Below are 57671 nucleotides of genomic sequence, written 5' to 3' on the forward strand. Positions count from 1 at the left end.
CGCTGCCGGGCTGGTCGAGCTCGGTGACGGGCAGCGGCGCGAGGAACTCGGCAACGCACCCGGGCTCGACGAACGCGCCCCGCCGGGCGGCGAGCGTCGCGGCGAACAGGCCCTCGGCGACGCCCGCCTGGCTCTCCACACCGGCCGCGGCGGACACCTCGTCGACGAGCCGCTCGACGAGCGCGTGTTCACCACCGAAGTAGCCCGCGGCGCCCGCGACGGGCACCGCCACCAAACCCGGCCGGACGACCTCGACGCCGACGACGAACGCCTCGACGGCCCGCGCGACAGCTTCGAACAGCCGCGCGTCCCGGCCGTCATCGGCGTTGAAAACGGACAGTTCCGGACAGTTCGACTGCGCCTCCCGCCGCCGCATCCCCCGCCGGACCCCACCCCGCCGCGCGACGGCGTTCGAGGCGACGACCCGGTTGGCGCTGAAGACAGCGGCAGGCTGCGTCGCGGAAATCCCACCGACAGCCGCCGCGGCGACCACGGGCCAGTCGGGGCACCACAGGACCAGCATCCGGGTGGGCGTGTCGGAGGTGCCGCGTTGGGCCGGGACGGTCATGTTGCCTCCCGGAGCCGACCCCGAAAGCAGCCGGTGCCGCGGTGATGGAGCGCATCGCCGCGCGCGGAGGGTCGGCTCACGGACCCGAGCAGTCGGCTCGCGTACCCAGACGGTCGGCTCGCGTACCTGGAGGGTCGGCTCACGCACCCAGACGGTCGACTTGCGTACCTGGAGGGTCGGCTCACGCACCCAGACGGTCGACTTGCGTACCTGGAGGGTCGGCTCGCGGGCGCTCGGAGCGAACTCGCGTGATTCGAGAGCCGACTCGCGTGATCGGGGCGTCGACACGCGTGATTGGGGAGCCGACACGGCGTCGGGCCGTCTTGGCTGGAAGCCGTGACCGTCCTGTTTGGACAAGCCCTGGGTGTCATGCCGTGGCCTCCTCGCGGCGCTGGAGGTGCGGGACCGCTCGGGTCACCTCGCCGCCCGCGCCTGGGAGGCAGAGCTCCGCCGAGACCGGGCGGGCCGCCGCGCCGCGGCCGCGGGCCCGGACCAGCGCCCGGCGCTCCCGGAGGTGGCCGTAACCGCCGTCGGGACCCGACCAGGATTCGCGGCGGCATGACAGCTCGACGTCCGCGCCCGGCCAGGCGCCGAACGCCAGCAGCACCGCCCCGCGGTGGCGAGCCCGTGCCGACAGCCGACGCGCCACAGCCGCCTGCACCGTCTCCGAGTGGACCGCCACCAGGTCCACGCCGTCGAGCAACGCCGCGACCACCGCCGGGAGCTCCGCGCCCGGCCTCGGTACCAGCGCCACCCTGGCGAGGTCCACGCCGTACTCGGCCGCCGCCGCGAGTCCCAGCGACGGCATGCCCACCACCGCCGCCCACGACCCCGTGGCGGTGGCTTCGGCGAGCAGCGCGAGCAACAGGGAGGTTCCCCCGTGGACCGCCACCGTGCTCCCGCGCCGGAGCCCGGCGGCGGGCAGCAGCCCGGCCAGCGCCGGGGCGACCGGGAGCACCCTTCCCGTCACCCGGGCCCGCTCGGCCTGGGCCGCCACCCGGCTCGCCGTGCTGACCCCGGGCAGGGCCGCCAGCCGGGCCACCGGCGGCTCTGCCACAGCGGTCACCGCACGCACCTCCCCACCACGGACAAGGCCGGCGGTCGAGCCTCTCCCAAAACGCGACCGACGGCACTGGTTCGCCGCGGGGAAGGCGGCGGTTCCTTGTCGAACACGTGTTCGACAAGGAACAGTCAACCGTGAAGCGCCCGGAGTGTCAAGTCACCCGGTAGTGGGGTATGCGGCCTGGAAAGCGAGCCGCGCGTCGGCGCCGGCGGCGATGCGCTCGAGCTCGTCGTCCAGGGCCAGGAAGGTCTCCCAAGCCGGGCCGCCGAGCCGCGCGGTGACCCGTTGCTCCAGCTCCGGGACCCGCTTCCCCTTCCACACCTTGTCCGCCAAGCTGACGAGCAGGTCTTCGAAGGTGACGTCCGCGGCATCCCACGAGCCGTGCGTCCGCGCGAAGCGCGCCGAAGCCTCCTCGATCCCCTGGGAAAGCAGCAGCGAATACCCGGCGACCTCGTGCAGCGACCCCGGTCCGGACAGCTCCGCGGGGTGCAGGATCTTCCCGATGTCGTGGGTGGCCGCACCGAACAGCACGGCGGGAACATCGAAGTCCGCCCGCACCCAGCCGGTCAGCGTGACGGCGACGTCGTGCACCAGCCGCAGGTGCGCGCCCAGCCGCGGCGGCGCGCCGAGCGACTCCAGCAGCTCCCGGGCGCGAGGCGGCAGCGGAGCGAACCCGGGGTCCTCGAGGGATCGGCGCAGCAAGTCGGTCACCCCGCAACCGTAATGAAGTTGCCGCCACCCGGGGCCGCTCGTTAGACACACCGGCGTGGAGCTCACCGAAGCCCGGCCCGAAGACTGCCCGGAACTGCTGGTCCTGCAACGCTGTTGCTGGGTCGAGGAGGCCGTCCTCAACGACACCCTCGACGTCCCGGCCCTGCACGAAACGCTCGAGGACGTCCGCGACTGGGTGAAGACGTGGTCCGTGTGGGTCCTGCGCCACGACCACCGGCTCGTCGGCGCGGTGCGCGCCCGGCCGGACGGCGACCGCTGGGAGCTCGGCAGGCTGATGGTCGCGCCCGATCTCGCCGGGCGCGGGCTGGGCCGGCGGCTGCTCGCGCACGCCGAAGCGCAGGCACCCGCCGAAGCGCGCCGGTTCACCCTGTTCACCGGGTCCCGCAGCGCCCGCAACATCGCGCTGTACCAGCGGGCCGGCTACCGGCTCACCCCCGCTCCCGAAACCGGCGGCCACATCCGCGGCGCGGTGCACCTGGAGAAAGACGTCACGCTGCGCGAGAAATCCGGGCCGCCCGGCTGACGCTGCGGCGTCGGCTAGATTGCCCGGTGAACTTGGGGGTGGCGATGACCGAACAGCGGAGCCGGCCGATCCTGTGGATCACCGGCGCCCTCGTCGCGGCGGGCGTGGTGCTCGCCGTCGTGCTGACCGCCGGCGGTGGCGTGCCCGGCGCCACGGCCGCCGCCCCGGCGCCGACGACCATGGGCGCGGAGTGGCGCTCGTTCCGCGCCGACGTCACCGGGATCCGCCCGGGCCCGGACCCGAAGAGCCTGTTCGTGCAGATCGCCCTGCCCGGCAAGGACCCCGGCTGCGTCCGGGAGCCGCGGATCGAGCAGCTCGTGGAGGCGAAGACCGACATCCGCGCCGACGTCGTCTACTCGACCCGGCCCGCCGCGGGCGGCTGCCAGGAAAAGGTGCCCGCGGAGCTGCGGCTGAGCACGTCGGAGCCGGTCGCGGACCGGACCGTGATCCTCAACGCCGACGCCGCGAACGCCTGGCACAAGCTCGGCGCCGGCTGGGGCCACTGCGACCGCCAGGGCACCTGCACCCCGCCCGCCGACCACTGCGACCCCGCGTGGATCGGCGCGGCGGTGTCCGCCGTGGGCGCGGAAAGCACCGGGACCACCCGCGCCTGCGATCCGGGCTGGCTGGTCCTCGACCTGCTGATGCGCGAGACCGAACCGCCGTCCCGCTCCGTCTTCCGCTGGAGCGACGGCGGCTGGACGGCGTTCGCGCAGGTCAAGACGGCCGGGTGCGCCGACATCCAGTCGGCCGAACCGAAGTTCCCGGTCGCGCTCTGCAAGGCGCTGCCCGCGCCTGCTTAGCGCGGCAGCTTCTTGACGACCTCGGCGGCGACCGCCTTCACGGCGTCGTCCGACTCCTGCTGCGGGATCGGCGAGTTCGAGAAGAACCCCTTGTCCCAGCCGTTCACTTCGACCGTGACGACGTTCGTCCCCTTGAGCACGTGCAGCTCGGCGCCGCTGAACGCGCTCTTGGTGACCAGGTGGACCAGCGCCGCCTTGTCGCCGAGGCCGCGCAGCTCGGTGGGCGCCACCTCCGGCTTCGTCGGCATGAAGTTGTCCTTCGCCTGTTGCAGCGCGTCTTCTCCGGAATACTCGACGATCCGGACGCTCATGGTGGCGTCGCGGACGTTCTCGTCGGGCCCCGGCTTGAACCCGCAGCCGATCTGCTTCAGCCCGGGCAGCGGCGAAGACGTGCCGACAGGGCTGGTGCCGGCGTAGCTCGGGAAGCCGGCCTTCTCCAGCACCTGCGCCGGAACCTGGCACTCGGCGGGCACCGGCGACGACGACGGCTGCGCGCCGGTGCTCGCGAAGTAGTCGCTCGCGAAGATCCCCAGTGGGATGCCCGCGCCCAGCAGCACGACGACGCCGCCGACGATGCCGAGGATCAGCCCGGTGCGCTTCTTCTTCGGCGGCGGCCCCATCGGCCCGCCGTAGCCGGGCGGAGGGTAGCCCGGTGGCGGGTAGCCCGGCTGCTGCGGATAGCCCCGAGGCGGGTACCCGGGCTGCTGGGGATGGCCCGGGTACCCCGGCTGACCTTGGCCGTGGCCGTACGGCGGCGGTTGCTGCATCGAGCCCTCCCTCTCGAAGCGCGGGTCAGTGACATCCGGGGCTTCGCCCCGGGCCGGGGGCTCCGCCACCCGGAGCCCCCGAAAGCGGTCAGTGACATCCGGGGCTTCGCCCCGGGCCGGGGGCTCCGCCACCCGGAGCCCCCGAAAGCGGTCAGTGCGCGAAGTGGCGCGTCCCCGTCAGGTACATGGTGACGCCCGCCTTTTCCGCGGCCGCGATGACCTCGGGGTCGTGGACCGAGCCGCCGGGCTGCACGATCGCGCGCACGCCCGCCTCGGTCAGCACCTCCAGGCCGTCCGGGAACGGGAAGAACGCGTCCGACGCGCCGACCGCGCCCTTGGCCCGGTCGCCCGCCCGCGAGACCGCCAGCCGCGACGAGTCGACCCGGTTGACCTGGCCCATGCCGACGCCGACGGTCGCGCCGCCGGTGGCCAGCAGGATCGCGTTCGACTTGACCGCGCGCAGCGAGCGCCACGCGAACTCGAGGTCGCGCAGGGTCTGCTCGTCGGCCGGGGCGCCGGTGGCGAGCTTCCAGTTGGCGGGGTCGTCGCCGGAAGCGTCGATCGCGTCGGCCGTCTGCAGCAGGACGCCACCGGAGATCGGGCGGAACTCGATCGGCGACGCCGGGGCGGCCGGCAGCTTCAGCAGCCGGATGTTCTTCTTGCGCTGCAGGATTTCCAGCGCTTCGGCGTCGAAGTCCGGGGCCAGCACGACCTCGGTGAAGACCTCGGCGATCTGCTCGGCGGCCTCGCGGCTGACCGGCCGGTTCGTCGCGATGACGCCGCCGTAGGCCGAAACCGGGTCGCACGCGTGCGCCTTGCGGTGCGCTTCGGCGACGTCGACGCCGATCGCCAGACCGCACGGGTTGGCGTGCTTGATGATCGCGACGGCGGGCTCGGCGAAGTCGTACGCGGCGCGGCGCGCGGCGTCGGTGTCGACGTAGTTGTTGTAGGACATGGCTTTGCCGTGCAGCTGCTCGGCGTGCGCCAGGCCGGGCCGGTCGCTCTTGTACAGCGCGGCCTTCTGGTGCGGGTTCTCGCCGTAGCGCAGGACGTCGGCGCGTTCCCAGGTGGCGCCGAGGAAGTCCGGGAAACCGGCGTCGACAGTGTCCTCGTCGGGGGCATACGCGCTGGCGAACCACGAAGCGACGGCCGTGTCGTACGCCGCCGTGTGCGCGTACGCCTGAGCCGCGAGCCGCTTGCGGTCTGCGAAGTCGAAGCCGCCGTCGGCGACACGCTCGAGCACCCAGCCGTAGCGGGCCGGGTCGACGACGACCGCGACGCTGCCGTGGTTCTTGGCCGCCGCGCGGACCATTGCCGGGCCGCCGATGTCGATGTTCTCGACGCAGTCCTCCGGGCTCGCGCCGGACGCGACAGTCTGCGCGAACGGGTACAGGTTGACCACGAGCAGGTCGAACGCCTTGATGTCCAGCTTGCGCAGCTGCTCGACGTGGTCGGGGTTGCCCTGGTCGGCCAGCAGCCCGGCGTGCACGTGGGGGTGCAGCGTCTTCACGCGGCCGTCCAGCGACTCCGGGAACCCGGTGACCTGCTCGACCGGCGTGACCGGGACACCCGCGTCGGCGATGACCTTCGCCGTGCCGCCGGTGGAGACGATCTCGACGCCGGCCGCGTGCAGGCCGGTCGCGAGGTCCAGGAGGCCCGCCTTGTCCGAGACGCCGATCAGCGCCCGGCGGACCGGGCGCCGTCCCAGGTCAGTGCTCACGAAATGTCACCTTTCGTCCGTCCACGGCGCAGCCACCGCGGCCGAGTCGCTCGATCGTTTCCACCAGCAGCCTGCGTTCGACGGCCTTGATCCGTTCGTGCAGGACGTTTTCGTCGTCGTCGCTCTCCACGACGACCGCCTCCTGGGCGATGATCGGCCCGGTGTCGACCCCCGCGTCCGCGAAGTGCACGGTCGAGCCGGTGACCTTGACCCCGGCCTCCAGCGCGTCGCGGACCGCGTGCATCCCGGGGAACGACGGGAGCAGCGCCGGGTGCGTGTTGATCACCGTGAAGCGGCCGAGGAACTGCTCGCCGAGGATCTTCATGAAGCCGGCGGAGACGACCAGGTCCGGCCGGTACGCCGCGACGGCCTCGGTCAGCGCCTTGTCCCACGCGGCGCGGTCGGGGTGGTCGGCGACGCGGACGGTGAACGAGGGGATGCTCAGGCGCTCGGCACGGGTGAGGGCCTCGATGCCGGTGCGGTCGGCACCGACGGCGACGACCTTGGCCGGGAAGCCGGACCGCCCGGTGGCGTCCAGCACCGCCTGCAGGAGGGTGCCGGAGCCCGACGCGAGCACGACGAGCTTCACCGGAGTGGGCAGCTCCAACCGTTGAGACAGAGCGGGCTCCTTGCCGCGGGCGGTGCGCAGCCGGGCGCACGGCGCTTCACCAGGTCACCTAAACCCTAACGGTCGCCCTCGTCCGGCTCGACGTCGCCGCAGGTCTCGGTGCCTCCGGTCACAGCTTCGTCGGCCGCGAGAGCGTCTTCGGCCGGTTCTTCGAGGCCGAGTTCGGCGTCGGCCTCGGCTTCGAACTCGGCGTCCTCTTCGGTCTCTGCTTCGGTGACTTCGGCTTCTTCGTCCTCTTCGGACGCTTCTAGTTCCTCCACCGCTTCGGACGCTTCTTCGGCGTCGACCGCTTCGGCGTCCTCGAACGCCTGGTTGTCCTCGAGCGCTTCCGGCGGCGGCGCGGGCGGCTCGTGTTCGCCGGTGAAGAACGCGGCGAACGAGCCTGGGATGACGATCCAGCAGAAGGCGACGACCGAAGCGACGCCGACCGGGACGCTCACCGGGTCGAACGGGCCGTCGCCGAGCCGTCCGCCGGACAGCGTGCCCAGCACGACGCAGCCGAGCGCGACGACCACGCCGGCCACCGCGACCGCGCGGATGCGCTGGGCCGGATCGGCGTCGGCCTTGCGCAGCGACCAGCCGACCAGCGCGCCGGTCGCCGCGGGCAGCACCAGCAGCGCGGGCCACCACGCGGCGTGGTGGCCGGGCAGGCCGCCGAGCAGCGGGACACCCGGCACGGCGCTGCCGCGGTAGCCGAACATGCCGACGTTCAGCGAGCCGATCGAGAACCCGGGGCCGGTGACGAAGGACAGCGCGGCCGTCACGGCGTTCGGCAGGTACAGCACGGAAAGCAGGAAGAGCCCGAAGCTGGTGCCGAAGGCGGGCTCGTAGATGTCGGACACCGTCGCCCACGACACAGCGGTCGCGACGGTGAACACGGCGGCGCCGCAGGCCAGCAGCACCGCGAGCCCCAGCGCACCGGCCCGCAGCCCGCGCACGGCCAGCGGGTCGACGCGTTCGGCGACGACGTCCGGCAGCCCGCACGACCAGGTGATACCCGCGAACGAAGCGGCCGCGGCGAGCAGACCGGGCACGGCGAACGCGGACAGCGGGTTCGCCGTCACCGGCGAGCCCTGCGCCGCCAGGGCGACGACCAGCCCGAACACCGCGTGCGCGGCGGTGACCGTGACGAGGACGGGCAGCGCGTCGCGGAACGACCGGCAGCCGAGGCGCTGGGTGGCGCCGGACGCCGTCCGCGCGGCCAGGGCGAACGCGCCCAGCGTCGGCAGCAGCGGCAGCACGCCGAGCGGGTGACCGCCGAGGCCGAGGCGCACCTGGAGGGCGGCGAGCCAGCCGGGCCCGGCGGCCAGCAACACTCCGGTGGTGGAGAAGACGGTGCGTTCGGCGGTCAGGATGACCAGGGCCAGCACCGTCGCGACGGCGGCGTAGCCGGTGACCAGCGGGCCCAGTGCGGCGGCGAGCAGCACCCGGACCCGGGCCGCCCGGGAGAGCCCGGGGCCGCCCACGACGTCACCCGGTGGGCGGGGGTCGTCGGTGAGCACTTCCATGATCCGCACCCTGACATCCGGGCTGGTCCGTCCGGGTGAGGCTCGCCGCCGCGCGGGAACGTGGGGAAGCTAACCCACCCGGTCGGGTAACCCCCCGAGTGCAGAACACCCGCCGGGCCACCGAGGGGCACAGCGGGTGTTCCGGAGGGGCTTTGCGTCAGCTCTTGCCGAAGCCGCCGGGCGGGGTGCCCGGGTTGTCCGGTGGCGGCTGCTGGAAGAACTGGCCCTGCTGCGGGGCGTACGTCGTGGCCTGCTGCCCCGGCGGCGGCGTGGTCGACGGCGGGTTCGGCGAACCGTACTGGCCCGGCTGCGAGAACGGCGCCGCCTGCTCACCGGCCGAGGCGCCCGGCCCGTGACCCGGCTGGCCGAACTGCTGGCCGGGCTGACCGTACTGCTGCTGTTGCTGCTGCTGGCCGCCCTGGCCGTACTGGCCGCCGTAGGACGGCGCGGCGGGCTTCGGCGCCGGCGGCTTGATGACGTCGTGCTCGATCAGCAGCGCGCCGACCGCGACGAGCATCTGCAGGATGCCCAGGATCAGGATGACGGTGACGATGCCGGGCGAGGTCTGCATCCCGACCAGCGAGTCCAGGACCTCGAGCGCGCCGAGGACGCTGAACAGGGCCGCGAACGGCAGCGTCTTCGGGCCCTTCGGCAGCGCGTGCATCGCGGCGAGCAGGCCGGCGCCCAGCAGGAACGTCCCGCCGATACCGACGTCTCCGTTGTCGGAGAAGCCGAGGAAGTACTGCACGAGGCCGAGGACGGCGACGACCAGGGCCAGCAGCAGCGGCAGGTTCTGCGGCAGGCCCGCCGCACCACCACCGGACGGCGCCTGGTGCGAGTGCGGCGGCTGCTGCGCCGGGAAGCCACTGGACGGCGGTCCGGGGGGCTGCTGGCCGCCACCCTGCTGGGGGTAGCCAGGCCCGCCGCTGGGGAAGGTCATCGATGCACTCCTGTCGGTTCGACCGGCACTTCGGACGCGCGGGCGCCCAAGGAAGACGAGGCGGCTTGTGTGCGCAGAACGCTAGCGCACTCGAAGGCCGCCAGCCCACCAGACGCGTGAATACCTCGGCAGGTTTCGTCCCGAAACGCGGAAAGGCCGGGCACCACGCGGGTGCCCGGCCTCACCAGGAGTTACTCGTGGATCTCAGCCGAGGCTGTTGTACAGCTCACGCGCGAGGACGGCGGTCTCGCTCGGGGTCTTGCCGACCTTGACGCCGGCGGCCTCGAGGGCCTCCTTCTTCGCGGCGGCCGTGCCGGAGGAACCCGACACGATGGCGCCCGCGTGGCCCATGGTCTTGCCCTCGGGCGCGGTGAAGCCCGCGACGTAACCGACGACCGGCTTCGTCACGTTCTCCTTGATGTAGGCCGCGGCGCGCTCTTCGGCGTCGCCGCCGATTTCGCCGATCATCACGATGACCTTGGTGTCCGGGTCCGCCTCGAACGCCTCGAGGGCGTCGATGTGCGTGGTGCCGATGATGGGGTCACCGCCGATGCCGACCGCGGTCGAGAAGCCGATGTCCCGCAGCTCGTACATCATCTGGTAGGTCAGCGTGCCGGACTTCGACACGAGGCCGATGTGGCCCGGGCCGGAGATGTCGGCCGGGATGATGCCGGCGTTCGACTTGCCCGGGCTGATCACGCCGGGGCAGTTCGGCCCGATGATCCGGGTCGTGTTGCCCTTCGCGACGGCGTGGGCCCAGAAGTAGGCCGAGTCGTGCACCGGGATGCCCTCGGTGATCACCACGGCGAGCGGGATCTCGGCGTCGATCGCCTCGAGGACCGCGTCCTTGGCGAACTTCGGCGGCACGAAGATGACCGACACGTCGGCGCCGGTCTCCTTGATCGCCTCTTCGACGGTGCCGAAGACCTTGAGGTCCTTGCCCTCGATGGTGACGGTCTGGCCGGCCTTGCGGGCGTTGACGCCACCCACGATGTTCGTGCCGGACTTCAGCATCTTGGTGGCGTGCTTCATGCCCTCGGAGCCGGTGAGCCCCTGGACGATGACCTTGCTGTTCTCGTTCAGGAAGATCGACATCTCACGCACCTGCCGCGGCGAGCTCGGCAGCCTTGTCGGCCGCGTTGTCCATTGTGTCCACCACGGTGACCAGCGGGTGGTTCGCGTCCGCGAGGATCTGGCGACCCTCGACGACGTTGTTGCCGTCCAGGCGGACGACCAGCGGCTTGGCAGCCTCGTCGCCCAGGATCTTCAGGGCCTCGACGATGCCGTTCGCCACCGCGTCACAGGCGGTGATGCCGCCGAAGACGTTGACGAAGACGCTCTTCACGTCGGTGTCGTTGAGGATGACGTCCAGCCCGGCCGCCATGACCTCGGCCGACGCGCCGCCGCCGATGTCGAGGAAGTTGGCCGGCTTGACGCCGCCGTGCTTCTCGCCCGCGTACGCCACGACGTCCAAAGTGGACATCACGAGGCCCGCGCCGTTGCCGATGATGCCGACCTGGCCGTCGAGCTTGACGTAGTTGAGGTTCTTGGCCTTGGCCTTCGCCTCGAGCGGGTTCTCCGCGTCCTTGTCCACCAGGGCCTCGTGGCCCGGCTGGCGGAAGTCCGCGTTCTCGTCGAGGGTGACCTTGCCGTCGAGGGCGATGATCTTGTCCTGCGGGTCGCGGACCAGCGGGTTGACCTCGACCAGGGTGGCGTCCTCGGAGACGAAGGTCTCCCAGAGCTTCACCACGACGTCGGCGGCCTCGTCGATGATGTCGGCCGGGAAGTTGCCGGCCTTCAGGATCTCGAGCGCCTTCGCCTTGTCCACGCCGGCGATCGCGTCGACGGGGATCTTCGCGAGCGCGTCGGGGCGCTCGACGGCGAGCTGCTCGATCTCCATGCCGCCTTCGGACGAGGCCATCGCCAGGAAGGTGCGGTTCGCCCGGTCCAGCAGGAAGGAGAAGTAGTACTCGGACGCGATGTCCGAGGCTTCCGCCACGAGCACGCGGCGCGTGATGTGGCCCTTGATGTCGAGGCCGAGGATGGCTTCCGCCTTCTCCTTCGCCTCGTCCGGCGTCTGGGCCAGCTTGACGCCGCCCGCCTTGCCACGCCCGCCGACCTTCACCTGCGCCTTGACGACGACCTGGGTGCCGATCTGCTCCGCGGCGGTCTTGGCTTCTTCGGGGTTGCTAGCCACCGAGCCCGGCAGAACCGGTACTCCGTGTGCGGCGAAGAGATCCCTCGCCTGGTACTCGTAGAGGTCCACTACTCCAGTCTCCTGACGACACGCCACTGTGGTGGTCCGCACTACCGGACCGCGCTGTCGGACCAGTCGAGGTTAGCGACCTGCGCAGACGCAGGGGACTCCGCACCTGGTGAAGTCGGTCACCGTGTGCGGTCAGACGGTGCGTCGGCGGTGTGAGACCGCCCACCGCCGAGCCGTTTCAGCGTGTCCGAGGCGGTCTCGGCGGTGAAAACGAGGGCGCCACCGAGAGCGGATTCGAGGTCTTCGGGCGGCGCGGCGCCGAGCACGCCGACCGCGTCCGGGTCCTCCTGCTCGGCGGTGCGGAGGATCTGTTCGGCGGTGTCCAGCGGGCCGGCGTGGACGACCTCCACGCCTTCGTCGCGCAGGACGCGCCCCAGCGCGATGGCCGCCGGGTCGGGCCGGGTGAACTCGACGACGAGCACCCGGAGCCGGTCACGGCTCACGACGTCCGCCGGCGGCCGACATGCCCGCCGCGACGAGCAGTGCGGCCACGGCCGCGAGGGCGACCCAGAACCCCGTGGACGGGCTCGCGCCGCCGAGCGCGCCGCCGACGAGCGGCAGCTCCGCGGCGTGCAGCGCGACGAGCAGGGCAGCACCGGACAGCAGCGCCGCCGCCGGCTTCGGCCGGGAACGCAGCGCCAGCGCGGCGGCGCCGAGGACGACCGCGGCGGCGGTCAGCAGGCCCCACGAAGGCGTGTCGAAGTTCGACCAGAGCCCGGGCGCGACGTAGCCGGGAACGCTGAAGACGGGCAGCCCGAACGCGGCGACCGCGAGCACTCCACCGGCCACGACGGGGGTGAGCACGTTCTTGTCCGGTCCGGCGCCCTCCCCGGTGTCCTCGCGTTCGACGACGCCGGTCCCGGCGGCGGCGAGCGCGGTCAGGGCGGCGAGCACGAGCGCGACGAACGTCCAGGCCGCGCCGGCGCCGAGGTCGTAGGTGAAGGCCGGGGCGGTGCCGGTGCCCCCGAAGCCGGCGAGGTTGCCGGCCTGGGTGGCGGTCAGCGCCGTGTTGAGGACGGCCGTGCCGGCCAGGACGATCCCGGCCCAGGCGAGCCCGGCCAGCGGCCGCGCCCCCGGCGCGGTTTTCGGGACCAGCGTCCCGGCGGCGAGCACGGCGAGCACGAGCGCGGCGGTGAGCAGGAACCAGCGGGCGGGACTCGCGGCGGCGGCGCTGACCGGCGTGGTGGCCCCGGGGTTCAGCGCGGTGACGGCGACCTGCGGCGCGACGCTGCCGATGACGGCGGCGATCGCGGTGGCCAGGCCCAGCAGCCCGGTGGTCAGCCGCCACCAGAAGAGCCCTGGCAGCTTTGCGGAGCCGGCGAGGTCGGCTTCGGAGTTCTCGATCTTCTCGGTGAGCCGTGTGAAGGCGAGGCCGCCGATGACGGCGGTCGCCCCGAGCACGAGGACGGGTCCCCAGGTGACGTGCAGATCGGAGCGGTAGAGACCGGCCAGCACGGGCGGAACGGCCACGCCGAAGGCACCGGCGGTCAGCCCGGCGAGCGCCCCGCGGGCGGTGCTTTCGGACGGAGCGGCGAGGGCGACCGCGGCGGCCAACGGCAACGCGGCGGCGAGCAGGAGGTAGCCGCCGAGGGCGGGCCAAGGCCCTTCGAAGGCGGAGCGGGCGAGCAGGAAACCGTTGTCGGAGTGGACGGGAGCGGTCAGCAGCCCGACCCCGGCGACGACGGCGAGCAGCGGCGCGAGCAGCCGCCAGCGGCGGCGTTCGGGCTCTTCGTGGCTCCGGTGCGCCCGCCAGGCGAGCACCCCGGCGGCGCAGGTGAGGACGTGCCCGGCGACGAGCAGCCAGAACCCGGCGCCGACGGCCGAGCCGCCGAGAAACCGGTCGGGCAGGTACAGCTCGGGCCGGATGGTGAGCGGGCCGTTGACGGCGAACTGCAGGTCGAGCACGAGCCGCCCGGGCGCCAGGGCGGCGAGACCGAGGACGAGACCCCCGCCGAGCCGGGGGTGCTTCGTGACGGCGGCCCAGACGGCGGCCGCGGCCGGAGCGAGCGCGAGAACGGCCAGCCACGGCCAAGCGACGAACCCGGGCCCGGCGGCGGGCGAGACGGAAACCATTCCGGCGACGGCGAGAGCGACAGCACCGAGGACGGCGAGCCCGAGAGCCGCGGTCAGGAGAGGCGAGAGGCCGGTGTCGTCGGTGTCCCAGGCCGAGTTCTGCGTGGCTTGGCGAGTTGCGGCGGAAACGGCGGACCGTGGCACGGGATCGGCAGGTCTGCCGGACCGCCGATCGGCGCCGGTGGACTCGGCTTCACCACTGCCCGGCCGGGGCGGCTCGACGGAATCCCGCGCGGCTGCGACCGACTCACCGGACCTCCGAACAGCGCCGATGGACTCGGATTCCGCGGCTCCGCCGCCATCCGACGAGCGCGACTCAACCGAATCCCCCGCGCCCTTCGCCGCCTCGCCGGCGCCGGCGGGCTCGGCTTCGCCACTGCCCGGCCGCGGCGATCCGACCGAATCCCGTGCGGCTGCGACCGACTCACCGGCCCCCTGATCAGCGCCGACCGGCGTGGCTTCACCACTGCCCGTCCGGAGCGGCTCGACGGAATCTTGCGTGTCCTCGGTCGCGTCGCCGGGGGCGGATGCTGTCGGCTTGGCCGCGTCCGGGCCTGACCGCTTGCCGGTGGGGTCTTCGGCCGCGGGGTCGTGCGGGGTGCTGCCGGTGGGGGGCTCTGAGCGTGGGGGCATATTGCCCGCGACGCTAGCAAGTCCGGGCGGGCAGGAGCCGTCGCCGGGGGCGCGAGTCGTCGAAAGGGCGGGAACACCCGTCCGCAAACCGTTATTCCGGGCCGTGATGCCCTCGGAGGCCCTCCAGACGCCTTCACCACCCCTCTCGCCTGTAAGACAAGTCACATCGAACGCCGTAAACCCCCTCTAACTTTGGGTGATTTCCACAGGTGAGCGGTTCGTGAACTCCACCCGAACGGCCGACGCGGGAGGCACGTCTTGCCGACAGCGGTACCCCTTCGTTACTGTCCCGGGGTCCCCATTACAGTCAGGTCACGAAGTAGGACACCGAGCGAACCACCCCCGAGGTCCGCTTACCGGGTTCCCCCGCCCGCAGTCCTCGACCCGGCTCCCCGACGATGGAAGGCCCTGTCTTGGCTTCACACCGCTCCCCCGGCGGCCAAGCTCCTTCCCCGGCACTGAAGGACGCGCTCGAAGGCGCGGTCGTCCGTGTCCGGGGTGCGCACCGCATCGCCCCGCCCTCTTCGGCCCTCCGCGGCCGTGTCGTGGTTGCCGCCGTTGCGGCTGGTGCGTTCGCCGCCGCCGCTGCGGGCTCGACCCTCAAGACAGTCACCGATTCCGACACCGCCGTCACCCCCCTGGCCAACAGCCAGGACGCCAGCGCTTCGCTGACCGCGGGAGGTGCGGGTTCCGGGGGCGCCCCGGAACTCCTGCCCACCGGCCGCACCGTCGACGCCTCCGCCGAAGCCGCGAAGCTCGCCGACAGCGCCTCCATCACGCAGGCCCGCGAGCAGCGCGAAGCCGACGCCGCCAAGAAGGCCGCCGAAGAAGCTTCGCGTCCCAAGACCTGCCTGCCCGCGCACGGCACCTTCACCTCGGGCTTCGGTGCCCGGTGGGGCACGAGCCACCTCGGCATCGACATCGCCAACTCGATCGGCACCCCGATCTACGCCGCCTCCGACGGCAAGGTGATCGAGGCCGGCCCCGCCAGCGGCTTCGGCCTCTGGGTCCGGATCCAGCTCGACGACGGCACGATCCAGGTCTACGGCCACATGAACAGCTTCTCCGTCAAGGAGGGGCAGACGGTCAAGTGCGGCCAGCAGATCGCCGAGATCGGCAACCGCGGCGCGAGCACCGGCCCTCACCTGCACTTCGAGGTGTGGCAGAACGGCACCAAGAAGATCGACCCCCGGCCCTGGCTGGCCGCGCGCGGCATCGTCGTCTGATCCGCTCGCTCCACCCCCGACGGTCCACTCCCCGCTCGCCCGCGGGCAGCGCGGACACGCCGCCGGAAACCCGGCCGTAGAGCCATGATTCGCCGCTGAGGACCGAAGCCGTTCCTCGGCCGCGCGAACATCCGCTCCGGCCGAGACACCGCGACAGCGCCTCTCCGGCCACGGCCGACGGCTCGGCACCAGACGAGAGTTCGCCGCACGGAGACGCCGCGCTCCCACCGAAGAACGCCGGACTACGCCGATCGAGCGGCGACCGGCAGAGGTGCCCGAGAAGCCGGTGCGCGAGAAGTCGTCCAAGCGAACGCAACGGGATGACGCACCGGCGAGATCCGCCGGATTTCCTCCAGGCCGCCCGGGAACTCCCCGGGAGCCCGAGACCACACCGAGGCGGAAAAGACCGCCCACAAGCCCCTCAGCGCCCGGAACCGCCTACTGTTGCCCGCCCGGCAGACGGCGGATGAAGTAAGCCACCGCGACCTGCCACACCGTGCACAGACCAGCAGGACGGGGACGGCGCACCGGCAGCCAGCCCCAGGGCGCAGCTCCCCCTGCGCCCCCCGCGGAGCGGACACGCGCGGCGCTCCGGGCCTTGGTCGTCCAGCGGCGTCCCCGGCCGCAGGTGACGCATTGCCCGTCCGCGCCGAGCTCGTGCTGCCTGAGCAGCGCTCGCCAGGCGGCGGCCAGCCGGCACGCCTCCGCTCCCGCATGCGAAGAAATTCCCGAAGCCCCCGAAGGCTCCCGACCCCGATCCGGAACCGTCGACTCCAGGACTCCTCGCAGGTATTTCTGTACCCCTTCGGCCAGAAGCCCAAACAGCACCGCGTCCACACCCCACTACCCCCTCGTCGAACTTGTGTTCGATTACGGGATCAGTTGTAGCGGGTGGGTACGACGATTCCGGCGGCGATCGCGGGGATCGCCGCCGGATTCACTCGTCCGGGTGGGGCTAGAGCTTCACCATCGGGACGCTGCCGATGAGCATGAGCCGGACCTTGCCCGCCGCGCCGAAGTCGATCGTCGCCGTCGCGCGCGGACCGACGCCGTCGCAGGAGATCACCGTGCCCAGGCCGTACTTGTCGTGGCTGACGCGGTCGCCGACGTCCAGCTTCAGCGCCACCGTGTCCTTCCAGCCCTTGCCGAACGACGGCGTGCCCGACGAAGACGGCGAAGAGGACCGGCGGCCACCCCAGGTGGTCGCCGCCCGCGGCGTCCCCCGCGAGCCGGAGCCGAACGAGCCGAAGCCGCTGCTGGACGGCTCCAGCCGCCGCCAGTCGACGAGGTCCGGCGGCAGCTCGTCGAGGAACCGGGAAGCCGGGTTCATCGACGGCTGGCCCCACGCCGAGCGCGTGATCGCGCGCGAGACGTACAGGCGGTTCCTGGCCCGCGTGATCGCGACGTACGCCAGCCGCCGTTCCTCGGCCAGCTCCGTCGGGTCGCCGAGCGCACGCATGTGCGGGAAGACGCCGTCCTCCCAGCCGGTGCAGAACACCACCGGGTACTCCAGGCCCTTCGCGGTGTGCACGGTCATCAGCGTGACCACGCCCGCGCCGCCGTCGCCTTCGTCGCCGCCGTCGGGCGAAGGCACCGAGTCGGCGTCCGCAACCAGTGACACGCGCTCGAGGAACGCCGGCAGCGAGCCCGGCGCCGGAACGCCCTCCTCGACGACCAGCTCGGCGTTCTCGTCCGCGGCGACCTCGGCGGTGATCTCGGTGAACTCCCGCGCCACCGTGACGAGCTCGTCCAGGTTCTCCACGCGGGTGTGGTCCTGCGGGTCTTCCGACTCCTCGAGCTCGACGCGGTAGCCGGTCTTGTCCAGCACCGCTTCGAGGACGTCGTGCACCTCGGCCCCGTCGGCAACCAGGGCACCCAGCTCGTCCAGCAGCGCCACGAACCCGCCGATCGCCTTGACCGAGCGCGGGTTCAGCAGCGGCACCTTGCCTTCGACGGCGTCCCGCAGCGCCTGCGCGAAGGAGATCCGCTCACGCTCGGCGTGCGTCGCCACGACGGCCTCCGCGCGGTCACCGATGCCGCGCTTGGGCACGTTCAGCACGCGCCGCAGGCTGACCGTGTCCTCGGGGTTCGCCAGCACCCGCAGGTACGCGATCATGTCGCGGACCTCGCGGCGCTCGTAGAACCGCACGCCGCCGACGACCTTGTACGGCAGGCCGAGCCGGATGAAGATCTCTTCGAAGACGCGGGACTGGTTGTTGGTGCGGTAGAAGACGGCGACGTCGGAGTAGTCGGCTTCGCCCTTCTCGGCCAGCGCGTCGATTTCGCCGGCGACGAACGCGGCTTCGTCGTGGTCGTTGTCCGCGACGTAGCCGACGATCTTCTCGCCGTCGCCCGAGTCGGTCCACAGCCGCTTCGCCCGGCGGTTCGGGTTCCGCTCGATGACGGCGTTGGCCGCGGACAGGATCGTCTGCGTGGAGCGGTAGTTCTGCTCCAGCAGGATGGTGTGCGCGTTCGGGAAGTCCCGCTCGAACTCCTCGATGTTGCGGATAGTCGCGCCGCGGAAGGCGTAGATCGACTGGTCCGCGTCGCCCACGACGACCAGCTCGGCCGGCTCGACGCCCGAGGAGTTCGGCGCGGTCCCGGCCAGCTCGCGGACGAGCGTGTACTGCGCGTGGTTCGTGTCCTGGTACTCGTCGACCAGCACGTGGCGGAAGCGCCGCCGGTAGTACTCGGCGACGTCCGGGAACGCCTGCAGCAGCGAGACCGTGCGCATGATCAGGTCGTCGAAGTCGAAGGCGTTGGCCTGGTTGAGCCGCCGCTGGTACTCGACGTAGACCTCGGCGACGCGGCGCTCGAGGTCGTTGCCCGCGTTCGCCGCCGCGGTCTCCGGGTCGGTCAGCTCGTTCTTCAGGTTCGAGATGTGCACGGCGAGCGTGCGGGCGGCGTAGCGCTTCGGGTCGATGTCGAGATCCCGTGCCACCAGCGTGATCAGCCGCTTGGTGTCGTCGGAGTCGTAGATGGAGAAGCTCGACGACATGTCCAGCGTCTTCGCCTCGCGGCGCAGGATCCGCACGCACATCGAGTGGAACGTCGACACCCACATCGCGTTGGCGCGGCGCCCGACGAGCGCGGCGACGCGCTCGCGCATCTCGGCGGCGGCCTTGTTGGTGAACGTGATCGCCATGATTTCGCCGGGGTGCACCCGGCGCCGGCCGAGCAGGTAGGCGATCCGGCGGGTCAGCACCCGGGTCTTGCCCGACCCCGCGCCCGCCACCACCAGCAGCGGGCCACCGGCGTGGGTGACGGCTTCGCGCTGGGCGGGGTTCAGGTCGTCGAGCAGCTCGGCCTGCCCGCCGGCGGCGGGCTTGCGCACAGGGGTCGCGGCGGGGAGATCGAAGAGGGTGTCCATCGTGCGTCCACGCTACCCCGGGCGGGCCGGGGCCCGGCACAGTCCGGCGAGTTTCCGGGTCGTGAGCGGGAAGGCGGGTCAGCACCCTCCTTCCCGCTCAGGGCAAGCCGCGGCAGACCGCGTTCCGGCGGCCGGGTACCGCAGCAGGCGTAGCGGAAGGTGTCGCCCGGCACCCGACGCGCGCCGGGCCGGACGCGCGGAGCATCGGCGGACATGGAAGACACCCACCCCGCCCGTGTCCGGGCCGCCGACGCCGACCGCGAGCGCGTCGCCACCGTTGTCCAGAGCGCCGGTTCCGAAGGCCGGCTCACCCTCGACGAGGTCGAAGAGCGCCTCACCCACGTCTACGCCGCCCGGTTCACCGACGAACTGACGGTGCTCACCGCCGACCTGCCGCGGCCCGCGCCGCCGCGGCCCGGTTTCCCGCTCACCAGGGAAGCCCTGCGACGGCACCCCGCACTGCGCGTCCACCTCGCCGTGGTGGTCGCGGTCGCGGTGCTGGTGATCGTCCGCTGGGCGGTGCTGGGCGCGGGATTCTTCTGGCCGGCGTTCCCGCTGTTCTGGCTCGCGGTGAGCGTCCTGGTCCACGCCAGGGTCCGCTCGTTCCGGGAGCGCACCGGCGCCGCTGTGCCATACTGATCGTGTGCGGCACGACGCAGGACGATTTTTTACGGGAACCGGACCCCGGCTCCCGTGATCGCGTAGTGCCCGAACAGCCATCACGTCAGCCCCGGAGTCCACGGACCCGGGGCTGTCGCCGTCCCTGGGGCCGGGTCCGCGATTCGAGGAAGAGATCCCGATGAACGCGCAAACGACCAACGCCGACGGCCAGCCCGCCGAGCACACCCCCGCCGGTGACGACATCACGTCGCTGCGGCAGGAGATCGACTGGCTGGACAAGGAAATCCTCCGGCTGGTGAAACGCCGGGTCGAGGTGTCCAAGACGATCGGGGCCGCGCGGATGGCCGCCGGCGGCACGCGCATCGTCTACAACCGCGAGATGGACGTGCTCGCGCGCTACCGCGAGCTCGGCCCGGAAGGCCGTCAGCTGGCCATGGCGCTGCTGAACCTCGGCCGCGGGCGGCTGGGCCGGTAACGGTCGCGGGAATTCGGGGACTTCCCCGAGGCACCGGGGGCCCCGCTCCGGGCAGACTGGGGACATGGACTGGCTCGTGAACCTCATCGCCGTCATCGTCGCGCTCGCGAGCGTGCTGGCCGCGCTGGGCCATGTGGGGTATCTGGCGCTGCTGAACAACGCGGCGGGTAAGCGTGCCGGGGGCGCTCCGGTCGCGCAGTACGTCCGCAGCCGGTGGGCCGTGGCCGGCGGTACCACCGCGGCTTCGCTGTTCGCCTGGTTGCTCACGGCCGGGGGAACCGGCCTCGACATCGTGGCGATCATCGTCGCGGCTGGTAGCGGCGCGGTGGCGACGAAGGCGCTGCAGTCCACGCGCGACCGTTACCGTACGGGCGGCTGAAGGCGCTGAACTGCGTCGATGCCGCTGCGTGAAACTTCGCAGCGCCTGCGTTCGCCCGTTCGGTCGCGCCCGACCGAGTGAAACCGCTGCAACTTGCAGGTTTGGGGGCGACTTTCGCCGCCGGATGCTTTTAGTGTTGACGCCGTGAGGACCCTTGCGTCTGGGTCGGGTGATGCCCGGCGGAGGACGCGCGGGGGCACCGGCCCCGCGCGCCCGCTGTCGCGTGCGCGTGCATTTGCGCAGGATTCCGAACAGGATTCCGCGCGTGAGGATGCTCCGATCGGGTCGTTCCCGGGCCGGATGGCGTCAGGACCGCAGGACCGGATGGTCGAGCCGGCATGAGCAACGGCACGGAGTTCCCCGGACGCGCCACGGCGCCCGCGCATCCCGGACGGCACCGGCGCGGCGGCGCGGAGAGCTGGACGCCTCCGTTGCCGCAGTACCGCCCCGTGCGGCACCGCGCGGCCGGCTCGCCGTCGGCCGACCCGCCGGTGTCGGGCTCGCTCCCGCTCCCCCAGCCTTCGCTGCCGCAGCCCCGTGACCGGCGGCCCGCGCCGCCGCTGTTCCCGGCCGTGCGCGGCAGCCTCCCGCTCGACGGCTTCGAGGGCAGCAGCTTCGAGGGCAGCACCTTCGAGAACGACGGCTTCGAGGACGTCGGCTCCGAAGCGCCGCTCGTCGAGTCCTCCACCGACCAGGCCGCCCGCCGCACCCGCGTCTCGCTGGCCACGCCGGCCCCGCGCTGCACGGACCTCGACGACGACGACGTCCGCATCTACCCGGCCCCGCCGATCGACGGGCTGGGCGGCTTCGCCATCGGGTCGGTGCCCGCGTCGGTGACCCCGCCGAAGACGTGGCGGAAGGCGGCCTGGTTCGCCACCGGCGCGTCCGGCGCCGTGGTCGTCGGGCTGCTGTGCGCCGGGTCGTTCCTGGTCGGCAAGCCGCCGATGGACCAGGCCGTGCAGGGCGCGTGGCCCGGCTACCAGGGCGCGCCGGCTCTCGTCGACCCGACCGGCGAGCACCGCCCTCCCACGGAGGGCGGGTCCGCGGCGGGGCCGGAATCCCCGGCCCGGCCGGCGAACGCCGCCGGGAAGACCAGCGGCGGCGGTGGAGCCGGGCCGGTCGACGGCGTGGTGCCCCGGCCCGCCGCCGGCGACGACAGCGCCGCCGGGCCGGCGGCGACGACCGACGCGGTCACGCCCAGCGCCGCCGCCCCGCGGAAGCCGCCGGTCACGCCCGCGGAGCGCGAAACGCCGGTCAAGCCGCCGTGGTGGTACTCCTTCCCGCCGGACGCCCAGACCATGGGGGACAACTCGGAGAAGTTCTTCAACACCGTCACCACCGACCCCGGCGCGGCTTCGTCGGTGACCACCGGCGAGCTGCACGACCAGGGGCCGCGGGCCCTCGCCCAGCGGTACGCCGGCATCGCGTACTTCGAGGTCAAGAGGGTCAGCATCGACCAGCAGCGCGGCGTCACGGTGAACACCGTCGAGGTGACCCACACCGACGGGACCAAGACGACCGAGGTGCGCACGCTGACCTTCGGCGACGGCGACAAGATCACGGCTGACGGTCAGTAGCCGCACCTGCACGTGCGGTTCGCCCGTTCTGATGCACGTGCGATGCGCCGAGCGGTTATCCCTGGTCCGGGTGGGTGACATAAGCTGCCGCTCGTCGTGTCGCGACGGCATTCCGGCGACAGAGCCTGGTGGTCGCCGTCCGCACAGGGTTACCTGACGACAGCGGATCCGGAACCGGCCACGAACCGGCCAACCGGACCAACGGACATCCGGCCGAACGGCCGAGTGGCCGTCCCCGGAACCCCAGAGCGAGGACTTTCGTGCTTGATCGGCAGCGCACACGGCGGGAATCACCCCACGCCGTCCGCGTCGAGGACGTCATCCCGGCCGAGATTCTCGACGGCGTCGGCGACGCCGACCGCGACTATCTCGAGCAGGTCTTCCGCGATCCGCAGAAGTTCCTGCCGCCGCGGCCCCAGCCGGTCCGCGAGCCGGAGCAGGCCGAGGACGGCGGCGAGCCGGAGAGCAGGGTCGCCCGCCGCGCCAAGCTGGCCGGGCTCGTCACCGCCGGCGCGCTCGTCGCCGGTGCCGTGATCGCCGCGCCGATGCTGACCAGCTCGCACCGCGCCGCGTCCCCCGGCGGGCAGTCCACGCCCGCCGGCTTCACCGGAGCCGCGGAGCTCGGCGGCCTCGCCGTGCCGCAGCACCAGGCCGGTGGCGGCTCGCCGGAACAGAACGAGCCCGCGACGCCGGGTGCGCACGCCCAGAGCACCACGCCCGCCACCGAGCCGGCCCAGGGCCGCCCGCAGGCCCACAAGACGCCGGCCCAGGCCGAGCCGGTGCCGGACAAGGCGGCCGACGAGCGCAGCGCGAGCCAGAAGATCCAGGCGGTCAAGAACTTCTACGCCACCGTCGCCCGTGATTCGGCGGGCGCACTGGCGCTGCTGAGCCCGGGGCTGGCCGACGGCGCGGCCGGCGAGCTGGTCCGCACCTGGAGCGCGATGGACGCCATCGACGTCCAAGAGGCCGACACGCAGATCAACCCGGACGGCTCGATCCTCGCGGTCGCCACGCTGCACCGGCCGGACGGCGCGCTGGTGCGCGTCACCCAGCTGTTCCGGGTCGCCGACAGCGGCGGGTTGATCACCGAAGCCGAGCTCATCTCGGCCCAATACATGTAGCCGTCGGCGATCACCCCTTCACCCGTGGTTCAAGTGCCTGTACCGGATTCGTGTGCGCAGAGTGAGCGCCTAGCCTTGTCACGGGCCGGTCTCGGAAAAGCCGGCACGCAACCCACGACACGTGCATACGCTCCAGCGAAGCGGCGCACGAGTGGCCGCGTCACCAGGCACCTATCCTCACGCCCTGGTGAAGTCGGAGCCCAAAGGGAGGTCGCGTGAGCGACGAGGGTCGTCTGGTCGCCGATCGGTACCGCATCGTCGGCCGGATCGGCACGGGCGCGATGGGGGCCGTCTGGCAGGCGCACGACGAGGTCCTGGGCCGCACCGTGGCCATCAAGCAGCTCCTGCTCCAGCCCCACCTGGACGAGCACGACAAAGAGGACGCCCGGCAGCGGACGATGCGCGAGGGCCGGATCGCGGCCCGGCTGCACCACCCGAACGCGATCTCGGTCTTCGACGTCGTCACCGACGACAACGGCCAGCCCTGCCTGATCATGGAGTACCTCAACTCCACCAGCCTGGCCACCGTGCTGCAGGAACGCCGCACGCTGCCGCCGACCGAGGTGGCGCGCATCGGCGCCCAGGTCGCCGCGGCGCTGCGCGAGGCGCACGCGGTCGGCATCGTGCACCGCGACATCAAGCCGGGCAACATCCTGCTCGGCGGCAACGGCGTCGTGAAGATCACCGACTTCGGCATCTCCCGCGCCAAGGACGACGTCACGGTCACCAAGACCGGGATGATCGCCGGCACCCCCGCCTACCTGGCCCCCGAGGTCGCCATCGGCGGCGAGCCCGGGCCGGAGTCCGACATCTTCTCCCTCGGCTCGACGCTGTACGCGGCCTGCGAGGGCCAGCCGCCGTTCGGGCTGTCCGAGAACACGCTCAGCCTGCTGCACGCGGTCGCGGCCGGGCAGATCAACCCGCCGCGCCAGTCCGGGCCGCTGGCCAGCGTGCTGGCCGTGCTGCTGCACCCGGACATCGAGCACCGGCCGACCGCCGAGGAGTGCGAAGAGCTGCTCGCCGCCGTCGCCCGCGGGGAGACACCGCTCGGCGGCCCGGCCGAAGACACCATGCTGGCGCCGTCCGCCGGCGTCCTCGGCGCCGCCGCGGTCGCCGACCCGAACGCGACCCAGATGTTCGACGAGGTCCCCGCCGGTCACTCGGGCACGCTGCTCGGCGACGCGGCCCCGACCCAGGCCGTGCCGTACTACGACGAGGACGACTACCCGGCAGCCACCGGCTACCCGGAGGACGACTACGACGGGTACGACCACTACCCGGCGGACAACCAGCACGGGGGCGTGCCGCCCGGGCTGGCCGCGACCCGCGCCGTCCCGGTGCCGCCGCACGAGCAAGGCCCGTACGCGGACGACCAGTACGACGACTACGACGATTACGACGACGAGCCGGCCCCGCCGCCCCCGCCCCGGCAGCGCCCGCAGACCGGCCCAGCCGACGAGGACGACGAGAAGCCCGGCGCGTGGAAGCGCCCGGCGATCCTCGGCGGCATCGTCGTCGTGGGCCTGGTCGCGCTCGTCGTCTGGCTGCTGAGCCCGAACAACCCGGCCGCCCCGGCGGCGCCGGTGCCGAGCAACAAGCCGTCGCCCGTCGCGACGTCGGAGTCTCTCCCGTCGACGTCGGAGCTGCCCACCTCGACGGTGGACCTGCCGTCGACGAAGGAGCAGCCGACCACGTCGTCGAAGCGCACGACGACGGCGCGGAGCACCGAAGAGAAGCCGACCACGAGTCCGAAGACGACAACGCCGACGAAGCCGACGACTTCCGAGCCCCCGCCGACCAGCCCGGAGACCACGACATCGACAAGCTCGCCGCCGCCAGCCAACGGATGATCGAGGTAAGTCTTGAGTTCTGAAGGCACCATCGTCGGCGGCCGGTTCCGGCTGGACCAGCCGATCGGTCGCGGCCGCGCGGGCATCGTCTGGCTGGCGTTCGACACGCGGCTGTTCCGCACCGTCGCGATGAAGCGGATGTACCTGCCGGTCGGGGCCGGGGAGCGCGCCGAGCAGGCGCGCGCGGCCGCCATGCAGGAGGGCAAGGACGCGGCGCGCATCGAGCACCCGTCCGCGATCAAGGTCTTCGACGTGCTGCCGGACGGCCAGGACGTCTGGCTCGTGATGGAGTACATCCCGTCCCGCAGCATGGCGACCTTCCTCGCCGAGCACGGCAGGCTCACCCCCGACCAGGCGGCGCTGCTGGGCATCCAGCTCGGGAACGCGCTGGCCGCGATCCACGCGGCCGGGTTCGTGCACCGCACCCTCGAACCGGGCACGGTGCTCCTGGCCGACGACGGCGGCGTGAAGCTCACCGACATCGGGATCAGCGGCGGCGGCCCGAGCCCGGCGTACGTTGCGCCTGAGGTCGCGCGCGGGCTGCCTGGCACGCCGGCCGCGGACGTCTTCTCCCTCGGCGCGACGCTCTACACCTCGGTGGAGGGCGTGCCGCCGTTCGGGGACGACGGCCAGTCGTCCGAACGCCCGCCGCAGAACGCGGGTGTCCTCACCGAGGCGCTGCGCAAGATGCTGCGCGCGGACCCGACGACCCGGCCGACGATGGCGGACACCGTCCGCTCGCTGAAGGCGATCACCGAGGGCCGCGAAACGGCGTTCATCCCGCCGACCGCGCCCGGGATGCCACCGCCCCCACCTCCGCCGGCGCCGCCGTTCAACCCGGGGCTGGCTGCCGCGGGGCCGCCGCCGATGCCGCAGCAGGTTCCGCCGTCGGGTCCGCAGTTCCAGCAGCAGATCCCGGTCGCCCCGCCCGCGCCCGGCTACTCCTCGGCCGAGGAGACCCAGCGGATGCAGCCGGTTCAGCCCCAAGCAACTCCGCCGCACCAAGCGACGCAGTACGCGCCGCCGCCCGCCGCCCCGGCCCGGACGGCCGAGGCGTGGAACCTGCCGGTGTCGAAGAAGGCGCTGGTGACCGTGGCCGCGATCCTCGTCGCGGTGCTGGTCGGCATCCTCGTTTCGGAGCTGTTCTTCGTCTAGGCCACTTTGGCGGTCGCCGCGCGCATCGCCGCCAGCAGGGTGCGGACGGCCGGGTGGCTCGCGGCCCGCGAGGCGACCGCGGCGTGGATCACGCGGACCGGCTCCGGGTGGTGGATCCTGCGGACGACCACGCCGGGGTGCTGGGCGCCGAGCCCGAGTTCCGGGATCAGGCTGACCCCGAGGCCGGCGGCGACGAACCCCTGCGCCGTCTGGTAGTCCTCGGACTCCACGACGATGTTCGGCGCGAAGCCGGCCGACGCGCACGCGCCGTACAGGATCTCGCGGCAGATGCCGGGCTGGCCGTCGACGCCGACCCACGGCTCGTCGGCGAACTCCGTCAGGTCCAGCACGCGCTTGCGGGCCAGCGGGTGGGTCTTCGGCAGCACGGCCCGGTACGGGTCGTCGAGCAGGTGCACCAGCTCGACCCCCTTGGCGGGCGGGGTCTGGCGCGGGAAGACGGTGATCGCGACGTCGGCGTGGCCCGCCTCGACCTCCGCCATCGGGTCGTCGAGTTCGACGAGCTTGAGGTCGAGGTGCACGCCGGGGTGCTCGCGGCGGACCGCGGCGATGGCGGGCGGGACCAGGGACGCGCCGGCGGTCGCGAAGTAGCGGATGGAGACGCGGCCGATGCGGCCTTCCTTGAGCTCGGTGAGCGCCGCTTCGGCCCGGGCGAGCTCGGTGCTCAGCGTCTCGGCGTGTTCGGACAGCAGCGCGCCCGCGGGCGTCGGCCGCACCCCTCGCCCGACGCGTTCGAGCAGCTCGGTGCCGGCCTCGCGTTCCAGCGCGGACAGCTGCTGGCTGATCGCGGACGGCGTGTAGCCCAGGTTGCGGGCCGCGGCGGTGATCGACCCGCTGGTGATCACGGCGCGGAGGACCTGCATGCGGCGGACGTCGAGCATGCCCCGATCGTACAGCTCAGCTTAAGTGTTCCTGCAGTTAATTTCGCTTGTCCTTACGACAGCTCCGCGTGAAGCTGACGCTGATCGGCGAAGGAGGACTGGGTGGGCGAAACGAAGACCCTGCTGAGGATCGGTGCGCTGGCGCTCATGTGGGGCTCGAGCTTCTTCTGGATCAAGCTGGGGCTGGGGATGTTCTCGCCGGTGCAGCTGGTGCTGGCGCGGCTCGTGCTCGGCGCGGCCACGCTGCTCCTGCTGTGCCGGCTGCACCGGGCGCGGCTGCCGCGCGGCCGGCGGATGTGGGGCCACCTGGCCGTCGCGGCGTTCTTCCACAACGCGCTGCCGTTCCTGCTGTTCGCCATCGGTGAGACGACCGTCGACTCGGGGATCACCGGCGTGCTCAACTCGACGACGCCGCTGTGGGTGCTCCTGGCCGCACCGCTGATGGGGACGTCGTCGCGGATGACCGGCACCCGGTTGGCGGGGTTGCTCGCCGGGCTGGGCGGAATTCTGCTGATCTTCGCGCCGTGGCAGGCGTCGGGCCTGCTCAGCTGGGGCGCGCTGGCCTGCCTGGCCGCGGCCGCGAGCTACGGCTTCGCGTTCGTCTACGAGGGCAAGTACCTGTCGGACCCTTCGTTGTCGCCGTACGCGACTTCGGCCGGGCAGATGCTGCTGGCCAGCGGGTTCCTCGTGCTGGCGCTGCCCGCGGGTGGGTTCACGCCGGTGCACGTTTCGGCGGGACCCGTGCTCGCGATGCTGGTGCTCGGCATCGGGTCGACGGGTATCGCGTTCGCGCTGAACTACCAGCTGCTGGCGAGCGAAGGCGCGGTCGCCGCGTCCGTCGTCGGCTACCTGCTGCCGGTGGTTTCGGTGCTGCTGGGCGCGGTGTTCCTGGGCGAGCAGCTCAACCTGCGGGTGATCGCGGGCATGGTGGTCGTCCTGGGCGGCGTCGCGCTGACGCGGATCCAGAAGCCCGTCACGGCGCCGGTGCCGGTGCTGGCGGAAGAGCGCGTCTAGACGAGGCGGCGGTCGGAGGCCCAGCGGGAGAGCTCGTAGCGGTTCGACAGCTGGGTCTTCCGCAGCACGCTCGACACGTGCGTCTCGACCGTCTTCACCGAGATGAACAGCTCCGACGCGATCTCCTTGTACGCGTAGCCGCGAGCCAGCAGCCGCAGGACGTCACGCTCGCGCGGGGTCAGCAGGTCCAGCTCGGGGTCGTTGATCGGGGCCGAGCCCGGGCGGTCGGCGAAGGCGTCCAGCACGAACCCGGCCAGCCGCGGCGAGAACACCGCGTCGCCGTCCGCGACCCGGACCACCGCGCGGACCAGCTCCTTCGACGAGATCGTCTTCGTGACGTACCCGCGCGCGCCGGCGCGGATGACCGCGATGACGTCCTCGGCCGCGTCGGAGACCGACAGGGCCAGGAAGACGACGTCCGGCAGCTCCGGGCGGATGCGACGCAGCACCTCGGCACCGCCGCCGTCGGGCATGTGCACGTCGAGCAGCACGACCTGCGGCTTCGTCCGGGCGATCCCGGCGACCGCCTCGGCGACCGAACCGGCCTCGCCGACCACGCGGACCTCGTCGGTGATCGAGTCGAGCTCGGTGCGCACCCCCGCGCGGAACAACGCGTGGTCGTCGACGAGGAACACCTTGACCGGTTCACGCTGGTTGTCCGTCACGTCGTCGAGCATAGCCGCCTCACGCCGCCCCCTTGCCCGCTTTCACCGGCATGGCGAGCTGCACCTCGGTGCCCTCCCCCGGCGCGGTCCGGACCTTGCAAGTGCCGCCGTGGCGGGTCATCCGGCCGCGGATCGAGTCGGCGAGCCCGTGGCGGTCGTCCGGGACGAGGTCGGGCTCGAAGCCCTTGCCGCGGTCGCGCACGAACACCGTGACCGACGTCGGCTCGACCTCGGCGTAGACGCTGACCTCGTCGACACCGGCGTGCTTCGCGGCGTTGACGATCGCCTCCCGGGCGGCCTGGACGAGCGCCACCAGCGACTCGTCCAGCTCGGCGTCGCCGACGACGACCTGGCCGACGGAGATCGCGAAGGTGTCCTCGACCTCGCCGCACGCCGTCGCGAGTGCCTCGGACAGCTGCCCGGTGGCTTCCTCGACCTTCTCGGCCGGCTTGCCGTAGCCGTTCGGGCCGTAGAGCCAGCCACGCAGCTCGCGCTCCTGGCTGCGGGCCAGCCGGGCGACCTCGCGCGGCGACTCGCTCTGCTTCTGGATGAGCGCGAGGGTCTGCAGCACGGAGTCGTGCAGGTGGGCGGCGATCTCGGCGCGTTCGTCGGTGCGGATGCGGGCCTTGCGCTCGTCGGAGAGGTCCCGGACCAGCCGCAGCCAGAACGGCACGGTCAGCACGGCGACGCCGATCAGGGTGGCGATGACGGCGATCAGCGCGAACTGGACCTGGTCGAGGCTGCCGCTGCGGAGCACGACGACGCCGATGCCGGTGATCACCAGCGCGACGCCGGCGACGATCCGGATGGCGGCCGACCAGCCGCCCCCGCCGAGGAACGCCCCGGCGAAACCGTCCTTCGCGCCGACCCTCCAGCGGCGGCGCTGCGACTCGTCGGCCTCCCGCCAGACGACCGCGGCACCGATCATGGCGATGGCGAGCGGCACGGCGACCCAGCCGCTGATGAACCCGGTCAGCGTCCCGCTGGCGACGGCGAGACCGACACCGAGCGCGACCAGGCCGAACGCCTGCTGCCGTTCCTTCGGCGTCGGGGCGTCCGCGGCCTCTTCGGACTGCTGCTGGACGAAGACCCAGAGGAGGCCGTAGGCGAGCAGCCCGGCGCCGTTGAGCGCGGCCAGCAGCGCGAAGGCCGTCCGCACCCAGACGACCGGCACCCCGAGGTGATCGGCGAGGCCACCGGCGACACCGGCGATCGCCCGCCCGGACCGGCGCCGGAACATCTTCGGCGGCGACGACGGGTCCGTGGTGGTGGCCGGGGCCACCTGCTCGGCGGTGACGTGGTCGAGGGACTCCTGCACGCCGTCCATGGTCACACGCGGCGGCATGGGGTTCCATCGGGGAAACCCCTGATCCGGTGGGAAACCGCGGCCGGCACGACTACGCCCCGCACGACCGCGAGCAGCCGTGGTGCCGCACGGGCAAGTTGACATCCTGGTCTGCGACCCACGCGCTCAGCGGATCCGGCGGTGCTCTCGGCGGACTCGACGCGGCGATGCTCGAACCGGCCCGCGCCGGGTGACTTCGCGCTGTGTCCAAGGGTCCCGGGCCCCGACGTCCTCTCCGGGAAACCTCAGGGACCATCCCGGATGTCGCGCCGCGGCCGGTGCCGCATGCTTTTCCCCATGAGTGGTGCGAGCGAGTCACGGGCTCCGAAGCCGAGCCCGTTGAACGGCTTCGAGGAGACCGTGAAGGACTTCTGGGCCAGCCGGCCGCGGCGGCCGCACGCCGGGCGGAAGCTGGCCGGCGTCGCCGCGGCGATCGGGTACCGGTACGGGATCGATCCCGTCGTCGTGCGGATCGCGCTGGTGGTGACCACGGTCTTCGGTGGCTTCGGGGCGCCCTTCTACCTGCTGGGGTGGCTGTTCCTGCCGGGCGAGAGCGACGAGGTGTCCGGCTTCGAAGGCCTGATCGGGCGCGGCCGGTCGTCGGTTTCGCCCGCCTTCGCCGTCGTGCTGCTGGTGCTCACCGTCATCAGCGTCGGGGGCTCCTTCACGGGCTCGTGGTTCGACGGCGGCGGTCTCATCAGCTTCGCGCTCATCGCCGCCGCGCTCTACCTGCTGCACCGCAGCCGCGGCCACGAGAACCGCCCCGCGCCGGTCGCCGCGCGGACGTCCTACCCGGCCTTCACCGGAAACGGAGCCTTCACCATGACCGACACCGCCGAGGCGCCGTCGCCGGCACGGGGCTGGGATCCCCTCGCCGCCGACCCGGCCGGCTGGGACCTGCCCGAAGCGCCGCCCGTCCAGGAGCCGCGGCCCACGCCGCCGCCTCCGCCGTCGTACCGGGCGCCGCAGCGGCGCCGTCGGTCGAAGGTGGGCTCGGCGACGTTCGGGATCGCCGTGGTGACCGCCGGCGTCGGCGTGCTGCTGGCCCTCAACGGCGTCGGCTGGTTCTCCGCGCAGCACATCATCGGCCTGGTCCTCGGCGTGGTCGGGATCGGCCTGGTCACCGGCGCGTTCGCCGGCGGCGGGCGCGGGCTGATCGGGCTGGCGGTGCCCCTGGCGATCGCCGGGATGGTGCTGACGACGGCGCCGTTCCAGGACCTCGACTTCCACGGCGACGTCGGCGAACTCAGCGACACCCCGCACACGGTGGCCGACGTGAAGCCGCTCTACCAGCACGCGGCGGGCACCATCGACCTCGACCTGAGCGAGCTGCCCGCCGGAGCGCCGTACTCGACGACGGTGAACAACGGCGCGGGCAACACCACGGTCACCGTGCCCGAGACGGCGGACGTCACCTTCGACTGCCACACGGGAGCGGGCAGGACGTCTTGTTTCAACCGGTCCACCAGCGGCGTCAGCCAGGAAGCGCTGACCGGGACGGACAACGGCACCGACGGCGTCGGCGGCCAGAAGATCACCCTGCACGTGGCGAACAGCATGGGCAACGTGGAGGTGCGGCGTGGCTGACCAGAACCCTTACGCCTACGACAACGCGACGGAAACCCAGCCCGCCAAGCACGGCGTGGACGTCTTCACGCTGATCATCGGAGTCGCGACGCTGCTGGTGTCGGCCTACGTCCTCTCGGACGGCGCGAGCTGGCTCCCGCAGTTCGACTTCCGCTGGGTGGTCGCCGGCGGCGCGGTGTTCGTGGGGCTGCTGCTCCTCGGCGCGTCGTTCGGCAAGCGCCGCCGCTGAAAAGCACTCGAGGCCCCGGATCCCACGCCGGGGCCTCGAGTCCTGTCTGTGTCCTCTTCGGGGGGGATCACTCCCACTCGATGGTGCCCGGCGGCTTGGACGTGACGTCCAGGACCACCCGGTTGACCTCCGGCACCTCGTTGGTGATCCGGGTCGAGATCCGCTCCAGGACGTCGTAGGGCAGGCGCGTCCAGTCCGCGGTCATCGCGTCCTCCGACGACACCGGCCGCAGCACCACCGGGTGCCCGTACGTCCGGCCGTCGCCCTGGACGCCGACGCTGCGGACGTCGGCCAGCAGCACCACCGGGCACTGCCAGATGTCGCGGTCCAGCCCGGCCGCGGTCAGCTCCTCGCGGGCGATCAGGTCGGCCGCCCGCAACGTGTCGAGACGCTGCTGGTCGACCGCGCCGATGATGCGGATGCCCAGGCCGGGGCCGGGGAACGGCTGGCGCTGCACGATCGTCTCGGGCAGCCCCAGCTCCAGGCCGACCCGGCGGACCTCGTCCTTGAACAGCAGCCGCAGCGGCTCGACCAGCTCGAACTGCAGGTCGTCCGGCAGGCCGCCGACGTTGTGGTGGCTCTTGATGTTGGCCGTGCCCTCGCCACCGCCGGACTCGACGACGTCCGGGTACAGCGTGCCCTGGACCAGGAACTTGTAGTCGCCCTGGGCCTTCAGGTCGCGCTCGGCCTGCTCGAAGACGCGGATGAACTCGCGGCCGATGATCTTGCGCTTCTGCTCCGGGTCGGTGACGCCGGCCAGCGCGTCGAGGAAGCGTTTCCGCGCGTCGATGGTCACGAGGTTGACCCCGGTGGCGGAGACGAAGTCCTGCTCGACCTGGGTGCGCTCGCCCGCGCGCAGCAGGCCGTGGTCGACGAACACGCAGGTCAGCCGGTCGCCGATGGCGCGCTGCACCAGCGCGGCCGCGACGGCGGAGTCGACACCGCCGGAGAGGCCGCAGATCGCGCGGCCGTCGCCGATCTGGTCGCTGATCCGCCGGACCTGCTCCTCGACGATCGACGACGTCGTCCACTGCGGCTCGATGCCGGCGATGTCGCGCAGGAACCGGCGCAGCACCTCCTGGCCGTGCGGCGAGTGCGCGACCTCCGGGTGGTACTGGACGCCGGCGAAGCGGCGCTGGACGTCCTCGAAACCGGCCACCAGGGCGCCGTCCGACGACGCGGTGACGACCGAGCCCTCCGGCGCCTTGGTGACGCTGTCGTTGTGGCTCATCCAGGCGGGCTGGTGCGCGGGCAGGCCGGCGTGCAGGACACCGCCGTCACCGGTGACGCGGACCTCGGTGCGGCCGAACTCGCGGGCGCCGGTGGGTTCGACGACGCCGCCGAGCGCGCTGGCCAGGAGCTGGTGGCCGTAGCAGATGCCGAAGATCGGGACGCCGGCTTCGGTGAGCTTCGGGTCCATGCCCGGCGCGCCTTCGGCGTACACGCTCGAAGGGCCGCCGGAAAGGATGATCGCCGCGGGGTTCTTCGCGAGGATCTCTTCGGTGGACGCGCTGTGCGGGACGACCTCCGAGTAGATCTGTGCCTCGCGGACGCGCCGGGCGATCAGCTGCGCGTACTGCGCCCCGAAGTCCACGACGAGAACCGGACCGGTGGGACTGGGCACCTGGCGACCTCCTGCGACGGTGGGATAGGCCTCCATCGTCCCAGGTGGGCCGGGCCACCCGGGATTCAGGGCCGGTGCTGTCCTCGATCCGGCCTACGGTGCGCGGTATGGCTGTGAACTGGACGAAGGAACTGACCGATCAGCTCGACTTCCACTGGCGGGTGCACACGCGCCCGAAGCTCGAGGGACTCACCGACGACGAGTACTTCTGGGAGCCGGTCGCGGGCTGCTGGACCGTGCGCCCGCGCAAGTCGGACGACGAACCCGGGACGGGCCCGTTCACCATCGACTTCGCGTTCCCGGAGCCGACGCCGCCGCCGGTGACGACGATCGCCTGGCGGCTCGGCCACATCCTGGTCGGGGTGCTGGGCATGCGGACGGCTTCGCACTTCGGCGGCCCGCCGATGACCTACGACGACTACCCGTACCCCGGGACGGCCGCCGAGGCGCTGTCTCTCCTCGACGAGCACTACGTCCGCTGGATCGAGGGTGTCCGGTCACTCGACGACGACGGCCTCGCCCGGGCGTGCGGCCCCGCCGAGGGCCCGTACGCGAAGGAGTCGATGGCGACGCTGGTGCTGCACATCAGCCGGGAGATGATCCACCACTGCGCCGAAGTCCTACTGCTGCGCGACCTCTACCGGAGCCGGTAGCAGCAGGAAGCCCAGGGCCAGGCCGAGCAGCGCCGGAAGGCCGTGGTTGTCGTGCGCGAGCGTGCCGGCCACGGCCAGGACCGGCACCGCGAAGGCCATGATCCGGAACCGCACCGGCAGCTCCACGCCGTAGCGGCGCGAAGCCACCATGGCCACGGCCGTCAGCGCGCCCAGCAGACCGGCGACGCACATCGAGTTGCCCGCGCCGACCGGGTTGAGCCAGACATAGCTCACGAACTGGCCGAACAGGCCGCAGCCGAAGTAGAGCAGCAGCCAGCGGGCCCGGCCGAACACGCGCTCGGCGAACGCGCCCACCACGGCCAGGGTGAGCAGGTTGAACACCAGGCCCATGGCCCGGCCGTCCTGGAAGAACATGCCCGTGACCAGCCGGTACCACTCCCCCGCCTCGATGCGCGCCGCATCGCGGTTCATGGCGTCGTACAGCGGCGGGTGCACCAGCTGCGCGACGCCGCACGCCAGCGTCACCGCGAACACCACCGCGGTCAGCACGGGACGACCGGGCCCGGTGGCGATCCGGTCGAAGAACGCCACGAACGGGTTGCGGGCTGCGGCTGGTGTCGTCATGACCGAAAATCTAGGGGCGCCGAGGCCGCCGGACCCCCGCCGTTTGTCACGAGAACCACAAGCAGGAATGCCATTCCCTCGCCGCCGGTCTTACTTAGGGAAGCTAACGAAAGGACTTGCATGCGAGCGACAGTCATCTACGGCGCCGGCGACGTGCGGGTGGAGACCGTCCCCGACCCGAAGCTGGTCGAGCCGGCCGACGTCATCCTGCGGGTCGTCCGGTCCTGCATCTGCGGCAGTGACCTCTGGCCGTACGCCGACATGGCACCGAGCGAACACGGCCGCCGCATCGGGCACGAGTTCCTCGGGATCGTCGAGGAGACCGGCGCGGACGTCGTCACCGTCAAGAAGGGCGACCTCGTCATCGCGCCCTTCGTCTACTCCGACAACACCTGCCAGTTCTGCCGCGAAGGCCTCCAGACGTCGTGCCTGCACGGCGGGTTCTGGGGTGCGAAGGGCGTCGACGGCGGCCAGGGCGAAGCCGTGCGCGTGCCGCAGGCCGACGGCACGCTGGTCAAGGTGCCGCACACCGAGGACGACGCGCTGCTCGCGTCGCTGCTGACGCTGTCGGACGTCTTCCCGACCGGCCACCACGCCGCGACGAAGGCGCGCGTGCGCGAGGGCCAGAACGTCACCGTGATCGGCGACGGCGCCGTCGGTCTCTCCGCCGTGCTCGCGGCGAAGCGGCTGGGCGCCGCGCGGATCGTCCTCATGGGACGCCACCAGGCGCGGACCGACCTCGGCCGCGAGTTCGGCGCCACCGACGTCGTCGCCGAACGCGGCGAAGAGGGCATCGCGAAGGTCCGCGAGCTGACGAACGGGGAAGGCACGCACGCCGTCCTCGAGTGTGTCGGCACGAAACCCGCCTTCGAGATGGCCGTCGGGGTCGTGCGCGCGGGCGGCGCGGTCAGCCGCGTCGGCGTTCCGCAGTACGAAGAGGGCCCGATCGGCCCGGCGCTGTTCCGGCGCAACATCACCGTCACCGGCGGCGTCGCCCCGGCCCGGCACTACATCCCGGAGCTGCTGCCGGACGTCCTCGACGGCAAGTACCAGCCCGGCAAGGTCTTCGACCGGACCATCGACGTCGAAGCCGTGCCGGACGGCTACCGCGCGATGGCGGACCGCGAAGCGCTGAAGGTGCTCATCAAGCCGTGACCCGTCCGGGTGGGGGTACGACACCGCGTGCCCCCACCCGGATTACGTTGGTACGCATGGACATGATCACCCCCGAGCCGCGGCCCGCCTGGATCGCCGGCCGCGCCGAGCCGGGCGCCACCACCCTCGTCGTGCACCACCCGTACGACGGCAGCGAGGTCGCCACGGTCGCCGTGCCCGGGCCGGAGCAGGTCGAACGCGCGGTCGCCGCCGCGGCGGCCGTCGCCAAGGAGTTCCGGCGCACTCCCGCGCACGTCCGCGCGGGGGCGCTCGAGCACGTCTCGCGAGGGCTCGCCGCGCGCGCCGAGGAGATCGCCGAGGTGATCACCGCCGAGAACGGCAAGCCGCTCAAATGGGCGGAAGCCGAGGTGAAGCGGGCGGTGTCGGTGTTCCGCATCGCCGCCGAGGAGGCCCGCCGCTTCACCGGCGACGTCCAACGCCTCGACACCGACCCCGCGGGCGAGGCGCGGCTGGCGCTCACCCGCCGCGTCCCGCGCGGGCCGGTGCTGGGCATCGCGCCGTTCAACTTCCCGCTCAACCTGGTGGCACACAAGGTCGCGCCGTCGCTGGCGATCGGCGCGCCGATCATCGTGAAACCCGCGCCGCGGACGCCGTTGTCGGCGTTGGTCCTCGGCGAAATCCTGGCCGAGACGGACCTGCCGGACGGCGCGTTTTCCGTGCTGCCGCTGGGAAACGAAGAAACCCAGGCCCTCGTCGCCGACCCGAGGCTGCCCGTCGTGTCGTTCACCGGCTCCGGCCCGGTCGGCTGGTCGCTCAAGGACGCCGCCCCGCGCAAGCACGTCGTCCTGGAGCTCGGCGGCAACGCGGCGGCCGTCGTGCTGCGCGACTGGCCCGACCCCGAAGGCGCCGCGCACCGGATCGCCACCTTCGGCAACTACCAGGCCGGCCAGTCCTGCATCGCGGTGCAGCGGGTGATCGTCGACGCCGCCGTGGCCGAGGAGTTCGTGCCCGCCCTGCTGGAAGCCGTCGAGGCGCAGCGGACCGGCGACCCGTACGACCGCAACACCGACGTCGGCCCGGTGGTCGACGAAGCCGCCGCCGAGCGGATCGTCGCGTGGATCGACGAGGCCGTCTCGGCGGGCGCGAAGCTGCTCACCGGCGGGACCCGCGAGGGCGCGACCGTCGCCCCGACCCTGCTCACCGACGTCCCGCCGGACACCAAGGCCTGGAACGAGGAGATCTTCGGCCCGGTGCTCGCGGTGTCCGTTGTGGACGGAGTGGACGAGGCCTTCCGCTCGGTCAACGAATCCGCGTACGGGCTGCAGGCCGGCGTCTTCACCACCGACGTCCAGCTGGCGTTCCACGCGTCGGCCGAACTGGAGGTCGGCGGCGTGATCATCGGTGACGTCCCGTCCTACCGCGCCGACCAGATGCCCTACGGCGGCGTCAAGGGCTCCGGCGTCGGCCGCGAAGGCGTCCTGGCCGCGATGCACGACCTGACGGAGGAACGCGTCACGGTCTTCACCGGCATCGATCTCTAACTGACGACGCCCTGCCCGAACCGGAAGACGTTGAAGGGGTCGTACTTCTTCGCGACGTCCTGAAGCCGCTTCGCGTTGTCGCCGTAGTAGGCGGTCTTCCAGTCGGGCAGGGCCGGGTCGATGTAGTTGACGTACCCGCCGCCCGCGCCGGCCGCGGCGAGGCCCGCGACGACGTCGGCGACCGACTGGGCCGCCTTGTCCCGGTCCTTCGCCGTCGCCTCGGTGTAGACCTGCACGCTCGCCAGCGCGTCGCGGTGCCAGAACGCCGTCGCGTCCTTCGCCAGCTCGCCGACCTTGCCGCCGAGGCCGTCGATCAGCAGGTCGGTGCCGGTGCGGCCGTCGGCCAGCGCGACGACTTTCTCCGCGTCGACCGGGGTCGTGATGATCCGCGACGACCCCACGAACCCCTGCCGGTCCGAACCGCCCTCGAAGAACTTCATGGCGCCGAGGAAGTCGAGGCTGCGCACGGTGCGCTGCGACGGCCGCGCACCCGAGTTCGTGATCAGGTTGTTGAGCAGCGTGTTCAGCCCGGCGGTCCCGCCGACGTAGCACCCGCTCACGCGGCACTGCACCGGCGACCCGCCCGAGAGCACCAGGTTGGCCCACAGCTCCCGCGGCATCGCGGCGATCCACTGCTGCCACGCGGTGAGCACGCCGGCCGCGGCCCCGGCCGGGAAGCGCAGCGTGAACACCGTCAGGTCCGGCGCCGGATCGGTGTCGAAGGTGAACTCGGTGACGATGCCGAAGTTGCCGCCGCCCCCGCCGCGCAGCGCCCAGTACAGGTCCGGCTCGGAGTCCGCGGACGCGGTGAGCAGCCGGCCGTCGGCCGTGACGACCTTCGCGGAGCTCAGGTGGTCGCAGGTCAGGCCGTAGTTGCGGGCGAGCACGCCGATGCCGCCGCCCAGGGTCAGCCCGGCGATCCCGACCGTCGGGCAGGACCCGGCGGGCAACGCGCGCCCGGCTCGCCCGAGCGCGGCGTAGACGTCCTTCAGCTTCGCGCCGGCGCCGATCACGGCCTTGCCGCCCTCGACCTCGATCTTGTTCAGCGCGGCGAGGTCGATGACCAGGCCGCCCTGCGGCACCGAGTAGCCGGCGTAGCTGTGGCCGCCGCTGCGGGCGGCGAGGGTCACGCGCCCAGCGGCGGCCCGGACGCAGGCCTGGACGTCCTGGACGGAGGCCGCCGTCGCGACGGCCACGGGGTTGTTGGCGTCGAAGAGCGGGTTGAACGCGAGCTTGGCGATGTCGTAGCCGTCGGTGCCCGGGCGCAGCAGGTTGCCGGTCAGCTGGCCGCGCAGGTCATCCCAGTTCGGCGGCCCGGTGGGCAGCCGGCTGGTGGGCGGGGCAGACAGCGTCGGCGCGGTCGGGCCGGTCGACGCGACGGGGGCCGACGGGCCGTCCGGCGCGCACGCGGCGACGACGGCACCGGCCGCCGAAACGCCCGCGAGCCGCAGGAACGTCCGCCTGTCCACATCCACATGGTGGTGGACGTGCGGCCGTTCGGCGGGTTGCTCGGCCACGGCTCAGCCCCACCTGCTCATGCTGTCCACATCGGACTCCTCGTACCGGGGACGCCCAGTCTAGAGCGGACGCGGGACGCGCGCGCCTCACGACCAGGCGGGGAGCCTCGGCACGTCGCCGTCGAGGGCCGAGCCGTCGGACCGTCCGCTGAGCCAGGCCAGCAGCTCCCCGCAGGAGCCCGTCACCGTCGCGCCCGGGGCGGCGCCCATCGTCCACTCGAACTCCCCGGCGACCAGGCGGAGTGCCGGGAGGTGCGCGCTCCGGGACGTGACGGCGTGCTGGACGACGTCCTCGGCGAGCGGGCCGAGCAGCCCGAGCACGCGGTCGAGGTCGTAGCCGAGGTCGAGGTCGGCGAGGTGGATGGCCAGCTCGGACAGCCGCATCCGCGCCACGACGGCCCCGGTGACCGGCGCGCCCCGCCGGTTGCGGGCCTCCCGCGCCCAGGCGTCGTCCGGCATGGCTTCGGCGTACTCGGCGAACCGCGCGGCCGACGCGACGACGTCGGCGAGGAGGTCGGCGGCCGGGTGCCGCGCGCCGGCGTCGATGTCGGCGTCGCGGGCCTCCTCACTGCGGTACATCGGGGTCTCGACGCCGGTGTTCGCCCAGATCAGCAGGTTGCGCAGGCCGTCGGCGTTGCGAGCGACGTGCGCCAGGACGTGCGCGCGCGACCAGCCGGGCAACGCACTGGGGGCGCGCAGCTCGGGTTCGCCGAGGCCACCGACCGCCCGCGCCCATTCGTCGTCGAGCTTCCTGATCCCGTCGAGGAGCGCGTGCGCCTTCTCCGATGCCGTCACGGTCCCGAGTCTAGGACCGCCGCAGCGCGGCGGGAGCCCCCGCGGGAACGGCCGGGTTCTTCGGCGCCACCGGCTCCACGCGGGCGTACGGCGCGTCCTGCGCCGGCCGCGGGTCCGCCTCCCCCTTGTTCGGCCAGAAGGAGAACGCGCGCTCGGCCTGGGCGGTGATGGTCAGCGACGGGTTCACGCCGAGGTTGGCGGTGATCGCCGCGCCGTCCACGACCGACAGCCCGGGGTAGCCGAACACGCGGTGGTACGGGTCGATGACGCCTTCGCCGTCGGTGGCGCCGATCGGGACGCCGCCGATGAAGTGCGCGGTCAGCGGGATGTCGAAGATCTCGCCCCAGGTGCCGCCGGCGATGCCGCCGATGTGCTCGGCAGCTCGGAAGTTCGCCTCGTGCCCGGCCCGGATGAAACTCGGGTTCGGCTCGCCGTGGCCCTGCTTCGACGTGTACTTGCGACGGCCGAAGAGGCCGCGCCGCGTGTACGTGGTGATCGAGTTGTCGAGGCTCTGCATCACCAGCAGGATCACCGTGCGCTCGCTCCAGCGGTAGCCGTTGAGCATCCGCGCCGACTGCAGCGGGTGCTTCAGCAGGAACCGCGCGAGCTGCTGCCAGCGTGGCACCGGCGAGGAGCCGTCGGTGGCGATGGTCTGCAGCAGGCTCATGGCGTTGCTGCCCTTGCCGTAGCGGACCGGCTCGATGTGGGTGTTCTCGTCCGGGTGGATCGACGAGGTGATCGCGACGCCGCGGCTGAAGTCGCGGCTCTCGTCGACCTCGGTGCGGGCGGCGCCGATGATGGCCTCGGAGTTGGTGCGCGTCAGCTCGCCGAGCCGGCGCGACAGCTTCGGCAGCCGTCCGGTGTCCTTCATCCGGTGCAGCAGGTTCTGGGTGCCCCAGGTCCCGGCGGCGAAGACGACCTTCTCGGCGGTGATGGTGGTCCGGAACCGCTTCGACGTCGTCCCGGTCTTCTTCAGACTGACCTCGTAGCCGCCGTCGACCGGCGTCACCGCGGTCACCGTGGTGAGCGGGATGACCTTCGCGCCGTCTTGCTCGGCGAGGTAGAGGTAGTTCTTGACCAGCGTGTTCTTCGCGCCGACGCGGCAGCCGGTCATGCAGGAGCCGCATTCGGTGCAGCCGGTGCGGTCGGGCCCGGCACCGCCGAAGTACGGGTCCTTCGCACGCTCGCCCGGCTTGCCGAAGTAGACGCCGACGGGCGTCGGGTGGAAGGAATCGGCGACCCCCATGTCCTTCGCGACGTCGCGCATCACGACGTCCGACGGGGTCACGGTCGGGTTCGTGACGACGCCGAGCATGCGGCTCGCCTGGTCGTAGTGCGGAGCGAGCTCGGACTCCCAGTCGGTGATGTGCGCCCACTGCCGGTCGGTGTAGAACGGCTTGAGCGGCCGGTACAGCGTGTTCGCGTAGACGAGCGAACCACCGCCGACCCCGGCGCCCGCCAACACCATGACGTCGTTGAGCATGTGGATGCGCTGGATGCCGTAGCAGCCGACCTGCGGCGCCCAGAGGTAGCGCTTGAGGTCCCACGACGTCTTCGCGAACTCGTCGTCGGCGAACCGGCGGCCCGCCTCGACGACGGCTACCCGGTAGCCCTTCTCGGTGAGGCGCAGCGCCGCGACGCTGCCGCCGAACCCCGACCCCACCACGACGACGTCGTAGTCGGGGCCACCCGCACTGGTGGTGTTACTGGCAGTCACACCTTGAGAGTAACTCCGGTGCCGCGTTCTGACCAGAGGTAAGTTACCCGCCAGTCACCCTTCCGGACTCTTCTCACCCGGTGATCGTGGGTATCAAACTGGATGCTCGATGTTCACGTCGGCGAGACCCGCCGGGCGGGACACGATCTCCGGGAGGGGACCACGATGGGCTCCCAGAAGCTGACCGGTTGGCGCAAGTCGAGCCACAGCCACTTCGAAGAGAACGCCTGCGTCGAGATCGGCGCCGGCCAGGGCGTGGTCGGAGTGCGGGACACCAAGCAACGCGCGCCCCGCTCCGTCCTCGTCTACTCCGCGGGCGCCTTCGCGGCGTTCCTCGCACACCTCACCGGCGAACGGTGAGCCCCACCCGCTGGAACTCCTTGAGGTCCGAGTAGCCCGTCTTCGCCATCGCCCGGCGCAACGCCCCGAAGAGGTTCACGACGCCTTCCGCGTCGGACGACGGCCCGAACAGCAGGGTCTTCAGGTCGACGGCGTAGTCCGGGCCGGCCGCCACGCGCGAGCGCGGCAGTGACGGGTGCGCGGCCGCCGCCGTCCAGTACAGGCCCTGGCCGGGCGCGTCGGACGCGGCGGCCAGCGGGGAACCGAGCATGACGGCGTCCGCGCCGCACGCGATGGCCTTGGCGATGTCGCCCGACACCGTCATGCCGCCGTCCGCGAGCACGTGGACGTACCGGCCGCCGGTCTCGTCGAGGTAGTCCCGGCGGGCGGCCGCGGCGTCGATGATCGCCGTGGCCATCGGGACGCCGATGCCGAGGACGCGGTCGGTGCTCGTCACGCCCGGCGTGTAGCCGTGGCCGACGATGACGCCCGCGGCGCCGGTGCGCATCAGGTGCATCGCGGTGCGGTAGTCGCTGACGCCGCCGGCGATCACCGGCACGTCGAGGCGGCCGATGAACTCCTTGAGGTTCAGCGGCTCGGCGTCGCGCTGCACGTGCTCGGCGGAGATGATCGTGCCCTGCACGACGAGGATCTCGACGCCGGCGGCGATGAGGTCCGGGGTCAGCTCGGCGGCGTGCTGCGGGCTGACCCGCGCGGCCACCGTGACGCCGGATTCGCGGACGGTCTTGATGGCCTCGGTCAGCAGGTCGAGCCGGATCGGCGCGGCGTGCAGCTCCTGCAGCACGCGGCCGACCGCGGTCGGGTCCTCCAGGTCCTCGGCCGCGCGGACCAGCTGGAAGATGGCGTCCTCGACGTTCGCGTGGCGCGCCCAGAGCCCTTCGGCGTTGAGCACGCCCAGCCCGCCGAGCTCGCCGACGGCGACCGCGGTGCCGGGCGAGACGATCGCGTCGGTCGGGTGCGTGACGAGCGGCAGGTCGAAGCGATAGGCGTCGATCTGCCACGAAGTGGACACCACCGAGGACGACCGGGTCCGTCGCGAGGGCACGATCTCGACGTCATCGAGGTCGTACGCCCGCCGCGCGGTGCGGCCCATCCCGATCTCGACCAGGTCCCGCACGTGAAGCCTCCTCCGACGACGACAATCTGCCGTGCCCCATTGTCGCTAGTCCGCGTGGGTGACCCGCGCACGGGGGTTAGAACAGCAGCCACACGGGCAGTGCGCCCACCGCCAGCCCGGCCGTCATGCTCAACGCGGCCGCACCGAGCCGTCCCGTGACCACGGCGATGGCCAGCCCCCACGCCAGCAGCATGGCCGCGTACAGCCCCACGATGACACCGAGGCCGACCGCCGAGTCCCCGGCCGGGATCCGGTGGCCGCCCGCCTCGACTGCTTGGACCGACCGCCCGACCTCGGAGATTTCCAGGCCGACCGGCAATCCCGGCTCCAGGTCGAGGCCGGCGTCGTGCGAGCTGACCTCGAAACGCTCGCCGGACGCCGTGCGGACAGCGAGGTCGTACAGGTGGCCGGCCTGGCTGTCCACGTGCTGGCCCCGCGTCTCGACAGTGGCTTCTTCCCGCTTGGCCGGTCCGCCGGCATCGAGGACCCCGTATGTCCCGAAGGCCAGCAAGGCCCCGGCGAGGGCCGCCAACACGGCGGGTCCGATCAGTTCCTTGGCCATGGCTACACCCTCACGAACACGGCGACCGGCGCCAGGAGCGCGCCCAGCGCGAGGGCCAGCCAGGTCGCCACCGGTGGATAGACGTTGAGCCGGACCGCGCCGAAGTAGACCGCGCCCAGTGCCAGCAGGCTGGCGACGATCAGCAGCACCGGCCGGATCACGCCGGCGCGCAGGTCGACGACGCCGCCGCCGGCCCGCAGGTACGCGATGCTCCCGTCCGCCGTCGACACGTCGAGTGCCACCGGCTGGCCGGGCGGCAGGTCCAGGCCGTCGTCCACCGCGGTGACGCGGTAGTGCCGGTCGTCGGCGTCGACCGCGATGGTGTGGCTCACCGCCTCCTCGTCGCCGCCGACCGGGAGGGCACCCCGCTCGTGGGATGTGACGTGCCCGTCGACGCGGTAGGTCGGCGCGTCCCGGCCGGCCAGCACCTGGCACATCAGGCAGACCACGCCACCGAGGGCCAGCGAGAGCAGGGCGACGGCCGCGAAGAACACCTTGCGCAGCACGCGTGTGAACCGGCCGACCGTCATGCCGTTCAGTGCACACTACGACCGCCACGCAAGGCGATAGGCCGATTACCGTAAGCACGCTAGGTCACGAAGACTCAGAAGGAGACCTTCTCCACGGAGTCCGAACGCAGTACCGACTCCTGGTGGAACTCTTTTTTGTAGTCGGCTCGGACCTCTTCGATCTCCCGTTCGGCGTCATGGTTCGCGAATGGGTAAAGCAGCACGATCACGTGCGTGTGCTCCCGCACGATCGCGCCGGTGCCGCCGCGCCACTGGCCGCTGCCGTCGAGCCGGGTGAAGCCGTCGGGGAAGGCCGGAGTGATCTCCCGCTCGGAGAAGGCGGCGAACTCCTTGTCGGTCACCTCGGTCCCGTCCGGCTTGCCGGTGCCGAAGAAGAGTTCGGTGCGCTTCCAGATCTCGCCTGGTGACGTCTGGGCCGGGGGCGCCGTGCCTGGAGACGCCGAGGCGGCCGAAGCCGCTACGCCGCCGCCGACTCCCAGTACCGCTGCCACGGCCACCGCGGCCGCCGTTCGTCGCGAAACCGTCATCCCGCTGATCCCTCCTCGATCGCTGGAAACCCAGTCTTGCGATCGAGGAGGGACGGCGGAATGTCCAGAAGGGCGAAATCAGCGGGTGGTGTAGTTCGGAGCCTCGACGGTCATGGTGATGTCGTGCGGGTGGCTCTCCTTGAGGCCGGCCGCGGTGATCCGGACCAGCTGCGCCTCCTGCAGCTGCGCGATCGTCTCCGCGCCCGCGTACCCCATTCCGGCGCGCAGGCCGCCGACCAGCTGGTGCACGACGTTCGCCAGGGGGCCGCGGAACGGGATGCGGCCCTCGATGCCCTCGGGGACCAGCTTGTCCTCGTTGAGCACGTCGTCCTGGGCGTAGCGGTCCTTCGAGTAGGACTTGCCCTGGCCGCGGGACTGCATGGCGCCCAGCGAGCCCATGCCGCGGTAGACCTTGAACTGCTTGCCGTTGACCAGGATCAGGTCGCCCGGCGACTCGGCGGTGCCCGCGAGGAGGCTGCCCAGCATCACCGTGGACGCGCCGGCCGCGATGGCCTTCGCGATGTCGCCGGAGTACTGGATGCCGCCGTCGCCGATCACCGGGATGCCCGCCGGGCGGGCCGCCTGGTCGGCCTCGAAGATGGCCGAGATCTGCGGGACGCCGACACCGGCCACGATCCGGGTGGTGCAGATCGAGCCCGGGCCGACGCCGACCTTGATGCCGTCCGCGCCCGCGTCGACCAGCGCCTGCGCGCCCGCCCGCGTCGCGACGTTGCCGCCGACGATGTCGACCGCGTCGCCCAGTTCCTTCTTCAGCAGCGCGACCGTGTCGACGACCGCGCGGGAGTGCCCGTGCGCGGTGTCGACCATCAGCACATCGACGCCGGCTTCGGCGAGCGTCATCGCGCGCTGGTGGCCGTCCGGGCCGACACCGACCGCGGCGCCGACGATGAGCCGGCCGTCCGGGTCCTTCGTCGCCTTCGGGTACTGCTCGGTCTTCACGAAGTCCTTGACCGTGATCAGCCCGCGGAGCTTGCCCGCGCCGTCGACGATCGGCAGCTTCTCGATCTTGTGCCGGCGCAGCAGGCCGAGCGCCGCGTCCGCCGACACCCCGACCTGCGCGGTGATCAGCGGCGCCTTCGTCATGACCTCGGACACCGGGCGGCTGTGGTCCACCTCGAACCGCATGTCGCGGTTGGTGATGATGCCCACCAGCGTTCCGGCCGCGTCGGTCACCGGCACGCCGGAGATGCGGAACTTCGCGCACAGCGCGTCGACCTCGGCCAGCGTCGCGTCCGGCGAACACGTCACCGGGTCGGTGACCATGCCGGCCTCGGACCGCTTGACGACCTCGACCGCGGCGGCCTGCTCGTCGATCGGCAGGTTGCGCTGGAGCACGCCGATGCCGCCCTGGCGGGCCATGGCGATCGCCATCCGCGCCTCGGTGACGGTGTCCATCGCCGCGGACACCAGCGGGACGCCGAGGGTGATGTTCCGGGTCAGCCGGGAGCTCGTGTCGACGGCACTCGGAACGACGTCCGATTCGGCCGGCAGCAGCAGCACGTCGTCGAATGTCAGGCCGAGCATGGCGAACTTGGCCGGAACGGGGGCGGTGGTGCCGTCGCTGGTCATGCGGGTGAAGGGCCTTCCTGGCGCGGGATGAGCGAGGTCGCTGTATCAATTCGAGATCGGCGGCGACCCGGAGCCTTCCCCTCATGATATCCACCGCGTGCGGCCCGCCCCGGGCGGTGGGCGAGCCGCCGGGGCCGCCCGGTACCGTGCAGGCCGTGGCGCACGATGTCCTGCCTCCTGACCCGTTCGCGGACGACCCGGACGACCCGGCCCGGGCATTCGGAGACCCCGAGGACCGGCTGGACGAGCCGATCAGCGACTCCGAACGCACCGAACTGCTGGCCGACCTCTCCGATCTGGCCGTCTACCAGGCTCTTCTCGAACCCCGCGGAGTTCGAGGGATCGTCGTCGACTGCGGTGAGTGCGACGAACCCCACTACCACGACTGGCACCTGCTGCGGGCCAGCCTCGAGCAGCTGCTGGCCGACGGCCGGATGCGGCCGCACGAGCCGGCCTACGACCCGAACCCTGGCGACTACGTGAGCTGGGACTACTGCCGCGGCTTCGCCGACGGCGTGACGGCCAACGAAAGCGCCTACTGAGCGCACCGACCCCACATCCGTGAAAAGCCCTGTCGTGAAAAAGCCCTGGTGAGATAGCTCACCAGGGCTTTTTCACGGGCTGATCACGGAGTCTCGGTGACGCCCTGAGGCTGCCCACCCGCGGACTCGCTGCGCGGCGTGCCCGGGTCGTTCCCGCTGGCGACCGTGGTGGTCGGCGCAGGCTGTTCGGTCGTGGGCGGCGGCGGTGGGGGCGGTGTCGTGGTCGGCGGCGTCGGGGTCGGGGTCGCCGTGCCGGGGATGCTCGTGGTGCCGCTGCCGCTGCCAGGGAGCGACGACGCCGAACCGGCGGGTGGCACCTGCGACGTCGGGGCGCCGGGCGAAACCGGCGGCACGGAGGTCTGGATCGGGCCCTGGACCGGCGCGTCGGGGTTCTGCAGCTGCGCGGCGAGCTGCCGGTGCTGCTCCATCAGCTGGTCGCGGTTCTCCTCGTCGGTGACCTGCGACAGCGCGGCCTGGGCGTCCCGGAGGGCCTGGCGGGCGACGTCGAGGTTGCCGCCGGCGATGGCCAGGTTGGCCTTCTCGAGGTCGAGCTTGGCGGTCGCGGCCGCCTCGACCGAGCGGGTGTGATCGGAGTAGAGGACCTTGGCCAGGCCCCACAGGGTGTCGCCGGGCTCGGCGGAGCGCGCGGCCAGCCCGGTCCCGGTGAACGCGATCGCCAGCACGGCGGCGGCGACGGCGACCGGGACGAGCAGCCTGCGGCGGCGTCCGCCCGAGGCGTGCCGCTTCGCGAGAGCGGCGGTACTGACGGTGCGCACAGCGGTGTCGACGTCGACGAGCTCGGCCAGTGGCTCGCTGTCGATGTCTCTTCGCCACGCCACCAGCAACGCGTTGAGCTCCTGGTCGCCGAGACCGTCGGCAAGCGCCGGGTCGGACCCGCCGAGCGCGTCGAGCAGCGCGTCGTCGGCTTGGACCGCCGACAGGTCGGCGGCGAACTCCGCCTCCGACGCCGTCAGGCCACTGCCGAACACGTCATCCGGCTCGAAACCTCTCTCGTGACCGGTCACTCAGATCACCTCCTCCGCGGCCAGGACCTTTCTCAGCCGCGCGAGGGCGCGGTGCTGGGCGACGCGGACGGCGCCGGGCGTGGAGCCGACCGCGTCCGCGGTCTCCTCCGCCGACAGACCGACGACCACGCGCAGCACCACGATCTCCCGCTGCTTGTCCGGCAGCACCTGCAACAACTGGGACATCCGCTCGTTCAGCTCACCTTGCAGCGCCCGCTGCTCGGGGCCGACCCCGCCTTCGACCTCGTCGGGGATTTCAGCCACCGGCTCGGCTCGGTTGCGCGCCGCCGCGCGATGCGCGTCGGCCACCTTGTGCTGGGCGATCCCGTAGACGAACGCCAAAAATGGGCGGCCTTGGTCACGGTACGAAGGCAATGCCGTTAGCACCGCGAGACACACCTCCTGCGCAACGTCGTCCGCCGAAGCGAACGATCGCTCCTGCCTGCCAACCCGAGCGCGGCAATACCGCACTACCAGTGGACGGATGGCAGCCAGCAGCCGCTCCACTGCCTGGGGATCTCCCTCGACAGCAGCGGCGACCGGTTCATCCAGTCCATCCCCCACATTGGCCATCGCAGACAACAGTCCCAGTGTTACGTGTAGGCGTGCAAAGAGTCCGGCCCGAGGTTGCCCTCCACCGCGCACCGGTGACCGCTACCGTACCTGCGGCCCGGTCCGGACCGACGCGCGCGGTGTGCCCGGGCGCGCCGCGGCCGCCGGAGCCGCGGAAATACGGATTTTCCTGCAGACCCGCGGCCGATGTCGCCGATTCAACGAGCGAACGGGGCCACGGGTACGAGATCCGTCGGAGAGACGGGTGGCGAGGCGGAAGACCGCCACGGAGGCTGCCACATCGGGCGCCGGAGTGTGATGGGGACCACGCAGGTACGGGCCAGGGCAGTGCGCCCTGGCCCGTCGTCACCTGTCTTCCGGCCGTGTCAGGATCGAGGAGAATGCCGCGCGAGGAGTCAGCTGACCAGGCCGCGGCGGAAACCGTGAGCCACGGCCTGCGCGCGGTCGCGCACGCCGAGCTTGCGGAACAGCCGCCGCGCGTGGGTCTTGACCGTGTCCTCGGACAGGTAGAGCTCGCGGCCGATCTGGCCGTTGCTCTTGCCCTGGCTCATCCCGCGGAGCACCTGAAGCTCGCGCTCGGTCAGCTGGACGCCCGGGTCGGACGGCTGACGGGGCGCGGGCACCGAGGTGCTCGCCAGGGTGTGGGCCAGCGCGGCGACCAGCTCCGGCCGGGACGCGTCCCAGCGGAGGTAGCCGCGGGCACCGCCGGCGATCGCGGCGGCGATGCTGCCCGCGTCGTCCGGGGCGCCGAAGACGATGACGTTCGCCTGGGGGTTGGCCGAGACGAGCCGCCGGGTGGCTTCGACACCCGTCGGGACCGCGCGTTGCGTCCCGACCAGCACGACGTCGACGGGCTGACGGGAGTACCGGGCCAGCAGCTCGTCACCGTGCGCTACGCAGTCGATGCGACTGACCCCAGGGACCGCGGACATCACTCGGGTGAGCCCTTCACGGACACTGCGTCGGTCGTCGCAGATCAAGACCGTCGTCACGGGGTTTCCTTCCTGCAGCCGGGTGACATTCCTCTTCCCCTATCGGACGCTTTAGCCCGAACCTTGACACGATCCGGTGGCTTTTTTTGAAGTTTCTTAGCCCGGATGCCGGAACACCCCATTCCGACGGCTCAACCACCCGGGGCGGGCACCCATGGCGATTCCCCCGCGATCCTCCTCCCGCAAGGATCTGCGCTCCGTAACACTGCGTGCAACACCTCTGTCGTTCTGAATCGATACTCCTCGGCGTGTCCTGGGCGCAGGTCGGCCGCGACGAGGGTCGCCGGCCACAAAAGTGAAAGCAGTTCGCATTCCTCGGCGGTCGCCATTGCATTTCCGACAAGGTCGTCCGAAATCTCCCGGTGATCGGGACCGCCCGCCGCTCGCAGGGCCACGGCCAGCACAATCCCGGATTTCACGGCGTGCCTCCGCGCCCCCCGCTCTCGCGCGGTTCGGAATGCGCGCTCGGCGTGCGGCACGGCAGCGGCACCCTGACCTGCGGCGAGCTCGATTTCGGCGCCGACCCAGCCGCCGCGGACCCGGGCCCGCCACCCGGCATCCTGCTCGGCAGCCCGCTCGGCCAGCCTGCGGGCGGCCTTGAGGCGGCCGAGGGCGAGGTTGTCGGCGGCCAGCCCGAGGAGGGCGTCGGCGCGCGCGCCCGCCGCGTCGAGGCCGTCCGGATCGGGGTCGCTCTCGAGCGCGACGGCTTGGGCGAAGGCCTCGCCGTCGAGGGCCCGGGCCTGCCGGTGCCCGCCCAGCTGCCGCCGGTGGGCCCCGAGGGTGCTGGCGGCGAGGGAGGCCAGGAGGGGGTCTTCACCGGCCCGGAGGCCACCGAGCAGGCGCGCGGCGGCGGCGTACCGGCCCTGGGCCCCGAGCACGACGGCGGCGAGCAGCCGTTCTCGCGGGCTGCCACCCCCACGCAGGGCGGCGGGATCGGGCAGCGGATCGCTCCCGAACGCGGCGGCCCTCAGGGCGGGTTCGTGCACCCGTCCTTTCTAGCGGCTGGGACCGACAAAAACATGATCGGGACCGGTGTGCTCCGCCACGCGCTCGGCAGGACTGGCCCCTGGAGGGTTGCGCATCAGGACTCCTGACCTACGCACGTCCGCCGGCCGGGCGTGGCGGCGGCCGCTGCGATGTCATGAACGACCCGTTCATGACGTCCGACGACAGGAACGAGTCGTTCATGTCGTCAAGGACGGCTGTGGTCCGCGGGTCCCGAATGACTCATTCGGGACCCAGGCCGGCAGCTCACAACCCCCTTTTGCCACGCGCGCGCGACAGGACGGGCCCCACCCGTCCCTGGGGGCTGACCCCGGTCCAGTCTATCGGCGAGATCCGACGAAACCCGCTGATCACGGCTCCGCCGCCGAAGTTGTCCACATCTGGACGAGGCTGTGGACAACTTGGGGGCAAGTCGCCCCGACGTGTGAGTGAACCATGGCCCGCGATGGTCCTGAATGACTCATTCAGGACGCCGGAGGTCCGGAATGAGTCATTCAGGACGTCCGGCGCGGCGACAGCGTCAGTCGCGGCGAGTTGTGCGCGACCGTCCGGCGGCGACCGCGTCCCGGCAAGCCACCACCTGCGCAGTCGATCCAGCGGCATCCAGCGGCTACCAGCGTGCGCCCACCAAGACGTGCTCGATGCGGTCCGCCGCACTCGGCAGGTCCGGCAGCAGCTCGACCTTGTCCGGCAGGGTCGCCGGGTCCCAGCCCGGCCCGCACGCGAACAGCCGGCTGCGCTGCCTGCCTCGCGATACCCGCGCGAACAGCCGCGTGTCGGCGACGCCACGCCGCTGCGCCCACAGCACCACCGCCGCAGGGGCGCTGCGGCGGACCGCGACCGCCAGGACCTCCGCCGGCAGTGGCACGCCGAACAGCTGCGCGCCGATCCGCCGTCCGGCCAGTGATGCGGCCAGCGCGTACATCGGCATCGTGTCGCGCTCCTCCGGGACGCAGCCGAGCAGGACCGGGCGGGTGTTGCGGGGCTCGTCGAGCACCGGGGTCGCGCGGACCAGGGCCGCGAACACGCACTCCGCCAGCAGGTACTCGACCTCGGCGCCCGCGCTCGCGCCGCGCCAGCGAGCTCCCAGCGCCGACAGCACCGGCTCGATCACGCCCGTCCACGCCGGGAGCACGCCCAGTTCGGCGATCGTGTCCGCCAGCATGCGCTGCACCGCGCCGACGTCCATGGCGAGCGCGGCGGTGCTCAGCCGACGGGCCAGGCGGGAGCGGACTTCGAGACCGTCGTCGGCTACTGCCGTGCCAGCGGGCTCGCCGGGCTCCTCCGGCTGGGGCGGCCCGGAGCGCGGCATCTGCTCGAGGGCGTACCGCGCGGCCTCCGCCGTCGACGCGCCGCTCAGCAACGCGCGCTGCATCAGCTCGAGCCTGCCGATGTCGGAGCTTCCGTAGCGGCGGTGACGGCCGTCGGTGTGACGGCTGGGGCCCAGCCCGTAGCGGCGGTCCCAGGTTCGGAGGGTGGACGGCGCGACCCCGAGCCGGCGGGCGACCGAGGCCACCGGCAGGGTGGGTTCTTCGGTACCCGACCCAGCTCCCACGAGCCTCAATATCCAGGCACCCAGCGCAGTCGGCAACCGGAGGCGAAAGCCCTGCTCACACATCCGGGGGATGCCTAACGGCTGAATCGGGCCGGATCGCTTGAACAACTATTGGCGCGCTTCTAACGTTACGCCCGTTGCACCGAATGGAGTATCGGCACCACAGCAGAGCAGCTAGCGGCATCGACCGGATGACGGAGGCGGTCAGGATGGCAGACACGCGCAGGCTCCCAGGACCCAACGCCGACATGTGGGACTGGCAGCTCGAAGGGTCGTGCCGGGGGATGGACAGCGCGTCCTTCTTTCACCCGGACGGCGAGCGCGGCCCGGCGCGGGCACGGCGGGAGGCCAGGGCGAAGGCCGTCTGCCTGAGCTGCCCGGTCTTGGAGATGTGCCGCAGCCACGCGCTGGCGGTGCACGAGCCGTACGGCATCTGGGGCGGGCTCTCGGAGTCCGAACGGGAAAACATCATCAAGTCCGACAAACGCGCGCTCAGCATGTCCGGCGGCTGAGCGCCCCACAGACATCGGAGGGCGGCACCGGGTGGGGTGCCGCCCTCCGTGCTGCTCGGAGCACGGGAACGGGGCGGCACTCCCGAGGGAGTACCGCCCCGTTCCCGTCGGAATCAGTGCGAGTGGCCGTGGCCCGCCGCGGCGGGCTCCTCCTCGGCCGGCTTCTCGACCACGGACGACTCCGTGGTCAGCACCAGCCGGGCGATGGAGGCGGCGTTCGCCACTGCGGACCGGGTCACCTTGACCGGGTCGACGATGCCGGCGGCCAGCAGGTCGGTCAGCTCGCCGGTGGCGGCGTTGAAGCCGTGGCCCCAGCCCAGCTCCTGCACCTTGTTGACGATGACAGCGCCCTCGTGGCCCGCGTTGGTCGCGATCCAGAACAGCGGGGCCGTCAGCGCGTCCTTGACGATGCGCACGCCGGTGGCCTCGTCGCCTTCCAGGCCCAGGCCGCCCTCGAGCTCCTTGACCGCGTGGACCAGCGCCGAACCGCCGCCGGGCAGGATGCCCTCCTCGACGGCCGCCTTGGTCGAAGCCACGGCGTCTTCGATGCGGTGCTTGCGCTCGTTCAGCTCGGTCTCGGTGGCCGCGCCGACCTTGATGACCGCCACGCCGCCGCCCAGCTTCGCGAGCCGCTCCTGCAGCTTCTCGCGGTCCCAGTCGGAGTCGGTCGTCTCGATCTCCTTGCGGATCTGCGCGACCCGCCCGGCGATGGCGTCCTTGGTGCCGTCACCGTCGACGATCGTGGTGTCGTCCTTGGTGACGACGATCCGGCGGGCCTTGCCCAGCGCGCCGAGGTCGACGTCGGACAGCTTGCGGCCGATCTCCGCGGAGATGACCTCGCCACCGGTGACGACCGCGAGGTCGTCCAGGAACGCCTTGCGGCGGTCGCCGAAGAACGGCGCCTTGACCGCGACGGCGGTGATCGTCTTGCGCAGCGAGTTCACCACGAGGGTGGACAGCGCTTCGCCGTCGACGTCCTCGGCGATGATGAGCAGCGGCTTCTTGGCCTCGACGACCTTCTCGAGCACCGGCAGCAGGTCCGCCAGCGACGAGATCTTCTCGCGGACCAGCAGGATGTAGGCGTCCTCGAGGATCGCCTTCTGCTCCTCCGGGTTGGTCGCGAAGTGCGCCGAGAGGAAGCCCTTGTCGAACTGGACGCCCTCGGTGATCACCAGCTCGGTCGCCAGGGTCGACGACTCCTCGATGGTGATGACGCCGTCTTCGCCGACCTTCTCGACGGCTTCGCCCAGCAGGGCGCCGATGTTCGCGTCACGCGAGGTCACGGTGCCGACCTGGGCGATGTTCTCGCGGCCCTTGACCGGGGTGGCCTTGGCCTTGAGGATCTCGATGACCTTTTCCGCGGCGGCCTCGATGCCGCGGCCGATCGAGGACGGGTTGGCGCCGGCCGCGACGTTGCGCAGGCCGACCTTCACCAGCGACTGCGCGAGCACGGTCGCGGTCGTGGTGCCGTCGCCGGCGACGTCGTTGGTCTTGGTGGCGACGCTCTTGGCGAGCTGCGCACCGAGGTTCTCGAACGGGTCGTCGAGCTCGATCTCACGAGCGACGGTCACGCCGTCGAGGGTGATGGTCGGGCCGCCGAACTTCTTGTCGAGCACGACGTGGCGACCCCGCGGGCCGAGGGTGACCTTGACCGCGTCGGCGAGCTTGTTCACCCCGCGCTCCAGCGCGCGACGAGCGTCCTCGTCGAATTTGATCTGCTTGGGCATAGCGTGTTCCGCTTACCTTTCGATGGGGTCGAAAACGCACGAACGCCCCGTCCCCCGGCTTGTGCGGGGCCCGGGGCGTCATGCGCTGCGAGCGGACGTCAGTTGATGACGGCCAGCACGTCGCGGGCGGACAGGATGAGGTAGTCCTCACCGTTGTACTTGACCTCGGTGCCGCCGTACTTGGAGTAGATGACGACGTCGCCGACGTTCACGTCGAGCGGGACACGGTTGCCCTTGTCGTCGATCCGGCCCGGGCCCACGGCCAGAACCTTGCCCTCCTGGGGCTTCTCCTTGGCGGTGTCGGGGATGACGAGGCCGGAAGCGGTCGTCTCCTCGGCCTCGCTCGTCTGGACAACGATCTTGTCCTCGAGCGGCTTGATGTTCACGCTCACCGGGTTGACCTCCACGGTCGTCGAAAGCGTTGGCAGGATGTGGTTACGGCTCTACCACCCCCGCCGTCGCGGGTGCCGGGGCTGTCGGGCCGTGCGATTAGCACTCTAGCCACGTGAGTGCCAGTCGTGCAAGGAGGGTGCACTCGGGCGTGTGAAACGCCCGTGCAGGCGGCCTGACCGGCCGCTTTGGCCCGGCGGCGGCCGGCCCACCCGGCGAGCTCTTACCCCTGCGGTGAGTTTCTGGTTAGGTGCTCACGTCTGGCACCTGAACCCTGGGGGTTTATGCCCATGTCCCGCCCTGTCCCGAGAACGGCGGCCGTCGCCGCCGCCGTTGCTCTTCTCACCGGTCTCGCCGCTCCGGCGCACGCCGACACCAGCAGTCAGCGGCAGCGCGACTTCGCCGCCGCCGCGAGCGAGTTCGGCGTTCCGGAGAACGTCCTGCTCGGCGTCTCCTACCTGGAGTCCCGGTGGGACTCCAACGCCGGTACGCCCAGCACCTCCGCCGGCTACGGCCCGATGCACCTCACCGACCTGCGCGAAGCCGGGGTGGCGACCAGCCACCACGACGAAGGCACCGAGGATCCGCGCGGCGACGACGCTCGCCCCGCGCTGCACCCCCAGGCCGAGCCCGCCGCGCCGCCGCCCGCGCTGCAGACCGCCGACCAGGCCGCGCAGCTTCTGAAGACCGACGCGGCGACCCTGCGGACCGACGCGACCCAGAACATCCGGGGCGGCGCCGCCCTGCTCGCGCGGTACCAGCGGGACCTCGGCAAGACCAGCGGCGGCGGCGCTCAGGACTGGTACGACGCCGTCACGCGCTACAGCGGCTCCGCGGACGTCACCGCCGCGCAGACCTTCGCCGACGAGGTCTTCGACACCATGGCCGGCGGTGTGGCCCGCACCACCGACGACGGCCAGCAGGTCACGCTCGCCGCGACGCCCGGTCTCACGCCGCCGCCGCACGGCGGGAACCCGGCCGGCGTCGAATGCCCCCGGCGAGTCGCCTGCGAGTCCGTCCCCGCGCCGTACCAGCAGCTGCCGAAGGACGACTACGGCAACCACGACCTCGCGAACCGGCCCGAGAGCCAGAAGATCGACCACATCGTCATCCACGACACCGAGGGCTACTGGGACAGCGTCCTGAAGCTCGCCCAGGACCCGACGTACGTGAGCTGGCACTACACCATCCGCTCGAACGACGGCCTGATCGCGCAGCACGTGCCGACCAAGGACGTCGCCTGGCACGCCGGCAACTGGTACGTCAACGCGAAGTCCATCGGCATCGAGCACGAAGGCTTCGCCGCCAAGGGCACCTGGTACACCGAGGCGATGTACCGCTCGAGCGCGAAGCTCGTGGGCTACCTCGCGCGCAAGTACGGCATCCCGCTCGACCGGGCGCACATCATCGGCCACGACAACGTGCCCGGCACGACCCCGGCCACGATCAAGGGCATGCACTGGGACCCGGGCCCCTACTGGGACTGGTCGCACTACTTCGACCTCCTCGGCGCGCCGCTCGGCGGGTTCGGGCTGCCCGGCTCGTCGCTGGTCACCATCGACCCGGACTTCGCGAAGAACCAGCCCGCGTTCACCGGCTGCGCCGCCGCCGGCCAGCCGTGCGCGCCGCGCGGTTCCGAGGCTGTCGTGCTGCACTCGGAGCCCAGTGAGACCTCGCCGCTGCTGAAGGACGCCGGCCTCCACCCCGACGGCACGGCGTCCACAATGGACGTCGCCGACGTGGGCAGCCGCGTCGCGACCGGGCAGCAGTACGCCGTCGCCGACGTTCGTGGCGATTGGACGGCGATCTGGTACCTCGGGCAGAAGGGCTGGTTCCACAACCCGCGCAACGCCCGTGTCGCGAAGCCCGCGATCGGCTGGGTCGTGACGCCGAAGCCCGGCCTCGCGTCGGTGCCGGTGTACGGGCGCGCCTACCCGGAACCGGAGGCCTACCCGGCGAACGTGCCGGTGCAGGCGATCACGCCGCTGCCGTACACACTGGCCGCGGGCCAGAAGTACTCCTCGGCCGGGACGGTCGGCTCGGAGTACTACTACGCGGTGACGTTCGACGTGGCCGACCACGTGGTGGTCAAGGGCAAGCTCAAGTACGTCCAGATCCAGTTCGGGCACCGGATCGCGTTCGTCAAGGCGGACGACGTCCGGATCCTCCCGGCGTTCTAGAAGGACGGCAGGCGGAGGTCGCGCTCACGCGTCGAGCGCGACCTTCGCCCCGGCCGCCTGTTCGGTGTTGCGGCGCGTCTTCGCCCAGCCGTTGCGGCCGCGCACCAGGCGGAACAACGCGCGCCACGACGTCACGTAGAACGTGTAGATGTACGCCGCGTAGGCGAGACCCATGCCCAGTCCGCGCAGGATGTTCCTGCTGCGCAAGCACTTCAGCTGGTAGATCGGGCCCCAGACGAGGAACGGCAGCAGCCCGAACGAGCCGTAGATGGCGAACAGGATCCAGGCGCCGCCGGTGAACCACGTCCACATCCGCGCCGGGTCGCCCGCGGTGCCTGCCACGAGCAGCACGAACGGGATCGGGTACAGCAGCGAGCCGAGCAGCTGCAGCCACGGCTGGGCGAGGTAGTACATCATCTCCGCCGCGCCGAGCGTGCTGACGTGCGGGGAATCCCAGATCCGCCGCAGGTAGCGAGCGCACTGCATGGTGCCCTGGCCCCACCGCGTGCGCTGCACGAGGAACCGCCGCAGGCTGTACAGACCTTCCTGCGACACGTGGGAATCCGGGGTGAACCCGGTGCGCCAGCCCGCCGTCAGCAGGTGGACGCCGAGTTCGAAGTCCTCCAGCAGCGAGCCGCGCCACGGCTGTTCGTCGCCGCCCGCGATCGAGTCCAGCGCGGCGAGGCGGGTGAACTGGCCGTTGCCGCCCATGGAGATCGTGCCGGTGAACCCGCGGGACGTCTGGATCGCCGCGATCGCCGTCCGGAACTCCAGGTCTTGCAGCTGGGCGAGCTTGAGGCCGAACCAGCGGCCGACCGGGTTGCGCGACGGCGGCGGCGTTCCGGCGTTGCCCATCCGGACGTCCAGCTGCACGGCCCCGACCCCCGGGTCGCCGAAGAGGTGGTCCGCCGCGCAGACTTCGAGGCAGTTCGGCGCCGGGCGGCCGTCGGCGTCGACGACCACCACGACGACATCGCCGCGCGAGGCGTCCGGGCCCATCCAGTCGTCGAGCGCCCGGTAGGCGGCGTTGAGCGCGTCACCCTTGCCGGTCCTGGCCTCGGGCCGCGTGCGCGGCACCAGGTGCAGGTACGGGTCGTAGCCGCCGTGACGCCGCCACAGCATCCGGACGACGCGGGCGGTGCGGTCCTCCGAGTCGTCGTCGACGACCCAGACGTGCGCCCTGCGGAACGTCGTGCGCA

General features: G+C 72.0%; 54 protein-coding genes (2 of these 54 running past the window's edge). 20 read left to right on the forward strand and 34 right to left on the reverse strand.

The window, feature by feature from the left end; translation table 11 throughout:
* From CF165_RS19190 to CF165_RS19200, 3 genes are all read right to left on the reverse strand, one after another.
* Window positions 1–568 carry the 5' end (the start) of a DNA polymerase Y family protein gene (locus tag CF165_RS19190; protein ID WP_500676263.1) on the reverse strand. Its footprint begins 1040 nt before the window's first position, so 568 of the gene's 1608 nt are visible here — the first part of the coding sequence; it begins with the start codon at window positions 566–568; its stop codon lies off the left edge, out of view.
* A gap of 367 nt (window positions 569–935) precedes the next feature.
* Window positions 936–1634, reverse strand: coding sequence for a DnaE2-dependent mutagenesis accessory factor ImuA' (gene imuA' / locus CF165_RS19195; protein ID WP_093948906.1), 699 nt, complete (start codon window positions 1632–1634; stop codon window positions 936–938).
* Window positions 1635–1787: 153 nt separating this feature from the next.
* Entirely contained in the window at window positions 1788–2342 is a 555-nt protein-coding gene (locus CF165_RS19200) for an HD domain-containing protein (RefSeq protein WP_240521662.1), read from the reverse strand.
* Between the two features lie 55 nt (window positions 2343–2397).
* Here CF165_RS19200 and CF165_RS19205 point away from each other — a divergent pair, with 55 nt between their 5' ends.
* Window positions 2398–2886, forward strand: a complete 489-nt coding sequence (locus CF165_RS19205) for a GNAT family N-acetyltransferase (protein ID WP_093948907.1) — start codon at window positions 2398–2400, stop codon at window positions 2884–2886.
* Between the two features lie 44 nt (window positions 2887–2930).
* Entirely contained in the window at window positions 2931–3689 is a 759-nt protein-coding gene (locus CF165_RS19210) for a hypothetical protein (protein WP_240521663.1), read from the forward strand.
* Here CF165_RS19210 and CF165_RS19215 read toward each other — a convergent pair.
* From CF165_RS19215 to CF165_RS19255, 9 genes are all read right to left on the reverse strand, one after another.
* Window positions 3686–4456: a hypothetical protein gene (locus tag CF165_RS19215; RefSeq protein WP_093948908.1), complete on the reverse strand. Its 771-nt coding sequence runs from the start codon at window positions 4454–4456 to the stop codon at window positions 3686–3688. The two genes, CF165_RS19210 and CF165_RS19215, sit on opposite strands and share 4 nt — an antisense overlap.
* Window positions 4457–4607: 151 nt before the next feature.
* The gene (gene purH, locus CF165_RS19220; protein WP_093948909.1) at window positions 4608–6176 is read right to left on the reverse strand and encodes a bifunctional phosphoribosylaminoimidazolecarboxamide formyltransferase/IMP cyclohydrolase; all 1569 of its coding nucleotides are present in this window, start codon (window positions 6174–6176) and stop codon (window positions 4608–4610) included.
* Window positions 6166–6783, reverse strand: a complete 618-nt coding sequence (gene purN, locus CF165_RS19225; RefSeq protein WP_093948910.1) for a phosphoribosylglycinamide formyltransferase — start codon at window positions 6781–6783, stop codon at window positions 6166–6168. Before purN ends, purH begins: the two co-directional genes overlap by 11 nt.
* Window positions 6784–6860: 77 nt before the next feature.
* On the reverse strand, window positions 6861–8321 hold the full coding sequence (locus tag CF165_RS19230; protein WP_093948911.1) for a cell division protein PerM: 1461 nt from the start codon (window positions 8319–8321) through the stop codon (window positions 6861–6863).
* 148 nt (window positions 8322–8469) lie between these two features.
* Complete coding sequence (locus CF165_RS19235; protein WP_093948912.1) at window positions 8470–9252, reverse strand: DUF5336 domain-containing protein; 783 nt, start codon at window positions 9250–9252, stop codon at window positions 8470–8472.
* 204 nt (window positions 9253–9456) lie between these two features.
* Entirely contained in the window at window positions 9457–10347 is an 891-nt protein-coding gene (sucD, locus tag CF165_RS19240; protein ID WP_093948913.1) for a succinate--CoA ligase subunit alpha, read from the reverse strand.
* A 1-nt stretch (window position 10348) separates the two neighbouring features.
* On the reverse strand, window positions 10349–11518 hold the full coding sequence (gene sucC / locus CF165_RS19245) for an ADP-forming succinate--CoA ligase subunit beta (RefSeq protein ID WP_093948914.1): 1170 nt from the start codon (window positions 11516–11518) through the stop codon (window positions 10349–10351).
* A 119-nt stretch (window positions 11519–11637) separates the two neighbouring features.
* Window positions 11638–11961, reverse strand: coding sequence for a hypothetical protein (locus CF165_RS19250; RefSeq protein ID WP_093948915.1), 324 nt, complete (start codon window positions 11959–11961; stop codon window positions 11638–11640).
* Window positions 11951–13591: a hypothetical protein gene (locus CF165_RS19255; protein WP_439098511.1), complete on the reverse strand. Its 1641-nt coding sequence runs from the start codon at window positions 13589–13591 to the stop codon at window positions 11951–11953. The genes CF165_RS19250 and CF165_RS19255 overlap by 11 nt, the downstream gene beginning before the upstream one ends.
* A 1178-nt stretch (window positions 13592–14769) precedes the next feature.
* On the opposite strand from CF165_RS19255, the gene CF165_RS19260 reads away from it, so the two are divergent.
* Window positions 14770–15450, forward strand: a complete 681-nt coding sequence (locus CF165_RS19260) for a M23 family metallopeptidase (protein ID WP_093949012.1) — start codon at window positions 14770–14772, stop codon at window positions 15448–15450.
* Window positions 15451–16405: 955 nt separating this feature from the next.
* Here CF165_RS19260 and pcrA read toward each other — a convergent pair.
* Complete coding sequence (gene pcrA / locus CF165_RS19265; RefSeq protein WP_093948916.1) at window positions 16406–18820, reverse strand: DNA helicase PcrA; 2415 nt, start codon at window positions 18818–18820, stop codon at window positions 16406–16408.
* A 213-nt stretch (window positions 18821–19033) separates the two neighbouring features.
* Here pcrA and CF165_RS19270 point away from each other — a divergent pair, with 213 nt between their 5' ends.
* The 7 genes from CF165_RS19270 to CF165_RS19300 all read left to right on the forward strand — a co-directional run bounded on the left by CF165_RS19270 (window position 19034) and on the right by CF165_RS19300 (window position 25998).
* Window positions 19034–19459 carry a DUF1707 SHOCT-like domain-containing protein gene (locus CF165_RS19270; RefSeq protein WP_093948917.1) on the forward strand — a complete coding sequence of 142 codons (426 nt, stop codon included), beginning with the start codon at window positions 19034–19036 and terminating at the stop codon, window positions 19457–19459.
* Window positions 19460–19619: 160 nt separating this feature from the next.
* On the forward strand, window positions 19620–19916 hold the full coding sequence (locus CF165_RS19275) for a chorismate mutase (protein ID WP_093948918.1): 297 nt from the start codon (window positions 19620–19622) through the stop codon (window positions 19914–19916).
* A gap of 64 nt (window positions 19917–19980) precedes the next feature.
* Window positions 19981–20295 carry a hypothetical protein gene (locus tag CF165_RS19280; protein ID WP_093948919.1) on the forward strand — a complete coding sequence of 105 codons (315 nt, stop codon included), beginning with the start codon at window positions 19981–19983 and terminating at the stop codon, window positions 20293–20295.
* Window positions 20296–20633: 338 nt separating this feature from the next.
* Entirely contained in the window at window positions 20634–21872 is a 1239-nt protein-coding gene (locus tag CF165_RS19285; protein ID WP_093948920.1) for a hypothetical protein, read from the forward strand.
* A gap of 260 nt (window positions 21873–22132) precedes the next feature.
* The gene (locus CF165_RS19290) at window positions 22133–22993 is read left to right on the forward strand and encodes a hypothetical protein (RefSeq protein ID WP_093948921.1); all 861 of its coding nucleotides are present in this window, start codon (window positions 22133–22135) and stop codon (window positions 22991–22993) included.
* 215 nt (window positions 22994–23208) lie between these two features.
* Window positions 23209–24843: a serine/threonine-protein kinase gene (locus CF165_RS19295; RefSeq protein WP_093948922.1), complete on the forward strand. Its 1635-nt coding sequence runs from the start codon at window positions 23209–23211 to the stop codon at window positions 24841–24843.
* A 12-nt stretch (window positions 24844–24855) separates the two neighbouring features.
* On the forward strand, window positions 24856–25998 hold the full coding sequence (locus tag CF165_RS19300; RefSeq protein ID WP_093948923.1) for a serine/threonine-protein kinase: 1143 nt from the start codon (window positions 24856–24858) through the stop codon (window positions 25996–25998).
* On the opposite strand, the gene CF165_RS19305 is transcribed toward CF165_RS19300, so the two are convergent.
* Window positions 25995–26897, reverse strand: a complete 903-nt coding sequence (locus tag CF165_RS19305; protein ID WP_093948924.1) for a LysR family transcriptional regulator — start codon at window positions 26895–26897, stop codon at window positions 25995–25997. The two genes, CF165_RS19300 and CF165_RS19305, sit on opposite strands and share 4 nt — an antisense overlap.
* 102 nt (window positions 26898–26999) lie before the next feature.
* Here CF165_RS19305 and CF165_RS19310 point away from each other — a divergent pair, with 102 nt between their 5' ends.
* Window positions 27000–27911: a DMT family transporter gene (locus tag CF165_RS19310; protein WP_093948925.1), complete on the forward strand. Its 912-nt coding sequence runs from the start codon at window positions 27000–27002 to the stop codon at window positions 27909–27911.
* Here the strand turns inward: CF165_RS19310 and CF165_RS19315 are convergent.
* Both CF165_RS19315 and CF165_RS19320 read right to left on the reverse strand, forming a co-directional pair.
* Window positions 27908–28576 carry a response regulator gene (locus CF165_RS19315; RefSeq protein ID WP_500676264.1) on the reverse strand — a complete coding sequence of 223 codons (669 nt, stop codon included), beginning with the start codon at window positions 28574–28576 and terminating at the stop codon, window positions 27908–27910. The two genes, CF165_RS19310 and CF165_RS19315, sit on opposite strands and share 4 nt — an antisense overlap.
* 19 nt (window positions 28577–28595) lie before the next feature.
* Window positions 28596–29921, reverse strand: coding sequence for a PspC domain-containing protein (locus CF165_RS19320; RefSeq protein ID WP_439098510.1), 1326 nt, complete (start codon window positions 29919–29921; stop codon window positions 28596–28598).
* A gap of 297 nt (window positions 29922–30218) precedes the next feature.
* Between CF165_RS19320 and CF165_RS19325 the strand changes: the two genes are divergently transcribed.
* Together CF165_RS19325 and CF165_RS19330 are read left to right on the forward strand one after the other, a co-directional pair.
* Complete coding sequence (locus CF165_RS19325; protein ID WP_093948927.1) at window positions 30219–31508, forward strand: PspC domain-containing protein; 1290 nt, start codon at window positions 30219–30221, stop codon at window positions 31506–31508.
* A complete protein-coding gene (locus CF165_RS19330; RefSeq protein WP_093948928.1) occupies window positions 31501–31737 on the forward strand; it encodes a hypothetical protein in 237 nt (78 codons plus the stop codon). Before CF165_RS19325 ends, CF165_RS19330 begins: the two co-directional genes overlap by 8 nt.
* Window positions 31738–31804: 67 nt before the next feature.
* Here CF165_RS19330 and guaA read toward each other — a convergent pair whose 3' ends face one another.
* Window positions 31805–33361: a glutamine-hydrolyzing GMP synthase gene (gene guaA, locus CF165_RS19335; RefSeq protein WP_093948929.1), complete on the reverse strand. Its 1557-nt coding sequence runs from the start codon at window positions 33359–33361 to the stop codon at window positions 31805–31807.
* 107 nt (window positions 33362–33468) lie between these two features.
* Here guaA and CF165_RS19340 point away from each other — a divergent pair, with 107 nt between their 5' ends.
* Entirely contained in the window at window positions 33469–34014 is a 546-nt protein-coding gene (locus CF165_RS19340; protein ID WP_093948930.1) for a DinB family protein, read from the forward strand.
* On the opposite strand, the gene CF165_RS19345 is transcribed toward CF165_RS19340, so the two are convergent.
* Entirely contained in the window at window positions 33982–34599 is a 618-nt protein-coding gene (locus tag CF165_RS19345) for a rhomboid family intramembrane serine protease (RefSeq protein WP_093948931.1), read from the reverse strand. The genes CF165_RS19340 and CF165_RS19345 overlap by 33 nt on opposite strands.
* A 120-nt stretch (window positions 34600–34719) precedes the next feature.
* On the opposite strand from CF165_RS19345, the gene CF165_RS19350 reads away from it, so the two are divergent.
* Both CF165_RS19350 and CF165_RS19355 read left to right on the forward strand, forming a co-directional pair.
* Window positions 34720–35754, forward strand: coding sequence for a zinc-binding dehydrogenase (locus tag CF165_RS19350; RefSeq protein ID WP_093948932.1), 1035 nt, complete (start codon window positions 34720–34722; stop codon window positions 35752–35754).
* A 56-nt stretch (window positions 35755–35810) separates the two neighbouring features.
* Window positions 35811–37256 (forward strand): aldehyde dehydrogenase family protein, encoded by a 1446-nt coding sequence (locus CF165_RS19355; RefSeq protein WP_093948933.1) that lies wholly within the window; start codon window positions 35811–35813, stop codon window positions 37254–37256.
* Here CF165_RS19355 and CF165_RS19360 read toward each other — a convergent pair.
* From CF165_RS19360 to CF165_RS19370, 3 genes are all read right to left on the reverse strand, one after another.
* Window positions 37253–38773, reverse strand: coding sequence for an FAD-binding oxidoreductase (locus tag CF165_RS19360; protein ID WP_240521665.1), 1521 nt, complete (start codon window positions 38771–38773; stop codon window positions 37253–37255). The genes CF165_RS19355 and CF165_RS19360 overlap by 4 nt on opposite strands.
* An 87-nt stretch (window positions 38774–38860) precedes the next feature.
* Window positions 38861–39568: a maleylpyruvate isomerase N-terminal domain-containing protein gene (locus tag CF165_RS19365; RefSeq protein ID WP_093948934.1), complete on the reverse strand. Its 708-nt coding sequence runs from the start codon at window positions 39566–39568 to the stop codon at window positions 38861–38863.
* 10 nt (window positions 39569–39578) lie between these two features.
* Window positions 39579–41285, reverse strand: a complete 1707-nt coding sequence (locus CF165_RS19370; protein ID WP_093948935.1) for a GMC family oxidoreductase — start codon at window positions 41283–41285, stop codon at window positions 39579–39581.
* Between the two features lie 165 nt (window positions 41286–41450).
* Here CF165_RS19370 and CF165_RS19375 point away from each other — a divergent pair, with 165 nt between their 5' ends.
* On the forward strand, window positions 41451–41645 hold the full coding sequence (locus CF165_RS19375; protein WP_093948936.1) for a DUF397 domain-containing protein: 195 nt from the start codon (window positions 41451–41453) through the stop codon (window positions 41643–41645).
* Here the strand turns inward: CF165_RS19375 and CF165_RS19380 are convergent.
* The 5 genes from CF165_RS19380 to guaB all read right to left on the reverse strand — a co-directional run bounded on the left by CF165_RS19380 (window position 41629) and on the right by guaB (window position 45971).
* A complete protein-coding gene (locus CF165_RS19380) occupies window positions 41629–42762 on the reverse strand; it encodes a GuaB3 family IMP dehydrogenase-related protein (RefSeq protein ID WP_013222686.1) in 1134 nt (377 codons plus the stop codon). The two genes, CF165_RS19375 and CF165_RS19380, sit on opposite strands and share 17 nt — an antisense overlap.
* A gap of 76 nt (window positions 42763–42838) precedes the next feature.
* Window positions 42839–43324, reverse strand: a complete 486-nt coding sequence (locus CF165_RS19385) for a hypothetical protein (RefSeq protein ID WP_093948937.1) — start codon at window positions 43322–43324, stop codon at window positions 42839–42841.
* A gap of 2 nt (window positions 43325–43326) precedes the next feature.
* Window positions 43327–43854: a hypothetical protein gene (locus tag CF165_RS19390; protein WP_093948938.1), complete on the reverse strand. Its 528-nt coding sequence runs from the start codon at window positions 43852–43854 to the stop codon at window positions 43327–43329.
* A 74-nt stretch (window positions 43855–43928) separates the two neighbouring features.
* Window positions 43929–44381: a DUF3574 domain-containing protein gene (locus CF165_RS19395; RefSeq protein WP_093948939.1), complete on the reverse strand. Its 453-nt coding sequence runs from the start codon at window positions 44379–44381 to the stop codon at window positions 43929–43931.
* Between the two features lie 78 nt (window positions 44382–44459).
* The gene (gene guaB, locus CF165_RS19400; protein WP_093948940.1) at window positions 44460–45971 is read right to left on the reverse strand and encodes an IMP dehydrogenase; all 1512 of its coding nucleotides are present in this window, start codon (window positions 45969–45971) and stop codon (window positions 44460–44462) included.
* Window positions 45972–46117: 146 nt separating this feature from the next.
* Between guaB and CF165_RS19405 the strand changes: the two genes are divergently transcribed.
* Window positions 46118–46513 (forward strand): DUF5319 domain-containing protein, encoded by a 396-nt coding sequence (locus CF165_RS19405; RefSeq protein ID WP_003073549.1) that lies wholly within the window; start codon window positions 46118–46120, stop codon window positions 46511–46513.
* 83 nt (window positions 46514–46596) lie between these two features.
* Here CF165_RS19405 and CF165_RS19410 read toward each other — a convergent pair whose 3' ends face one another.
* The 5 genes from CF165_RS19410 to CF165_RS19430 all read right to left on the reverse strand — a co-directional run bounded on the left by CF165_RS19410 (window position 46597) and on the right by CF165_RS19430 (window position 51624).
* Window positions 46597–47538, reverse strand: coding sequence for an anti-sigma-D factor RsdA (locus CF165_RS19410; RefSeq protein ID WP_093948942.1), 942 nt, complete (start codon window positions 47536–47538; stop codon window positions 46597–46599).
* Window positions 47539–48111 (reverse strand): sigma-70 family RNA polymerase sigma factor, encoded by a 573-nt coding sequence (locus CF165_RS19415; protein WP_026468912.1) that lies wholly within the window; start codon window positions 48109–48111, stop codon window positions 47539–47541.
* A 395-nt stretch (window positions 48112–48506) separates the two neighbouring features.
* Entirely contained in the window at window positions 48507–49103 is a 597-nt protein-coding gene (locus CF165_RS19420; protein ID WP_003073605.1) for a response regulator transcription factor, read from the reverse strand.
* Window positions 49104–49234: 131 nt separating this feature from the next.
* Complete coding sequence (locus CF165_RS52680; RefSeq protein ID WP_093948943.1) at window positions 49235–50089, reverse strand: hypothetical protein; 855 nt, start codon at window positions 50087–50089, stop codon at window positions 49235–49237.
* 629 nt (window positions 50090–50718) lie between these two features.
* Window positions 50719–51624 carry a MerR family transcriptional regulator gene (locus tag CF165_RS19430; RefSeq protein ID WP_205660915.1) on the reverse strand — a complete coding sequence of 302 codons (906 nt, stop codon included), beginning with the start codon at window positions 51622–51624 and terminating at the stop codon, window positions 50719–50721.
* 248 nt (window positions 51625–51872) lie between these two features.
* Here CF165_RS19430 and CF165_RS19435 point away from each other — a divergent pair, with 248 nt between their 5' ends.
* A complete protein-coding gene (locus CF165_RS19435) occupies window positions 51873–52175 on the forward strand; it encodes a WhiB family transcriptional regulator (protein WP_276209731.1) in 303 nt (100 codons plus the stop codon).
* A gap of 113 nt (window positions 52176–52288) precedes the next feature.
* Here the strand turns inward: CF165_RS19435 and groL are convergent, their stop codons facing one another.
* Together groL and groES are read right to left on the reverse strand one after the other, a co-directional pair.
* The gene (groL, locus tag CF165_RS19440; RefSeq protein ID WP_093948945.1) at window positions 52289–53902 is read right to left on the reverse strand and encodes a chaperonin GroEL; all 1614 of its coding nucleotides are present in this window, start codon (window positions 53900–53902) and stop codon (window positions 52289–52291) included.
* Window positions 53903–54000: 98 nt separating this feature from the next.
* On the reverse strand, window positions 54001–54294 hold the full coding sequence (groES, locus tag CF165_RS19445) for a co-chaperone GroES (RefSeq protein WP_004559922.1): 294 nt from the start codon (window positions 54292–54294) through the stop codon (window positions 54001–54003).
* 288 nt (window positions 54295–54582) lie between these two features.
* Between groES and CF165_RS19450 the strand changes: the two genes are divergently transcribed.
* Entirely contained in the window at window positions 54583–56472 is a 1890-nt protein-coding gene (locus CF165_RS19450; RefSeq protein WP_093948946.1) for an N-acetylmuramoyl-L-alanine amidase, read from the forward strand.
* A 24-nt stretch (window positions 56473–56496) separates the two neighbouring features.
* Here the strand turns inward: CF165_RS19450 and CF165_RS19455 are convergent, their stop codons facing one another.
* On the reverse strand, window positions 56497–57671 hold the 3' portion of the coding sequence (locus tag CF165_RS19455; RefSeq protein ID WP_093948947.1) for an XrtP-associated glycosyltransferase. It continues 202 nt past the right edge of the window; only the last 1175 of its 1377 coding nucleotides appear in the window; its start codon lies beyond the right edge, outside the window; its stop codon occupies window positions 56497–56499.

Origin of the sequence: Amycolatopsis vastitatis (genome assembly GCF_002234595.1) — a bacterium.
Classification (GTDB): Bacteria; Actinomycetota; Actinomycetes; order Mycobacteriales; family Pseudonocardiaceae; genus Amycolatopsis; species Amycolatopsis vastitatis.

Excerpts from the sequence above, each read along its gene's own strand:
- CF165_RS19395 (WP_093948939.1), bottom strand. The coding sequence starts at position 44,381 with ATGACGGTTTCGCGACGAACGGCGGCCGCGGTGGCCGTGGCAGCGGTA.
- CF165_RS19215 (WP_093948908.1), bottom strand. The coding sequence starts at position 4,456 with ATGCAGCAACCGCCGCCGTACGGCCACGGCCAAGGTCAGCCGGGGTAC.
- CF165_RS19255 (WP_439098511.1), bottom strand. The coding sequence starts at position 13,591 with ATGGTTTCCGTCTCGCCCGCCGCCGGGCCCGGGTTCGTCGCTTGGCCG.
- pcrA (WP_093948916.1), bottom strand. The coding sequence starts at position 18,820 with ATGGACACCCTCTTCGATCTCCCCGCCGCGACCCCTGTGCGCAAGCCC.
- guaB (WP_093948940.1), bottom strand. The coding sequence starts at position 45,971 with ATGACCAGCGACGGCACCACCGCCCCCGTTCCGGCCAAGTTCGCCATG.
- CF165_RS19325 (WP_093948927.1), top strand. The coding sequence starts at position 30,219 with ATGAGTGGTGCGAGCGAGTCACGGGCTCCGAAGCCGAGCCCGTTGAAC.
- CF165_RS19235 (WP_093948912.1), bottom strand. The coding sequence starts at position 9,252 with ATGACCTTCCCCAGCGGCGGGCCTGGCTACCCCCAGCAGGGTGGCGGC.
- CF165_RS19210 (WP_240521663.1), top strand. The coding sequence starts at position 2,931 with ATGACCGAACAGCGGAGCCGGCCGATCCTGTGGATCACCGGCGCCCTC.
- CF165_RS19390 (WP_093948938.1), bottom strand. The coding sequence starts at position 43,854 with ATGACGGTCGGCCGGTTCACACGCGTGCTGCGCAAGGTGTTCTTCGCG.
- CF165_RS19285 (WP_093948920.1), top strand. The coding sequence starts at position 20,634 with ATGAGCAACGGCACGGAGTTCCCCGGACGCGCCACGGCGCCCGCGCAT.
- CF165_RS19355 (WP_093948933.1), top strand. The coding sequence starts at position 35,811 with ATGGACATGATCACCCCCGAGCCGCGGCCCGCCTGGATCGCCGGCCGC.
- groL (WP_093948945.1), bottom strand. The coding sequence starts at position 53,902 with ATGCCCAAGCAGATCAAATTCGACGAGGACGCTCGTCGCGCGCTGGAG.
- CF165_RS19375 (WP_093948936.1), top strand. The coding sequence starts at position 41,451 with ATGGGCTCCCAGAAGCTGACCGGTTGGCGCAAGTCGAGCCACAGCCAC.
- CF165_RS19415 (WP_026468912.1), bottom strand. The coding sequence starts at position 48,111 with ATGGCCAATGTGGGGGATGGACTGGATGAACCGGTCGCCGCTGCTGTC.
- CF165_RS19340 (WP_093948930.1), top strand. The coding sequence starts at position 33,469 with ATGGCTGTGAACTGGACGAAGGAACTGACCGATCAGCTCGACTTCCAC.
- sucD (WP_093948913.1), bottom strand. The coding sequence starts at position 10,347 with ATGTCGATCTTCCTGAACGAGAACAGCAAGGTCATCGTCCAGGGGCTC.
- CF165_RS19385 (WP_093948937.1), bottom strand. The coding sequence starts at position 43,324 with ATGGCCAAGGAACTGATCGGACCCGCCGTGTTGGCGGCCCTCGCCGGG.
- CF165_RS19320 (WP_439098510.1), bottom strand. The coding sequence starts at position 29,921 with ATGCCGCCGCGTGTGACCATGGACGGCGTGCAGGAGTCCCTCGACCAC.
- CF165_RS19345 (WP_093948931.1), bottom strand. The coding sequence starts at position 34,599 with ATGACGACACCAGCCGCAGCCCGCAACCCGTTCGTGGCGTTCTTCGAC.
- CF165_RS19435 (WP_276209731.1), top strand. The coding sequence starts at position 51,873 with ATGGCAGACACGCGCAGGCTCCCAGGACCCAACGCCGACATGTGGGAC.
- CF165_RS19270 (WP_093948917.1), top strand. The coding sequence starts at position 19,034 with ATGGAAGACACCCACCCCGCCCGTGTCCGGGCCGCCGACGCCGACCGC.
- CF165_RS19350 (WP_093948932.1), top strand. The coding sequence starts at position 34,720 with ATGCGAGCGACAGTCATCTACGGCGCCGGCGACGTGCGGGTGGAGACC.
- CF165_RS19450 (WP_093948946.1), top strand. The coding sequence starts at position 54,583 with ATGTCCCGCCCTGTCCCGAGAACGGCGGCCGTCGCCGCCGCCGTTGCT.
- CF165_RS19280 (WP_093948919.1), top strand. The coding sequence starts at position 19,981 with ATGGACTGGCTCGTGAACCTCATCGCCGTCATCGTCGCGCTCGCGAGC.
- CF165_RS19305 (WP_093948924.1), bottom strand. The coding sequence starts at position 26,897 with ATGCTCGACGTCCGCCGCATGCAGGTCCTCCGCGCCGTGATCACCAGC.
- CF165_RS19275 (WP_093948918.1), top strand. The coding sequence starts at position 19,620 with ATGAACGCGCAAACGACCAACGCCGACGGCCAGCCCGCCGAGCACACC.